This window comes from Pandoraea pnomenusa (assembly GCF_040391475.1).
Classification (GTDB): domain Bacteria; phylum Pseudomonadota; class Gammaproteobacteria; order Burkholderiales; family Burkholderiaceae; genus Pandoraea; species Pandoraea pnomenusa_C.
This window is the reverse complement of sequence record NZ_JBEBXS010000013.1, coordinates 56,666-111,670: the sequence shown is the minus strand read 5'-3', so window position 1 is coordinate 111,670 and position 55,005 is coordinate 56,666. Positions and strand designations below refer to the sequence as shown.

Here is a 55,005-nt window from a genome sequence, read left to right as displayed (position 1 = left end):
TCCGAGGTGGTCACGCGAATGCAGGGCGGGGGATCTCTTCGCGAGTACGCCCTACTGAATGAGAAGCAGGCCTCGTTGCTGCTGGCGTTCATGAGGAACTCCCCCAAAGTGGTCGAGTTCAAGGTCGGGCTCATCCGAGAGTTCTATCGGATGCGGGACGAGCTGGGCCGACGCGAGGCGACGCTTTGGCAGCAAATGCACGCACTGATTGCCAAAGAAGTTGAGTCGAAGGTGCGAGCGTCGTTTGGTTCGAGGCTCATGCTGGAACGACGGCGCGAAATTCCGCGAATTTCTGCAGAGCGGGATCGATTGAACGCCGAGCTTCAGCCGTCACTGCTTCCCCACTGACCCGGCCCCGAGCCGGGTTTTCGCTTCTTAGGCCCGCCGCGCGCGGGCCGCTTCTATTTCGGAGCATCCCATGCCGATCAATGGCTTTACCGTTGGGCGTGATATTTCGCTCGACTTCAACGTGGCGACCGGGCCGCTGCAGTTTGGTTTGATCACTAAATTCTCGAAGAAGCAGGACACGACCGAGAAGAAGGTCAAGGGTCTTGACGGTATCACCCGCCATGTCCGCTTTCCACAGGGTTGGTCGGGGAATATCGAGATCGAGCGCCAGGGCCCTGAGCTCGACGACTACTTCGCTCAGTCCGAAGACAACTACTACTCGGGGATCGATGAACAGGGCGGCACGATCACCGAAACGATCACCGAAGCATCCGGCGCGGTTTCCCAATTCCGCTATCTCGGTGTGCTGCTCAAGTTCGATGACGCAGGCGACGCGGCCGGTGACGAAACTGTGAAGCAGAAGGTCTCTTTCCTGGCTTCGCGCCGCATCAAGGTGTCGTGATATGACAAAACTCACTGTGAATACCGATACGCCGAGCGAACAGATCGTCAAGGCAGCGATGGCCGAGGTGACCGTCCAGGACGCGGCGGGACGTACGATCGTGCTTCGTAAGCCGGGTGCGCTCGCGCAGTTCCGTCTGATGGAAGCCGTGGGGGGGACCAACCCGGGCTACATCGCGATGTGCATGCCGCTGATCTATGTCGCGTCAGTTGCCGGCGTGCCCGTTTCCGCCATCCGAACAAAGGCCGAAGTCGAGGCACTCGTGCAGAACCTTGACGAGGACGGCCTGATCGCAGTTTCGGATGGTGTCGAAAAGCACTTCCCGCCGTCGGATCCGGAAAAGGACCGCGCCGCGCTAAAAAAATAGTCCGATCGACGCCGGTTCGTGAGGCGCTCTTTCTCGTCCGAAACGGGGTGCCTTTCGACGTTGCGTTCTCACTCGATGACGTGACGCGGGCCGGCTGGTCGATCATCTTCTCGGAGCTGGACGGCCATCAGTTCGACTTCCGTGCGATGGCGTTCAAGGAAGCGACATGAAAGAGTTCGGCAGCCTCGGGCAATTCGCCCAGCACTTGGTCAGCCTTCAGGCCGGTGTCGCGCTTGAATTGCACCGGGGCCTAAAGCGTGTAGCCGTCGCGGTGGATGCGACGGCCAGGTCGGAGTTTGGCGAGTATCAGCCTGCTGTCGGTCCGTTCGAGGGCTGGTCACCGCTCGCTGATTCAACGAAGGCCGAGCGCGAACGTCTCGGCTACACGCCCGATGACCCGTTGCTTCGATCTGGTGAACTGCGCGACACGCTCGGAAATGAAGTGAAGGGGCACGAAGCGGTAATCGGTTCGACCTCTGATGTGATGGTCTACCAAGAGCTCGGCACAGATACGATTCCGCCGCGGCCCGTCCTAGGGCCATCGGTCGAGCGCAACCACGAACTCATTCGGAAGGTGCTGGGGCGCGCGCTTGTTGCCGGGCTGGTGGGCGGTGCGGCGATTCCGGCCCACCTGGAATACGACCACAAGGTCGATTAGAAGCCGAATACGGCACCCAGAACTGCCCAGAACACAGGTAGCGCCACAGCGAGTACCACGGCGCAGACGATCAGGATCGGCAGGCAGACGGCAATCAGAGTGATGCGTTGCCACCACTGCATCTGGACAGCGAATTGGAAAGCCGGCTGGCGCCTAGCGGTGGCCGTCACCGCTCGGATGTGGGGGTACTGGATCCAAGTCACCCGGTCGGCGAGCCACTCGTGCACTCTATAACGCAGGGAAGTTCTCATGTTTGAAGCCTACAAGATCGGCGTTCGGATCAGCCTGATCAATCACGCTAGCATGGGGCTGGCGCTCCTGTCAAAAGACTTCCTTCGCACGGAATCAGACGCGCAGAAGCTCGAATCCCGCATCAAGTCGATCAAGAACATGATGATCGCAGGTGGCGCGATGACTGCGCTTGGCGCCGGTGGTTTGGCCTTGTTCAAAGGGCCGCTCGAAGAAGCGAAGCAGTTTCAGACCGAGGTTGCGAAGTTCACCGCGCTCGGTCTGGGCGATGCCACCAACCGTGATGCGGTGAAGTTCGCCAAGGGCATGGACATCATGGGCTCGTCGGCGCGCGACAATATGGTGCTCCTGCGCGAGGCCACGGCCATCATGGGCGACTTCGAGCATGCCAAAGAGGTTTTGCCGCTCCTCGCCAAAATGAAATTCGGCATTGAGTCGGTCATGGCGGGGGGCTCGGGCGCCAAGTTCGAGCAGATGTTCCAGGCAGCAATCAAGACAACGGAGCTGCGCGGTGCCCTCATCGACCGCGAAACCGGCCACGTTGATCTGCCGAATTTTAAGCGCGTCCTCGACATGATGACGCAGGCCTACGTGGCAAGCGGCGGTACGGTCAAGCCACAGGACTATCTCGCTGCGATCAAGACGGGCGGTGTGTCCACCAAGCTGATGAACGACGAAATGTTCTTCTTCGGCCTTGGCCACTTCATGCAGGAGTCCGGTGGCTCGCGCACCGGTACCGCCTCGATGTCGATGTTCCAGAACTGGGCGATGGGGCGTATGCCACAGCGGGTTGCCGAGGACATGGCGAAAGCGGGACTGCTTGACCCGAAAGCGATCCAGTATGGGACGACTGGGCATATCAAACGCGTCGACGCGATGGGCATCAAAGACGCGAAGCAGTTCACCGAGAATCCGTTCGAGTGGGTGACGAAGGTTGCAGTGCCGCAACTTATGGCACAGGGGCTAAAGGGCAATGACCTGAACATCGCCCTGGCCAAGCTGCTCGGCATCCGAACGGCCGCGAACCTGGTCGACCAGTTCGTGCGAGAGCAGAAGCTGGCGGAGAAGTACATCGAGCGCTCGCACAAAGCACAGGGCATCGATGGTCTGTACAACAACGGAAAGGGGACGCTGCAGGGCAAGGAGATCGACCTTCATGCGAAATGGGGCAATCTCCTGCTGCGCTTGGGCGAGACGGTGTTGCCGTTGGCGATCCGAGCGCTCGAGCGACTTATCCCAATGCTCGAAAACCTTACCGGGTGGATCGACAAGAACCAGACGAAGGTCAAGATCCTCGCGGGCGGATTCGTGCTGCTCTCTGGCGCGCTCGCATTCGCCGGCATCGTGACGATGGCCACGGGCGCAATCCGTGGCCTGACGCTCGCCATCGGCATGTTGGCGCGCGCATCCGGTGCGGCGGCCGGCGGGGTCGGTGGGGCCGGTGCCGCGGCCGGTCTATCAATGCTTGGCCGGATGGGGCAAGGCGCAATGGCCGGCCTCAAGCTTGGCGGTGTCATGGCGCTCGCCACCGGTGCCATCGATGCTTATCAGGTCAGTCAAAACGACACGCTCGATCGCAAAGCGAAGCAGCGCGCCTACGGCGGCGTTGCGGGCGGCGTCGCCGGTGGTGTGGGCGGGGCATACATTGGAGGCGCAATCGGCGCGGCCTTCGGCGGTATCGGCGCTATCCCCGGTGCACTGATTGGCGGTGCGATCGGAAACTGGCTGGGCGGTAAGGGCGGCGAAGCTGCGGTCGGATTGGCTCAGGGTGATGGCAAGCCTGTGGAAAGCCAGTTCATCGCGCAAAGGCCGACGCAGACCGTCCAAGTCCACTCGGAACTGAAGCTCGACGGTCGAACGATCGCCGAGCAGGTCAGCACACATCAGGCGCGCGCGCTCAATCGCCCTCTGGGCTCGGGCATGTACGACTTTGGCCTCGCGCTTCCACCCGCGGGCATGAACTACGCAAAATGACCCCTGACACCGTTCTCACGCTCGGCGACTTCGCGTTCGCGCGCACCGAGGTTCCCGAGCACATATCCTTCGGCGGCCAGCAGGCGCTTGTCGTCCACAAGATGGTCGGCGGCGTGCGGCACGTACAGGCAATGGGCGACGACCCGATGCCCCTTTCGTGGTCGGGCCTGCTGTTCGGCTCGATGGCGCTTGAGCGGGCGCTGTATCTGAAGACGTTGAAAGAGTCGGGGCAGGAACTCGAGCTGATCTGGTCCGAGCTGTACTACCTGGTCGTCATCCGCGAATTTGTCGCCGACTTCGAGCGTTGGCACCAAATGCCGTACCGGATCAGTTGCGAGGTGGTCGAGGATCTCACGCGCTCAGTGCGCGACGTGCCCGACGCGGGGATCGATGACCTGGTGAATGACGATCTATTGACCATCAACGGGCTGAGCGATCTGATCGGCGACGGGCCGCTGTCGTCGCTGGTCGGCGGCCTCAACACGGCAATCAGCACCGTGTCGAGCTTTGCGAAAGCAGCGCAAAGCACGATCAACGGCGTGCTGCAGCCGCTCAACGCAGTGCGCTCGCGCGTGCAGACGTTGATCGCGTCGACGAACAACACGCTGCTGAACGTCACCACGCTGGGCGGGATCCTGCCGAACAATCCGATTTCCCAGAACATCAGCCGGTTGACCCGCCAAGTGACGGCCGCCACGCAGTTGCCCGTGCTGGTCCAACTCAATACGGTGGCTGGTCGGCTTGGGACGAACCTCGGAACGATCAATGCAGGAACGAAAAGCGTCGCGCTCGCCGGCGGCAACTTGTACCGCGTGGCGGCGAACGAGTATGGCGACGCAATGGGCTGGACGACGATCGCGGCGGCGAACGGCATCACTGATCCGACCTTGATGGGCGTGAACTCGGTGAAGATCCCGCCGTACAACGTGCCGACCGGTGGAGTGTTCAATGCGTAGCATCAACCCAGTGCCGCTGGCGCCAGTCGCCAGCCGACCGCGCGGGGCGGTGAAGCTCAACGATACGCTGATCACGGGATGGGTCGGTTGGGAGGCGGAATCCAACAGCTACTATTCGGCCGACACGTTCCGCGTGACGTTCATCGTCGACAGGTTGCCGCCGGATCGTGACAAACGGTGGTTCTCCGCGCAAGCCGACATGTTGGTCGAACTGTTTGGCGGCTATCCCGATGACCCGGAGCGTTACAGCCTGACGGACCTGACCAGCGAGCTGTACGGCCGTGTCGACGACATCGATTTCGACATCGTTGCAGGGACCATCGAACTCGTCGGTCGTGATCTCACGTCGGTATTCATCGACGCGAAGACGACCGAGAAGTGGCCGAACCTGACCGCGTCGCAAATCGCCACGCAACTTGCCAGACGCCACGGCCTGACGCCGGTAGTGACGGCGACGAGCAACAAGGTCGGCAAGTACTACGAGATCGATCACGTGAATTTGACCGACCAGCGCAGCGAGTGGGACGTGCTCACGTATTTGGCCCACATCGAGGGTTTCGTCGTGTACGTCAGCGGGAGGGAGCTGCACTTCGGGCCGAAGACCGACCCCGAATCGACGCCGTACCTGATCCAGTGGTCGCCGCCGGACGACAGCAGGGGCTACCCGGAAGCGAACGCCGTCGACTTGAAGTTCACGCGCGCGCTGACCGTATCTCGCGGCATCCAGGTGGTCGTCCGGACGTGGAACGCAAAGCAAAAGAAGGGCTTCACCGTCTCATATCCGAGCAAGGCCAAGACGACACAGGCCGGGAAAGCCAAGCCGTTCGGCGGCGCTCAGATCTTCAGCTACACGATCCCGGGTCTCACGCAGGAACAGGCGTTGCAGCGAGCCCAGAAGATCTACGATGAACTCATTGCTCATGAGATGAAACTGGTTGCGCGCATGCCAGCCGATCCGCTGCTTCGTGTGACGACGATGATCGAGGTCGCCGGTACAGACACTGATTGGGATCAACGATATTTCCCGGATAGCGTAGTGCGACGGATGAGCATGAACATGTCGGACGGGTATGTGATGTCCGTGAACGCGAAGAACCATGCCCCTGATTCGACGGTGACCCTATGAACCCTCACGCGCTTGCGAACGCGATGCGCGGGTTAGCGCAGATGAATGCCGGCACGCGCTCGGAATCGCGCGACGGGACGATCAGCAGTTACGACCCGGACGCGCACGCTGTAAAAGTGCGCCTGCAGCCTGAAGAAGAGACGGAGACCGGTTGGATTCAACTCGCGGCGGCGGCCGTTGGCGCGGGGTGGGGCGTTGTGTTCGCGCCGTCGATTGGCGATGCGGTGCAGGTCGATTTCATCCAGGGCAACGCCGAGACGCCGAAGATCGTCGCCCGCTTCTTCAACGATGTCGATCAGCCGATGCCGGTGCCGTCCGGCGAGTACTGGATGGTCCACAAGTCCGGCGCGTTCATGAAAATGACGAATGACGGCAAGGTCGCTATCAACAGCCAGGTGGAAATCGACGCGACCGCGCCGACGATCATGATCCAAGCAACCGGAAACGTGAATGTGCAGGCGGGTGGACAGGCGAACGTTACTGCACCGGCCATCAATCTCGGCGCGGCAGGCCAGTCACTTCTTTCGATCGTCACTTCGGCGTTCATGGCGTTGTTCAACGGTCATACCCACAACGAAACCGGGTCCGTAACCGCAGCGCCGAACCAGCAAATGAACTCGGCGCACATGACGTCGACCGTCAAGGCTTCCTGATGAGCGATTTGAATCACATGTGGGGCTCTGACCTGATGGTCTCAGCCTCCGGGGATCTGCTGCCTGTCGATGGCGCAAACCTGACCCAGCAGCGCATTCTGCGCCGGCTGATGACCAACCCGCTTGGGCCTGCCGTCGGGGGTACGCCGCCTGAACCCGGCGATTACATCTTCCATTTGGACTACGGCGCCGGCCTGCCGCGCGAAGTAGGGCGAACGGTGGACGTCGGTCGTATCCGGGCCAAGATTCGCGGCCAGATCCTTAGAGAAAACGCAGTCGCGCGTCAGCCGGCCCCGGTGATCGACGTGCTGAAAATCGCGAATGGCGTCAGCGTCTCGATTCGATACACCGACCGGCAGACCGGTCAGCCCGCCACCCTCAGTTTCAACGTGAATCAATGACCATTTCCACGAAAGACTTCGTGACGCTCGTGCGCGAGCAGGTGACGGCAATCCAGGGTTCGGCATCGACGCTCATCGACCTGACAATCGGGTCGACGCTTCGCGCGGTGGTGGAAGCCACCGCCTCGGTCGCACTGTGGCTGCAATCACTGATTTTGCAGTTGCTCGTCATCACCCGGGCAGCAACTTCGAGCGGTTCCGACCTCGACACGTGGATGGCTGATTTCGGCGTGACGCGGATACCTGCGGTTGCGGCGAGCGGGCTGGTGACGTTCGCGCGCTTCACGCCCACATTGAACGGCCTGGTTCCCGTCGATGCTCTCGTTCAGACGGGCGACGGCACACAGACGTTCGCGGTGACCCTCGACGCGACGAATCTTGCCTATGACTCGACGCAAGGCGGCTATGTGCTGGCCGCCGGTGTCCAGGCGGTGACGGTGCCCGTGCTAGCACAGACGCCGGGCACGGGCGGGAACATTGTCACTGGCGCCGCGAACACGATTGTTCAGGGGATGCCGGGCATCGATACGGTTACCAATGCGGCGGCGTTTCTCAATGGCGCGGACGCTGAATCTGATCCTTCCTTGCGCACGCGATTCATCGCGTACATCAACAGTCTGTCGAAGGCCACGAAGGCGGCGGTTCTATACGCGGTGCTGTCGCTGCAACAGAACGTGAGCGCGACAGTCACCGAGAACCAGCAGCGCAGCGGCCTTTGGCAACCGGGATTTTTCTACGTGATCGTGGATGATGGAACGGGGGCGCCGTCGGAGACACTGCTGGCGTCTGCCGCGAACGCGATCGAAGACGTTCGCCCGTTGTCCGTCACCTACGGTGTCTTCGGTCCGAACACTGTCACGGCCAATGTGGTCATGATCATCTCGACGGCCGTCGGGTACGACCACGCTGCGACGGTGGCGCTTGTGACCGCTGCCATCCAGAACTACATCAACTCGCTGGGGCTGGGGGTGTCGCTCAGCTACACGCGTCTGGCGCAGATCGCGTACGCCGCCTCAGATGGGGTGACGAACGTCACCGGCGTGACGCTCAACGGTGGCACGTCAGATCTGACCGCGACGTCGCAGCAGACGATCAAGGCCGGCACGGTACAGGTGACGTGATGATTGGCGATCAACAGGACATGTTCCAGCGCGTTCGTGCGTTGCTGCCCAACAGTTGGTTCCCGGGTGTTGCGCTGATCCTTGACGCGTTGCTGAACGGCATTGCCTATGGCCTGAGCTTCGTCTACTCGTTGTGGGCATACGCGAAGTTGCAGACGCGTATCGCTACGGCCACGGACGGGTGGCTCGACATGATTGCGTGGGATTTTTTCGGTCCTGCGCTGCTGCGCGAGCCCGGGCAGTCCGACGACTCCTTCCGAATCCGGATCGTGATCAACTTGCTGCGAGGCAAGGGCACCAGGCCGGCAATGGTCCAGGTGATCAGAGACGTCACGGGACGGGCACCGATAATTTTCGAGCCGAGCCGGCCGAAGGACACGGGCGCGCTCAACTCGCCGACCTCTGCGGGTTACTGCGGCGTCGCCCGCATGGGGTCGCTGGCGGTGCCGTACACGGCGATGATCACGGCATTTCGCCCGGCAGCTACTGGCGGCAGCGCTGGCGCAGCGTATTGCCAAGCGCCATCGCGGTCCGCGCTGAACACGCCACTGGCGGCTTCTTACACCAACTCGGGCACGTACACCAACACATCGGCTTCCGACGCTGACATCTACGCGGCGGTGAACGCGGTCAAGCCTGTGGGCACCGTCATGTGGCTTGCCATTCAGTAGCCACCGAGAACCGTTCCGACAACCCGGGCCGCTGTATGCGGCCTTTTTTCATTTCGGGGGCAATCCTTGAATCGAGTTATCACCCAAATCGGGCAGTCCATCTACGAGTGGTTCTTTACGAAGCCGGCGCAGGACAATATGGTGGCGCTGGGAAAGCTGGCCGCCGCAGTGCTCGGCACGTCGCCGATCGCGAACGGGTTGCCGTGCACCCCGACTTCGCCGGCATCGTTGCAGGTGACGATCGGGGCCGGCGAGATCTATGCGCTTGGGCCGCTTGAGGCGACGGCCTACGGTACGCTGCCGGCCGACACCACGCATCAGATCATCAAGCAAGGCATTTCGCTCGATCCGGTGCTTGTTTCGTGTGCACCGCCGCCGACGGGCGGACAGGCCATCAACTACCTGATTCAGGTCCAGTATCAGGATCTTGACGTCAGTCTTGACCCGACGACTGGTAGTGCGGCGCCGGTGGTGCTGCAGTTCTACAACTCGTCGAACCCGTCGCAGCCGTGGCAGGGGCCGAACAACACCGGCCAGACCAGCAACACGTTCCGCAAAGGCGTCGTGGCCATTCAGCCGAAGGCCGGTATCGCAGCCGCAACGGGAACCCAAGTCACGCCCGTGCCGGACGCCGGGTGGACGGGATTATGGGTCGTGACGGTCGCAAACGGTCAGTCGACGATCACGGCGGGCAATATCACCCCGTACGCCGGTGCGCCGATCCTGAACGAGACGCTCACGCAGAAGATCAGCCAGGCAAGCGGCGATGTGCGCTACACCCTTGTCGGCCAGTCCGTTGGCGTCGTTGGCATGTCCCGAAACGCGCGGATGGTCGTCACGGTTGCTTCGAGCACCGCGACATACACGGCCGACGAGCTGATCGTCGAAACGGCACTGGGCGGGTTGCGCTATGCCCTCGCGAACGTGAATGACACGTTCAACCTTGCGACTGACATGGACACGGGCAGTGCGCCGACGAACGGCTTCGTGGCGTGCTACCGGCTGTTCAATCCCACGACGCAGGCAACGCTGCGACGCATCGTGAATTGCACGTCCGTGGTGGCGCCGGAAATCTACGCCGGTGCAGCCGCCCCGGCGGGGTTCACGGCGTCAGCATTGGTTGCTACCGTGCCGACGAACGCGTCCGGCCAGTTCAGCCCGGTTTCGGTCAAGGATCGGCACGTCGACACCGCAGGAATTGCCGTAATGAGTGCCACTGCATACCAGGCGGCCTATACCTCATTCTCGATTGCTGCTGCCGCTCCGCTCAACGCAAAGAGGGCATATGTCACTGGACTCCTCGGGAACACAACCGCTAATAGCGCTTCAAGCATCCAGTTCAGCGGCGCATCTGCAGAATTCGGCGTGATTTACGTCTCGGGTTCCTTTGTCCCGGGCACGGGCAATACGCTCGCGAGTACCGGCTCATTGCCTATCGTCACTGCCCAAACTCTCTACTGGAAGGGCGGCGGTAGTGGCACGCCGGCGATTTCGATGAATGTTTCCGGTTACGACTTCTAAAGGGGATGGATCATGAACGTGTTTATCGAATATGACAGTGATGACCAGGTGACCCCAATTGCGCTTTACGCGAGCCAGCCTCCCGAAGAGGGGCATCCACATGTTGTCGAGATTGAAACCTCGGATCCTCGGTATCGAGAGTTTTTGCGGAATCGGCTGGATTCATTCTCACAGTCGCTCTGGCCCGCACCTCCTCAAGAGTGACGCCCCGTCGTCTACGCGACGGCGATGAGTCAATGCATCGGATGCTGCTCTACAACACGGCCACCTTCGGGTGGTTTTTTCTTTTTCTGAGAATCCCATGCCACGAATTGATGCTGCCACAGCGGGCGGCAGGAACGCGCTCGCCTTTCTCGACACGCTTGCGGTGAGCGAACACACCGCCGTCGGGCTGGCCAATTCCGACGACGGCTACGACGTCATCGTCGGCGGCACGCCGCAGCGGCCGACGCTCTTCACCAGCTATCAGGATCACCCGCGCATCCTTGTCACGATCCGAGACAAGAACGGCGCGCCGCGTATGGTCAACGGCGAGCCGCTGCAGTCGACGGCGGCGGGGCGCTACCAACTGCTCGCGCGTTACTTCGATGCGTACCGCCCGTTACTGCGCCTGACGGACTTCTCGCCGCGCAGCCAGGACCTGATCGCTCTACGGCAGATCAAGGAACAGGGCGCCATGCCCGACATTCTGGCCGGCCGCATTGCGGCTGCCTTCGCCAAGTGCCGAAACATCTGGGCGAGCCTGCCCGGTGCCGGCTATGGCCAACATGAAAACACGCTCGACTCTCTGCTCGACGCCTATCGGCGCGCGGGCGGCGTCATTGCTTTGTAACCGGGGAACCATTGATGGAAGACCACAAAACACTCTGGACGGTTATCGGCCTGCTTGTGTTGGGAGCTGCTATGGGACTCGGGAAACTTCTGGTGAGCGATGAAGTGTTGACGACGCGCGTCATCGCTGGCCGCACGATATTGGGGGCGACCACAACAATGATCGCCGGCGTGGTGCTGATCCAGATCCCGGACATTCCGCCGTTGGCATTGCTCGGCATCGGAAGTGTGCTGGGCACGGTCGGGGCGCAGTTCATCGAACTGCAGCTCAAGCGCCGGGCCGGCGGTTTCATGCGCGGCGATAGAGGGTGAGCCATGTCGGTGACAGACACCCACGAAGAGCGAGAGACGCTGACCGTCGACGTGCTGCTGCCCGGCCACGACCCGCGCGTCACGACGCCGCTGTTCACGCACACACGCCTGGCCCTGATCGAACGTGAGGGCGGCAGGTGCTTCGTCTGCGGCGGTACCGAGCAGGACAGCGGGCACCCGCTCGAGGCACATCACCATCCGATCGAACGCAGCACCGCCAACATGATCGACTGGCCGCGATTGGCCGAAGACTGTCGCGCCGGCGTGTGGGGCCCGATCGCGCAGGCATTCGATTGGGATGGCTTTCTGGCCGCCCAGCCGTTCGACCCGTATCGGTTCGTCGATGACATGACCGTCAACGGGATGCTGCTGTGCAAAGAGCACCACACGGGGAAGGGCGAGGGCATTCACATGCTGCCGTTCCCGCTGCTCGTCGCGCAGAAGTACGCCGTCGACGGCTACCAGTTCACGCCCGACGAGTTCATCCACCACCACGAAAAGGACACGACGAAATGAACACTCTCACGAAGGTGCTGTGCTACGGCGGGCTGCTCGCGGTTTGGGGGCTGTTCGCCTGGTTCGGTAAGACGCCGGTCGAAGGCTTCATCGCTGCGATCGGTGCCGCGCTGGCCGCGCTCGGCGTTGTGCATGCCGGTGCCGTCGCCAAGGGGCAGGGCACGGCGCCCACCGCCGGCACACCCCAGTGATCCGCGTCGCTCTCGCATGCGTGGTTGGTCTGCTGCTGGCCGCGTGCGCGGGCAACGCGCGCTACGAAGTCCGTCCGTTCTATGACGCGGCCGGCCGGCTGGTCTGCTGCCAGGCATCTGTCTCAAGCAGCAAGGATGTCGGCGCCGTTACCGTGCGCGTGACCAATACCCCCGAGGGATTCACCCTCGATTTCGCCGAGACCGGCGTGTCGGCCAGTGCGCCGATCACGGCCGGTGGCGGCATTGCTTCCAGCATCTCGTCGGCCGTCGCCAACGCGGCCGCCGCTGCCATCAAGTTCTCCACCCCGTAAGGAAATGATATGAACGCCTCCCACCCGTGAACGGTGGGAGCCGGCAGCAAAGAAGGCGAAGGCGGAGCCTCACGGGCCAACGGCATCAGAGTGCCCAGATGGAAGACCATAGAGGTTTTCCTGGCAAACCGGAGGCTCCGAAATGAAGCATACGACAGTGGGTGTGGACATTGCAAAGAACGTGATGCAGCTCCATTACATCGACGCAGAGACGGGCGAGATCGTAAATAAACCGGTAAAGCGTGCTGCATTTCTTGAACACTTCGCAAATCTGGCACCGTGCGTGATCGGCATGGAAGCCTGTGGCGGTTCGCAGCACTGGGCCCGCAAGCTCACGGCGATGGGCCACGAGGTGAAGCTGATGCCGGGGAAGTTCGTCAAGGCGTTCGTGATGAGCAACAAGAACGACGCAGCCGATGCGAAAGCCATCTGGCTAGCCGTGCAGCATGCAGGCAAATCGGTTGCGGTAAAGACGGAAACGCAGCAGGCGGTGCTGGGACTGCACCGGATGCGCGAACAGTTGGTGAAGTTCCGGACGATGCAGATCAACGGCCTGCGCGGCCTGCTTACCGAGTACGGCGAAGTGACGGGCAAAGGCCGGGCTGCGCTGGACAAGGCGATACCGGTCGTACTGGAACGACTGGTCGATCGTCTGCCGGCGATTCTGATCGACACGTTGCGCGAGCAATGGAACGGGCTGGCGGAGCTGGATAAACAGATTGCCGGCATCGAACGACGTCTGCAGACGTGGATGAGAGAGGACAAAGCCTGCAAAGCGATTGCGGCGATACCGGGCGTTGGTCTGCTGACGGCAACGGCGGCTGTTGCGACGATGGGCGATGCGAAGACGTTCAAATCTGGGCGTGAATTCGCGGCCTGGATTGGATTGGTCCCGAGGCAAACGGGTACAGGCGGCAAGGTGAATCTGCACGGAATCAGTAAGCGAGGCGATATGTATCTACGCAAGCTGTTGATCCACGGTGCGCGCAGCGTGCTGTGTCTGGCGAAAGCGCCAGGGCCGTGGGCCGAAGGAATCAAAAAACGGCGGCCGCTGAATGTAGCTGTCGTGGCATCAGCGAACAGGATGGCCCGCACGATCTGGGCGATTCTGGCGCACGACAGGCAATACGAAAGGGGTTACGTGAGCGTGAAGCTGGTTTGATAGGCGCGTGCTGCGTAGCAGAAAGACCAACTTTTACAGGATGACACGTCGAAAGGTTGCGCTGGCAATCGTATGCAATGACAAGACAGGTCGGACCGGGACTCGCTAAACCTGAATGGTTGGATGAGCTTCGAGCTCGTTAAGGAAATGAGGCGCGGGTCAGCGGATTTCATGGTGGGCCGCAGCGTATCAGGCTGCAACAAGCCCGGATATAAAGCTGCAACCCATCCTGTCGCAGTCAGAGCATACGAAAAACCGTCGCAAACGGGAGGCGTTCATATAAAATCACCATGAAGCGTTTTGCCATTCTGGCCGCGTGCGCGGCCGTGATCTCGCTCGTCCTCGCAGCCTGCACGACGACCACGCAGTCGGTGCCCACACCGGCCCAAGTGGCCGCCCGTGTCTGTCCGCCGGTCGAAGTCGCCATCACCTCGCTGCAGCAGGTCAGCGGCATGAGCGACGCCGCGCTGCAGGCGCTGGCTGATGCCCAGCCGGTCGTGAATGCCGTGTGCGCTGCGGGCTCGAGCGTCGATGCCGTGAACCTTCAGACGCTCGCGAGCGCAGGGCTTCCCGCGCTCATCACCGTGGTGAAGGCATCGCCGCTTTCGTTGCAGGACCAGGATCGCATCGTGCTGGGTGTGACGACGGCCCAGATCCTGCTGACGGCCGCCATTGCCGCGTGGCCGCAAGATCTGGCGACGGCGGTGAAATGAGCCGCTTCCTGTCGAAGCTTGTGATTGAGAACGCCACCGGATGCGATGACGGCCGGTGGCGGCTCAAGCGAGCGCTCGTGTATCAGTCCGATGTGGCCGACGAGACCTTCGTGGTGCCACGCGGGTTCGTCACCGACCTCGCGTCGGTACCGAGACTGCCGATCGTGTACTGGCTGACCGGCGGGACTTCGAATGAGGCCGCGGTGGTGCACGACTGGCTTTACACGACGAAGCCGGTCTCGCGCGAGACGGCCGACCGCGTGTTGCGCGAGGCGTCTGCAGTGACGTGCGTGCCGACGTGGCGGCGGTGGCTGATGTACTGGGGCGTGCGCCTGGGCGGTGCATCACACTGGATCCCCAAGTCGAAATCAAAACCAGAAGCTTCGTAAAGCGTAACCGAGGTAGGCTGTGCCAATCAGGAAGATGATCGCGGAACCCCATCCTGAAATCGTAAACGCGGTACCCCACCGATCGGCCGCGTCTGGGCGCTTCCCGTCCGTGACCCAGATATGACCTGCTTCGCCCTGCAAGAAGTCGCTCAATCGATTCTTCATGCCTTCGGCCATTGCTGCAATTTGCTTTGAATTGAAGAAGAGGCCAAATGCTGCAGAAATCAATCCAATCGCGAAAATTAAGAGTGCAGCAAAGGCTACCGATCTGACCGGCTGGTCATTCCCGGAAATGCCAGCGAGCGCGGCAGCGCTAGTCATTCCCGCGCCGTGCGCGAGCACAAGCGTTTTGATCGACTCAAAGAGTGAATTTAAGGAGATATCGCCCATTCGATCAAACTGAGTCTGTATTAACGCGACAAACTCGCGTCTTTCGTCTGGGGATATCTGACGGATGGTCGAGCCGGAATTTTTGGTGACGGGTCGTTGTTCTGTCTTCATTGGTAAATCAGAAAAGATAATAGTAGGGATCAAAGGCCAGATAAAGCTATGAGTAATTATCTTTTTGGCTGATCACCGGGGCCGGGCGCCGGGTATTCGCGGTGACTCGCCTCGCGTCTCTTTATTCTGCCCGAGCAGCGCCTTAAGGCATTCCGACGCGATCAGGGTGTCGCCGACTTCTTCGCGCCACGCTTGGTGGATCAGCACGTATAGCCTCTCCACCTCAAGCAGCACCCTGTCCCGGCGTGCCGCTTCCTGTCGCCGAAACGCCACTTCCTCAATGGCCCGGCGTAAGTCAGGATCCTTGTTCGTGAGCCACAGGCTGCGCAGTTGATCGATCGTCAGATCCGACGGGCGTGATTGAAGCGGCATGCTGCACCCACACCTTACGCCGCCGCGTGCTCATCGAGTGCGGGAATCCGTCCGTGCTGGAACAGCACTGTAGGTGCATCCATCGCGACCGTCTCTGGGTCGACGGAGATCTCGTAGGCGGCGACACCTACATGCTGCTCGCGCATGCCATGAGCAACGCGCACCGCCCCGGCGCTCGTGCTGGCTGGCCGGACTTCAACGGGCAACAGCTCGTCGCCAGCCCCCTTCCGAAAGGGGACGACAATGAATCTGGTGGTGTACGGATCTCGCATGGCAGCCTCCCTCGGGTGGGTTCGAGAGAGGTAAACTAGCACGAATACTGTATAAAAACGCAGTGTTTCGACAATGAGACCGGCGACCGAATGGTCGCCGGATGGTGCAGCTATTGAAGGGCTGATTTACTTCGTCCGCGGCACTTTGATTGGCCACGCCTTGATGCCGAATTTACGCGCATCAAGGAGTGCACCAGACTTCGTGCGACGGAAACGACGGAAAACGATGTCGTACTGTGCATCGCTGGTAGTCATGTTCCTCACTCCAGAATGCTCCGATGATTGAACTTGTACTGTTGATGCGCGATGAAAGTTGGCCTACACTTCAACGCGCAACGCTTACGGTTGCAGTTGCACAAGAGGTAGTCAGGAGCGTTTGACCACCTTTTACCCGACGTCATTCGAGTTGCCGCTCGAATGGCGTTTTTCATTTTCGGTCACATTTCCTTGCCTTGGCTCAAGCGTTGTTGGACGTATGCCACGGCGTGATTATCAAACCACTCCCGGTAGAGTGGTTCGGTGCAATAGCGGATCACAGTGGGAACGCTGGCTGGGGAGAATGGATCTGCGACTGCACGGATACTCACGCGTTCGTGCGGGCGCGTCTTCATTGCGTCGTAACCCTCGCTACCGAAATACGCAGACATCAGGCGAAGCAGATCATCCTCGCCATCGTCGAGGGTTTGAGTCTGAAAATACCAGTTGTGCTGATTGAAAATTGGGACGACGCGCTCGACGAGCGACATCACGTAGGATGGCAGTACGCTCAATGCGGAACATGCACCGAACATTGAGTCGGCAGAAAGGGGCGACTGACCATTTTCAATTTTCGTCCAGGCACTGGGGGTCTTGCCGGCCTGTGCTGCGACGTGCCCCTGGTGGATTCCAGCTTCAAGTCGAAGCTCCTTCAGGACAAGAAGTAGCACCGTAGAGAAGGTCGCATTATTCGATTGCTCAGCCATTTCGATTTCCTTTTTTGGGAAATTTGTTTTCCTGGTGGGAATATATGTTTCCTGAAATGAATCGTCAAGCATTTTCTGGGGGCTTCGCATGTTCACGAACTACCGCGTACCAGACCGGAGGTTGTGCAGCGAGCACTACGGCACACCGGCGCCGCTCGGTGAATCGCTGGACGAAGTCCATGAGGACTACTCCGCCTCGAACACTCGCCGAAACGGGCGACGGCTGGCGTACCAGCGAGGATTTTGCTGCGCGTCCCGTCTTCTAGGAGATGTGATTTGTCACAAGTGCTGTTCAAACACACAGCACTTGTGATTTGCGATTTATGTTCTATGTTTGTTTACCGTCAAGCTGGAAGGGTGCCTAACGCGCCCGAATTCCCTGTCATTGCGAATGCCAATGCCGAGTAGGGGCCACTACAGCTAGAGGACTGGCCTACCGACATTGACTATGCGAGGAGTTGGTGAAGATGGCCACGATGTTGTCGCTACCTTATAAGGGGTACCGAATCGTTTGTACTGCAATGCCGGCGCCTGGTGGTGCGTGGCGCGGTGTCGCGGAAGTTCTCAAGGTTGCCGACGGTTTTATGCGTGACCATGGCCTATGTCAGGTTGGGGGCGCAATAAACGCGGAAGAGAGGCGGGCACTGGAACTTGCTACCAAGCTTGCTAAAGAATGGGTCGACGATCGCTAGGGACGTGCGCCCTCAAGCCCTGCGGATTTCGACATTGACTTCTTGGCAGAGGCAAACATGAAGGTAGTCGCCGCTCAAGCTAATCTCGATGAGACAGTGGATCTCGTTGGCCGGTTTGCGCACGACGAGTTTGCGCGAGCTATTGGCGTTACCGAACCATCCGAGCAGGACATTCGAGGCTTCATTCTCGATAGGTTGCTTTCGATGCAGTTGCGGCCGTTTGAGCCAAATGCAGCTCCCGTTGTGCAGCGCGTGTTCGGTTGTGTCTACGTAATGCCGGTGCACGCCCGTCGCAACGGCACGCGGGTAGTCGAAGCACGCCTGGTTGTGATGCCTGACGCCAGTCACATCACAAAAACCTACATCCCGGTGTCGGAATAGTGGGCGCGCACACTACTGCGTAGCGAGTCGACGGTCGTTCAGAAAAGGCGTTCAGTCGCATTTCTGAACCTTCGCCCATCGAACTTGCGCGGCCATTCTAGCGAGCGCACTTCTCTCACTTTTGGACATTCCCGCCGTTCTGGCTAGGCCGCCGATTCTGGAAATTTCACGTCGTTGTTCTTCCGTGAGGCTCTTGGCTCTTGCTTTGCCACCCAAACTTGCTCGCGCCTTCATAGCATCCCCAATCCTACGGCTTGTCCGGCAGATATTCTCGCTGCGCGCGCGCAATTGCAATACTTCGCTTGTTAGTGATTGTGCCTATCCGGGGACCTTCAGACAGTGGGTCCATTCAGCCCGCGCCGCGGGACATAGGTGGCTTTCACGCTGCGCGGATCGTGCACGCCACCCCCTCGTGGTGCTGGTGGTAAACCATTACAAGATTCTGTATAAAAGCACAGCTCTTGGCGCCCCGTTACGCCGCTTGGAATGCGACTACATTCCAAGGCTGCGCTGTCGTGCATGAATCGACGAATGCAGCCCAGAGTTCCATGGCACTGCGCTTCTCTGGGATCTCTTCGCGCACGTCGTAGATCGCTTCCATTCCGCGCATCTTGTGATTGAGCGCCAGCTCGGACACTTCATTGCTGATCCCCATATTTCGCATGTGGCCCTTGGCCGTGCTTCGAGTGTCGTGGGGGGTGAACCTTCGCACCGCATCCGGCATTTCGTTACGAAGGAATGCTCGCTGAAACGCTGCCCACAAGGTGGTATGCCCTACATGAGCGTCACCGCCTAAGCGGCGTCTTCGAGTCTCGGTGCGCGCCGGCAGCAACCATTGCGAGTCTCCGGCGAGCGCCACGAGTTCCCGGAACCATTCCGCGGCCTGCGGCGCGACCGGCACCAGAAATCCCTCTCTGGTTTTCACATTTTCAGACTGTACGAGCCAAGTCCCTCTGTCGAAATCGATATCCACGACCTTGGCTCGTGCGAGCTCGCGTGTACGCACGCACGTGGCGAGAAGCAGCCGGAACATCAGGCCATTCGCCCGTCCAATTGTGTCGTCAATGGTCGGCAGAAGGGCCCGCAGCTCTGCTTCGGTCAACATAATGCGTTTTCGAACCGGCGGCCGCTTGCCCTTAATTGCCTTAATGTCGATTCCGGATGCCGGATTCACGTCGATCATCCGCTTGCCGACCGCGTGCGCGAACACCTGCTTCGTAGACGTGAGCAGGCGTCGCGTTACTGTCCAAGTGAGACCGGAGCTCTCGAGCATGTGCACGATGTCTGACGGGGTGACGTTGCGAACCTCCATCGCGCCGAGCCTTGTCTTCAGGGCGCCTTCGATATCGTGCTTTCGGTAGTAGATTGTTGTGTCGGCCAAGGGGGCGACGAGGATCTTCTCGACATAGTCGTCGCAAAGGGTTCGCACCTGCCAGGCTGCCAGCGAACGTGACTTCGCCGACTGCTTTTCTGCGGCTGGGTCGCGGCCCTCGTCGATCGCGACTCGGTGTGCGCGTGCTGCCTTGCGGGCATTGGCGAGTGTGAGGTCTGGATAATTGCCCAGAGTCACTTCTTTTCGACGCCCGGCCCCCATGCGGTAGCGCAACACCCATGCGGCTGTTCCCGCAGCCGACAGGGTGAATGTCAGGCCGTCTCCATCTGACTTCGCCACAGGCTCGCCTTTGGCGACCCATCGTCGTATTTGGACGTCATCGAGGATATTGGACTGTCGGGCCATGGGGAATAGGGAAGGTTGGGTAGCCAGCGCATTATACGTGCCCTAGCTACCCACCTAGCTACCCATTTATTGTGAGCCACGGTGAGACAGGCTGAGTCTCAGTGAGCCCGCAATTCCTTGCCGGACGGCCGATTTCATAGAATTCTGATTCGCCTTGCGACGCACTGAGACCGCCATGGAACTTCCAGGTGGCAAGTTGCATGTCTGTCCTTCGGTAATGAGCGTCGGACTCAGGCCTTCGCGGCCGGTTTGTCAGCGGTATGCGGCCCGCCGTCGGTCGGCAATTGCGGCACCGAGACGAAGTCGTCGAGCGAGAGGCCCTTTTCCTTGAGCAAGGCTTCGAGCACCGGTTGCAGGCGTCCCAGGCTTTCCTGCACGGCTTCGCGCACGGTATCGACCACGACCTGGGTGCTGCGTTCGATCTCGATATTCACGCGGGTGCCGGCCTGTTTCGCTTCGAACGTCGTCATGCGGCGCGTTTCCGGGATCAGCCACACCTCGAACCAGCCTTCCTGACGGTTGACTTCCGAGACGGTGAGGCTCGCGCCGTTGATCGCGATGTAACCCTTTGCGAACACATACTTGCGGAACGCTTCGGGAATCGCAATGCGCAGCACGCGGTTCGTGTCCGACGTGCGCACACTGATGATCTCGGTCGAGAAATCGATATGCCCCGAGAGCGGATGGCCGCCGATTTCGGCGCCATCCTTGGCAGCGCGCTCGACATTGACCTGCGAGCCGGTGCCGAAGCTGCCGAGCGTGGTGACATTCAGGCTCTGGAGAATGACGTCGAACGACGCCGCCGTGGGCGAGAGTAGTTGGGTGACCGTCAGGCACACGCCGTCGACCGAGACGCTGGCGCCGAGCGTGAGATCTTCGCAGAAGCCTTCGGGAAACGCGAGTTCCAGCGTGCGCATGCCGTCGCGATCTTCGATGGACGACAGCGTGGCCGTGCCTTGAACAATTCCGGTGAACATCGTGGTGTCGAAAATAAGAGTCGTAGGGCTGTGTCGCCGTATTCTACTGCCTTGCGACGATATGACGCTCGCAACGCGACGTGCTACGATGCCGCCTTTTCCGCCATTTGGCGGGATTCCGATTGAGCGATATGGGTTTCGAAGGCTGCCTGCTGGCAGAGAATTTCTACTATTGGGCGGAGACGTCGCCCGCACCGGACGGACAATTTCACGGCGTGGTGCACTTTACCGGCTGGCGTGACGTGGATGACGTCATCGAAACGCTCGATCCGCCGCTCACGCATCTCACGCCGCAAGCTTATCGCTGGGCGAGTGACGCCACCGAAGCCGCCCATGCGCTCGCGAGATCGCTCGCGGCCGACGGGGCGTTGGGCATCGACCTCTGAATCACGGAATCTGACCCGGCGGGCCGTGCAGGCCTGCCGATCACCGACTGCAAACGGACTGCAACATGACGCAAACGAAATTTGAAATCCAGAAGCGCCGCGGCCTGAAGATCGACGCCGGTGTGCGTCGTGGCCCGCCGACCGGCAAACAGGTCGGCACGCAAGGCAAGCGCACTGCGGGTGGCAGCAAGCTGCTCGGCGCATTGCTGGGCGCACCTGCGGACGAGTCGAACGCCGCCGATGCCGATCAGGCCGTCAGCGAAAACGCGACGCAAGACAAGAAGAAGGCTTGAACGGCCTGAGCGGCCGCTGGGCTTCGGCGTCTGGCCGACGACGCAACGCGTCGGCCCGGGCGCATGGCTCGTGGTAAGGGTTCAGGGCACGATTGCCAGGAACAGAAAGGCCGCGAAGAGCACCAGGTGGACGGCACCTTGCAGCACCGTGGTGCGCCCCGTACCCAGCGTAATCACCCCGACGAGCAGCGTGACGGCCAGCAACACCGTTTCCTTCGGTGCAAGGCCGAGTTCGATCTGCTGATCGAGCAACAGCGAAACGGCGGCCACGGTCGGGATCGTCAGACCGATACTCGCCAGGGCCGAGCCCAGTGCCAGATTCAAACTCGTCTGAATCTTGTTGGCACGCGCGGCACGCAAGGCTGCCAATCCCTCCGGCAGCAGCACCAATGCCGCAATCACGATACCCACGACCGCTTTCGGTGCACCTGCCTGTGCGACCGCCTGTTCGACGGCGGGCGAGAGCTTCTTGGCAAGGCCGACCACCGCCAACAGTGCCACGACCAGCAGTCCGAGGCTGAGCACGGCCGTGCGGCGCGACGGCGGCGGCACGTGGACTTCTTCACTCGGTGCCTTGGCGAGGAAGTAATCGCGATGGCTCACCGTCTGCACGAACACGAACACCATATACAGCACGAGGGAGATCATGCCTTCGAAGGCCAGTTGCGATTCGGTGAGCCCCGGCCCGAGCACCGAGCTTGTGTAGTTGGGCAGTACCAGGGTGAGGACCGACAGCGCGCAGAGCACCGCCAGCGCGGCACTCGCGCCTTCGACGTGAAAGCCCTGCGTGTGGTGACGCACCCCACCGAACAGCAGACATAAGCCGACGATCCCGGTCGACACGATCATGATGGCCGCGAACACCGTGTCGCGTGCCAGCCCCGCCTTGTCCGGGCCGCCGGAGAGCATGACCGAGACGATCAGCGCCACTTCGATGATGGTCACCGCGACCGCGAGCACCAGCGTACCGAACGGCTCGCCGACTTTGTGGGCGACCGTCTCGGCGTGGTGCACGGCGGAGAACACGGCACCGGCCAGCGCAGCCGCGCAGACGGTCAGGGCGGCACCTTCGGGCAGGAACCCGGCGATGGCAAGCACAACGAGGGCCACAAGCGGCATGTACATGGTCCAGTGGCCCAGCTTGGCGGTCTTTGAGGAGGACATCGTCGGAGACTCCAGAATTCGGGAAACGGGTGTGGCGCGAGATACAGCAGATCAGGCGACGGCGGGAACGTTGCCCCGATGAGAATGACGGGGCGGCGAGTCATGGTCGCAGAAAAATCCCCCCCAGACAACACAAAGACGTGGACACGCCGTCGGCAGGCAAGCGCAATGAAGGGATGCCGAAAGGCGCATGGGCAAACGATTTGCCGCGAGCGTGCTTTTGACTCCGAGTGCCGATTCGCTGCGAAATTCCATAGGACGAACGGTGCGGCAGGCGCCGCTGTGCCGTTGACATGCCATACGTTGGGAGCGTAGTGTTGCGTTCATTGGTCTTACCACTGAACGCCACCGGTATGTGGTGGCGCATGCGTCTCGTCGATCCCATGTCCTTCGATCCCATCGTTCAGGTTTCCGTGTCGGAGCAAGTCGCTCAGCGCCTGCTCACGATGATTCGCACCGGCCTGCTCAAACCCGGGCAGCAACTGCCGCCCGAGCGCGATCTCGCGAGCATGCTGGGTGTCGGGCGCCCGGCCGTGCGCGAAGCCATCCGAGGGTTGGCTTTGCTGGGATTGCTGCGCATCCGGCAGGGCGAGGGCACGTTCGTGGGCTCGCTCGAGATGCGCGAGTTGCTCGAGCCGCTCGAAATGGTGATCGAGCTCAATGCGGGCACGCTCGAAGCGCTGTTCGACGCGCGACTCGTCATCGAGCCCGGCGTCGCTGCGCTCGCTGCCACGCAGATGAGCGATGCGGATCTCGCCCGGCTGCACGCGCTGGTCGATGACGAACAGGCGTTGCTTGGCGATCCGCAGACGTTCTCCGCGGCCGACATGGCCTTTCACGAGACGATCATCGACGCGTGCGCAAACCCGTTCCTGCAGAGCATCGCGAACAGTCTTTACCTGCTTGGCAAGAAGAGTCGGGGTGTGACGTCTCGGGTGCCGGGGGTGCTCGAACGCAGTCTCGAGGACCACCGCCACATTGTCGCGGCGCTCGATGCGCGTGATCCGGAGCAGGCTGCGAACGCAATGCAACGGCATCTGTGCCGGGTTCGCGACGCTTACTCGGCGTCGGCCGACGGACCGGCACCGGCTACCGACGCTGCCGCCCTTGCCGGCACCTGAACGGCGACATTCCGACTTCCATATCACCGGGCAACCCACAACATCGACAGGCCCAGGAGGAGACACCCATGACAGGCCGGCTGGCGGGCAAGACCGCCGTCATTACTGCTGCCGCGCAAGGCATCGGCCGCGCGAGCGTCGAGGCATATTTGCGCGAAGGCGCGCGCGTGATCGCGACCGATCTCAACGCACAGGCGCTCTCGGAGCTTGACGAGCATGCCAATCTGATCCGCCGAGAACTCGACGTCACGGATCGTGCGGCGGTCACGTCGCTTGCGCATGAGCTTGGCGTCGTCGACGTGTTGTTCAACTGCGCAGGATACGTTCACCACGGTTCGATCCTCGAGTGCGACGAAGCGGCGTGGGACTTCTCGTTCGATCTGAACGTCAAGAGCATGTACCGGACGGCGCGCGCCTTCCTGCCCGCGATGCTGGCCAATGGCGGTGGGGCGATCATCAACATGTCGTCTGCGGCGTCGAGCGTGAAGGGCGTGCCCAATCGCTTCGCCTACGGCACGACGAAAGCGGCCGTGATCGGATTGACGAAATCGATTGCCGCCGACTTCGTGGCGCGCGGCATTCGTTGCAATGCCATCTGTCCGGGAACGGTCGAGTCGCCGTCGTTGCGCGAGCGCATCGCCGCGCAGGCAGGGGCCGCCGGTACGACGCTTGCGGCGGTGCGCGAACAATTCGTGGCACGTCAGCCTATGGGGCGTCTTGGCGCGCCAGAGGAGATCGCCGCGCTTGCCGTCTATCTGGGTTCTGACGAATCTGCTTTCACCACCGGCGCCATCCATCTGATCGATGGCGGCTGGTCCAATTGATTTCGCAAGGAGAATTGCTTTGAAACTGCTGCGTTACGGCCCGAAGGGCCAGGAAAAGCCGGGTTTGCTCGATGCCGACGCTCAGGTGCGAGACCTGTCGAATGTGCTCGCCGACATTACGCCGGAGACCCTGAGTCCTCAAGGGCTGGCGGCGCTGCGTGCGCTCGACGTGAAAGCGTTGCCCGTGGTGGCGTCGCCGGGACGCCTGGGCGTGCCGTTCTCGGGGTTGGGCAAGTTTCTTGCCGTCGGTTTGAACTATAGCGATCACGCGGCCGAAGCGGGGCTGGCGGTGCCGTCGGAGCCGGTGCTCTTCACGAAGTGGGAGAACTGCCTGAATGGCCCGAACGACCGCGTGGTGTTGCCCAAGGGCTCGGTCAAAGGCGATTGGGAAGTCGAGCTGGGCTTCGTGATCGGCACGACGGCGCGTTACGTGCCGCTGGAACGCGCCCTCGATTACGTGGCCGGCTATTGCGTGGTGAACGACGTGTCCGAGCGCGAGTACCAGATCGAGCGCGGTGGCACGTGGGACAAGGGCAAGGGCTTCGACACGTTCGGCCCCGTCGGCCCGTGGCTCGTGACGACCGACGAGATTCGCGATCCGCAGCAACTCGGCATGTGGCTCGATGTGAACGGTGTGCGGCGTCAGACGGGCAATACGTCCACGATGATCTTCAACGTCGCGTATCTCGTGCATTACCTGAGCCAGTTCACCACGCTCAAGCCGGGTGATCTGGTGACGACCGGCACGCCGCCGGGCGTGGGCATGGGCCAGAAGCCGCCGGTCTTCCTCAAGCCGGGCGACGTGATGACCCTCGGCATCGACGGGCTCGGCGAGCAGACGCAGGAAGTCGTGGCGTACGACACGCGCTGGCTCGATTGAGCCTCTGCCAGATTTCCTTCATATCCGTGCGGTACGGTGACGGGTTCGTCGTTCGCCGTAGTGGTATCGACAGTCTCTGGAGCGATTCAACATGGAAGATCTGAAAGGCAAATTCGTCCTCATTACCGGCGCGAGCACGGGCATTGGCGCGGCGGCGGCCAAGGCCTTCGCCGCGCAAGGGGCGAATGTCGCCGTGCATTACAACCGTTCGGCGGACAAGGCGGAGGCGGTGGCCGACGCCGTGCGTGCCTGCGGTGTCAAGGCGATGACGGTGGCCGCCGACGTTGCCGACACGGGCGCGGTCGACGCCGCGGTGGCGCACGTACTCGACGGTTTCGGGCGTATCGATGTGCTCATCAACAACGCGGGCAGCCTGGTCAAGCGCACGCCGTTTACGGAAGTGTCGGATGCGTATTTCGACGACGTGATCAACGTCAATGCCCGCTCGGTCGTGGCTTTCTCGCGCGCCGTGGTCCCTGCGATGCGCAAGCAGGGCGGCGGGGCGATCGTCAACGTGACGTCGATCGCGGCGCGTCATGGCGGCGGGCCGGGCGCGCTGATCTATGCGGCGTCGAAGGGCTTCGTGAGCACGCTCACGCGGGGGATGGCCAAGGAACTGATGCCCGATCGCATTCGCGTGAATGCCGTGTCGCCGGGTGTCATCATGACGCCGTTCCACGAACAGTTCAGCACCGAGGCGCAGATCGACGCGTTCCGCCAGAGCATTCCGATGGGGCGTCTGGGCGATCCGGACGAGTGCTCGGGCGCGTTCCTTTATCTCGCGTCGGAGACGCTCGCGAGCTATGTCACGGGCCAGATCATCGAGGTCAACGGCGGTCAGCTGATGGTCTGATGACGGACGGAGCGCAAAGGCCCGAAGGCCCGAAGGCGTGAAGGCGCAAGCGTCCGATGGCGCGATGGTGGACGGCGCGCTGGCGTCCACCATCGCGTTGTCGCGGCGGCGCACCGGTAGGTCCGGGTTGCGTCGCATGCCAGCGAAGCCTGGGTGAAGTCTGGGTGAAGTCTGGCGAGTGCCCGGAAAATTCCGTATCGGCATTGCCGTATGGCGCAAATTCCCACGACGCACGGCAAGTCGTTTCGCTTCGCCGCCAATTGCTGGCAAACTTGTCCCATTCGTCTGCATCGGTTCGCCGCGTTGGCGTGCGAACGCATCTATCGAGGGGCAAATGGAACGCTGTCCATGGAGCGAAGGCTTCGAGCAATACCGCCGGTACCACGATGAAGAGTGGGGGGTGCCCCTGCGCGATTCGCGCGAGTTGTTCGAGCTGCTGATGCTCGAAGGCGCGCAGGCAGGATTGTCCTGGGCGACCATCCTGAAAAAGCGCGACAACTACCGCAACGCGTTCGACAATTTCGACCCCGTGCGTATCGCCGCATACGGCCCGGACGACGAGGCGCGACTGCTGGCGGACGCGGGTATCGTGCGCAACCGTCTCAAGGTCAATGGCGTGATCAAGGGGGCCCGCGCGTATCTCGCGATGGAAGCGGCGGGCACGCGATTCAGCGATTTCGTCTGGCAATTCGTCGGTGGCGAGCCGTTGCAGAACCGCTGGACGTCGCTCAGCGAGGTACCTGCGAGCACCGCCGTCTCGGATGCCATGAGCAAGGCCTTGAAGAAGGCAGGATTCACGTTCGTGGGCTCGACGATCTGCTACTCGTTCATGCAGGCGGCGGGCATGGTAAACGACCATCTGGTGGCGTGTCCGCGCCACAAGGCGGTCAAATCGCATGTGGCTGCCGCCGGTCCGTTGCGCATGACACCGGGCCGGAAACGCCGTGCAGGGGCGTCGTCGGCTACAATCCCGCCTGACGAATCAGGATCTGCCTAATGTTCAGCTACCGCCATGCCTTCCACGCCGGCAACCACGCCGACGTACTGAAACACTTCATTGCCGTTGAATGCATCGATTACATGCGCCAGAAGGACACGGCGTTCTGGTACATCGATACGCATGCGGGCGCAGGCGGCTACGCGCTCGACGGCAAATGGGCCGACAAGACGGGCGAGTACGCGACCGGCATTGGCCGTCTCTGGACGCGCAACGATCTGCCGCCGTCGCTTGCCGACTATGTCGCGCTAGTGCGCGAATTCAACCCCGACGGCAATCTGCGTTACTACCCGGGATCGCCTTACTTCGCCCTGCAACTGCTGGGCGACCGTGACCGTCTGCGCCTGTTCGAGATGCACCCGACCGAGCAGGATGTGCTGCGCGAGAACTTCGAAGCGCAGGGGCGCGACGTTGCACGTCGCACGATGATTTTCGGTGCCGATGGTTTTGCCGGGCTCAAGACGATTCTGCCGCCGGCCTCGCGCCGCGCGTTTACGCTCATCGACCCCTCGTACGAGGACAAGCGCGACTACACCCGCGCCACGCAGACGGTGCAGGAAGGTCTCGACAGATTCCCGACGGGGATGTACGCCGTGTGGTATCCGCTGGTGCAGCGCCGTGAGGCGTCGCAACTGCCCGAGCGGATGAAGCGTCTGACGATCAATGGGCAGCCGATCAAGAACTGGGTGCACGCGGCGCTGACCGTCTGCAACCCGGTACCCGGTGGCCTTGGCCTGCACGGGAGCGGCATGTTCATCGTGAACCCGCCGTATATGCTGCAAGACACCCTGAAGACGACGCTGCCGTATCTGGTCAAGACGCTCGGACAGGACAAGGGCGCGCAGTTCCTGCTTGAGGGCAAGCAGAACTGACGCCTATTTCTTCGGTGTGACGGCTTCGTAGGGCAGTGACAGCAATTCGTCCGGTGACAGATAGCGCCACTCGCCCAGCGCAAGATTCCCCATCGGCAGGCCGCCGATGGCGGTTCTCACCAAACCCTCCACCCGATTGCCCGCTGCCGCGACCATCCGTTTGACCTGATGGTATTTGCCTTGCGTGATCGTCAGCGCGATCTCGTGGGACGACGGACTCATGACGTCCGTGGCGGCGAGCGGTTCGGTTTCGTCGCGAAGCAATACGCCATCGCGCAATGCCTGCAGCATTTCCTCGGTGACCGGATGTTTGGTCGTGGCCAGATACCGTTTGGGTACGTGGCGGCGCGGCGACATCATGGCGTGCAGGAACGGGCCGTCGTCAGAGAGCAGCAGCATGCCGGTCGTGTCCTGATCGAGACGCCCCGCCGGTTGCACGCCGCGCACGGCGAGCGGCAGGGGCAACAGCGAATGCACGCCTTCGTGGTGCGTCGGACTCGTGGAGCATTCGAAGCCTTCCGGCTTGTTGAGCAACACGTAGACGTGTTCGCGGTATTCCCACGGTTCACCGTCGAGGGTGAATTGCAGCCCGGTCGGATCGACCGTTTCGCGAGGGTTGTCATGCACCACGCCGTCGATGGCGAAAGCGCCGGTCGCGATCAGCTTGCGGCACATCTTGCGACTGCCGAAGCCTTGCGATTGCAGTAAACGTTCTAGCTCGATGATGCGTTCTCCGTCAGGCATCGTGAATTCAGGCCGCTATTGTAACGGGCCTGACTTGTAACGGGCCTGACGGCATCGACTCACTCGTCCTGCATGGCGCCGCTGAAACGGCGGTAGACGAACCGCGCCACCCAGTCGAGCGCGAAGCCGAGTACGCCAATCACGAGAATGACGGCCGTCAGTTCCGAATAGGCGAGGCGATCGCGCGTGTCGAGGATCAGATAGCCGAGTCCCGCGTTGACGCCGAGCATCTCTGCCGGCACCAGCACAATCCAGAGAATGCCGATGGCGAGCCGCACGCCGGTCAGCACATGCGCTGCGATGCCGGGGACGTAGACGTGCCATAGCATCTCCCAGCGCGTCGCCGCGAGGCTCTCGCCCAATTGCACCCAACGCCGGTCGATGTGCGTGACGCCTGCGGCCGTGCTCATGACCAGCGGCCACAGCGCGGCGAAGGCCAGCAGGAAATACACCGCCGGATCGCCGACGCCGAGCGACATCACGGCAATCGGCATCCATGACAACGGCGATACCATGCGCAGGAACTGCAGCGACGGTGTCAGCGCCTTGTCCAGCCAACGGACACGGCCGATCAGGAAGCCGAGCGGCACGCCGAGCACGACGGCCCATGCCAGACCGACCGCAATGCGTCGGAGGCTGGCCACGATGTGTAGACCGAGCTGCTCGTCGCGCACCAGATCGGGCAGCGCGTGCAGTGCGGCTGCCGGTGAGAATTGCGCAGCCAGCGATCCGGGCGTAGTAAAGATCGCGACGCCGAGCCACCAGAGCGCGACGATACCGGCCAGTCCTGCGAGCCCGAGCCAGCCCTGCCGGCGACGACGCCCAGTCGCCGTGCCGCTTTGGGCGTGGGCCGCGTCGACGGCGCCTTCGGGCGCAGTCACCGCGCTCGCGCTGCCAGCCACGCGACGGGGTGCGAAATCAGACAACGATCACCTCCTGCCGCGTGAAGCCGTCCGGCAAGCCGAAGGCCTTCATGCCGCCAACGGCCGCGATGCTCTTCTTGACGAAGCGATCGTCGACGAGATCGCGCGCAACAAACGCCGGATCGAGCTTCGCGAGGAACTGTGCGTTGCCTTCGACCTGTGTCTTCTGCATGTGCCGAACGAGCGCTTCCGTGTAGCTCGGATACGGATACGGCTGGAAATCGATGCGCTTTTCGTGCCAGTCGGCGTGAAGGATTGCCTTGTCGGCCAGATAGCGTCCCTGTTCCGCCTCCGCCGGTGCCAGCACCCGCTGCAACACCTGGAACGGATGCGGCGTATAGCGATTGTTGCCTTCCTTGGACAGCAGGCGGGCGGCATCTTCCGGGTGAGCGCGTGTCCAGGCTTGCGCCTTGACGATGGCGTCGACGACATTCTGCGACCACTCGGGCCGCGCGGTCAAATCACGCTCGTGCATGGTGACGACGCAGCAGGCATGGTTCTTCCACACGTCGCCGGTGAAGCGCAGCACCTTGCCGACCTTCAGGTTCTCGGCCGCAGCGTTGAACGGCTCGGCGACGATGTAGCCCGCAATCTGCCTGGCGGCCAGGGCCGGCGGCATGTCCGACGGCGCCATGACGATCAGATTGACCTCGTTGGCGGCCAGCGCGCCGTTCTTCTTCAGCACCGGCGTGAGACCGTTGGCAGCGAGCAGGCCTTGCAGTACCACGTTGTGAATCGAGTACCAGAACGGCACGGCAACGGTCTTGCCGCCCAGATCGCTCACCTTGTTGATGTCATTGGTCACGGTGATTGCACTGCCGTTGACGTGGTTCCAGGCCACGACCTTGGCTTGCGCCTGACTGCCGTAGCGTGCCCACACCGTCATCGGCGACAGCAGGTGCACCACGTTCACCTGTCCCGACAGGAAGGCCTCGATCAATTGCGCCCAACTGCGCAACAGCGTCGGCTTCTCCGCCTTGATGCCCGCCTGCTCGAAATAGCCATTGTTGTGCGCGACGAGCAGCGGCGTGGCGTCCGTGATCGGCAGATAGCCGATGCGCAGCGGCGCGTCGGGTTCCGCCGCAGCGCGTGCGGCTGCCGACGCCAACAGCGGCGCGGCGCCGGCGACCGTCATCATCGAGGCGAGTTTGAGCCATTCACGGCGGGAAATTTGGCACATGGTCTGGGAGTCCCCGTATCAAAAGGTCGTGTGAGTTATGGTGCCGGGAATGCGGCTGTAGCGTCGCGCGACATTGCCTGCTGCAGCGCCTGAAGAATGTCGATGCGCAGCGCGCCTAGCGCTTGCACGTGCGTTTCACGCGGCGAAGGCACGTCGATCTGCCATTGCGCCAGCGTTCTTCCCTGATTGCCGAGCAGCACGATGCGATCGGAGACGAGCAGGGCTTCATCGATGTCGTGTGTGACGAGTACGGTAGCGGCGCCGGTATCGCGCACCACGGTCACCAGCAGACGCTGCATGTCGGCGCGGGTGACTTCGTCCAGCGCGCCAAACGGTTCGTCGAGCAGCAGGGCGCGTGGTTGACGGGCGAGGCAGCGGGCCAGCGCAACGCGCTGCGCCATGCCGCCCGAGAGCTGACGCGGATGCAACTGATGGGCGTGCGCGAGGCCGACCTCGGTCAGCGCGGCATCGATACGCGAACGGCGCGTTTCGCGCGAGAGCGCCGGCTGACGTGCAAACGTCAGGCCAAACGCGACATTGCGCTCGACGGACAGCCACGGCAGCAGACACGGGTCCTGAAACGCGAGCGCGACGTCCGGGCGCGGGCCGGTGAGCGCGGTGCCGTCCACGTCGACGGTGCCGGTGTCCGGAGCGAGCAGGCCGGCTGCAATGCGCAACAGCGTCGACTTGCCCGAGCCGCTCGGCCCGAGCACCGAGACCAGCTCACCGGGCGAAACGCTCAGATCGACACCGCGCAGGATCGTGCGTTCGCCATACGACAGGCCGATGCCGCGCAGCGTCAGAAAGGGCGAAGCCAATGGCAATGCGCGCGAGTCTGACTCGCGCGCTGCGGCGATGAACGTGTCGGTCTGCGCGCGTTGCGTCGCCGTGGGTTGGGTCATGAAGCCGTTCCGGTCTTGAGTTGCTGCGCACGTTGCGCTGCGAGCTGATTCTTGAGTTGCACGAGGCTGGGCGTGACGATCGGTACGAATGCGGCCTCGCGTTGGCGGCGCGCCACGCCGGACAGGCCGCGCAGATAGCCGCGTCCGCCGCCAGTCTGCACCTCCAGCGTGGCGGCATCGTGAACGACATCTGCCAGCGCGATGCGCAGCTCGAACAGGCGAGCCGGCGTTTGCACGAACTCGCCCTGCGCCACGCCGGATTTCAGGCGGGCTGCGAGGGTGTTCAGTTGTTCGGTCAGTGCTGCCACGTCGTCGGCGACCGCCGCACGGGCACCGGGGCCGCCTTCGTTCGTGCCAGCGAGGCTGCGGTGCGCGAGGCCCAGCGACATGCCGCACTGCAGCCCCAGAAACGAGGGACGCACGCGAACGAGCCATGCCGGGGCGTCGTCGGTAATGCGGTCGTCGTCGTTCAGCAATGTGTCCGTCATCTGCAACGCCGCCGTATTGGTGCCGCGCAAGCCGATCAGATCCAGATCGTCGCTGCGCGTGACGCCCGGCGCGTCGTGCGCAATGGCGAAGATCGACGGCGGGCCGCCCCCCTCGTGGTCGGCGGCCGCAGCGGCCACGAAACCTTGCTTGCGCAGATTCGTGATCCACGGCAACGCGCCCGTCACCCGCCAGGCGTTCGCATGACCGTCACCCGGAACCTCCGCCGCGCGAATCTGCAACGGTTCGATGGCGGATAGGTATTTCATGGCGTTTGACAACCCCGTGGCACCCGCGAGATTGCCGGACAGCAGGGTGGGGAGCAGGCGCTCCTGCAAGCCCTGATTCGGGCTTTGCAGGAGGTATTCGATGAACGTGCGCTGTCCCCACAACACGAACGCGGCGGCGAAGGAGTGTTCGGCGACGTCGGCCACGCTGTCGATCGCGTCGCCAATGGTGCCGCCAGTCCCGCCGGACGCCACCGGTACGCCGATACGCAACAGGCCGGCCTCGGCCAGTTGCGGCACGACGTCGCCGCAGAGCGAGGCGTCGGTGTCGAGCGTCTCGGCGTGGGCGTCGAGCCACGCGGCAAGCGCCGGGGCGCGTGCGGCGAGGCCGCGCGGGCTGGCGTGCGTGCTCATGCCGCTTGTTCCTTCGGTTCCCAGCGGTAGGCCGCCAGTTGAGGATTCAATTCGTTTTGCGACAGATTGTTCGCGAAGTTGCAGAGCGTGGCGAGCGACACGCCAAGCACGACTTCGAGCGCGGCGCCGTCGTCGAAGCCTGCCGCCTTGAAGGCCGCGAGTTCGCCGTCGGAAACGGCGCCGCGCGTGGCGATCACGGCACGCGTGAATACGGCCACCGCGTCGAGCTTGGCGTCGGACAACTTGTGCTGGTCACGGATTTCGTTGACGAGCGCTTCGGGCAACTGCGCCTTCTTGAGCGCCACCGCCGTGTGGCCCGCGACGCAGAAGCCGCATCCATGGATGCCGGCGGCAGTGATCTGGACGACTTCACGTTCGGCCAGCGTCAGACTCGCGCGGCCGTTGATCGCGCCAACGGTCAGATAGGTCTCGAGCGCGGTCGGTGCGTTGGCGAGCGATGCGACCAGATTCGGCAGGAAGCCGTTCGCTGCAAGCGATTTCTCCAGAAACGGGCGGCTCGCCTCGGGGGCGGTCTCAAGGGTATGCAATGGCAGTCGGCTCATATCGGGCTCCTCACAGTCGAGCCTTCATTGTGCGCAAGTGGCTGCGGATGCTCAATGCGCACTCGTCTGGAAATTCTGCGGATTTGTCTCATTGCAGTGCGCAGTCGTCCCGCCGTAATTGCGTGGCGGGTGGCCGCAGATCAATGCAGAGAATAGCCGATGCGGCCCGCTTGCGGCGCGTGGGCGGGGGCTGCGCCGGCCGATGCCACTTCGTTGGCCTGACGTCGCCACGCGCCGGGCTGAATGCCCGTGACACGCTTGAATGCCTGTGCGAATGCCGATTCCGATTGGTAGCCGACTTGCTCCGCGGCCTCCGGCAGCGACACACCTTCGCGCAGTAGCGCTGCAGCGGTTTTCATGCGGACGAGCGTGACGAACTGTGCCGGCGGTTGTCCGCCGATCTCCGCGAACTGCTTGCAGAACCGCGCGCGCGACATGTGAACGAATTCGGCCATCGAGTCCGTTGTCCATCGTTCGCCCGGCGATTCGATGATGGCAGCGGCGAGCCGTCCGAATGCGTCGCGGCGCATCAGGCGCCACATGCCCGGCGCAACGTCGTCGGCGTGAACGGCTTCGCGCAACGCATAGTAGAAGAGCAGGTCGGTCAGGCGTGCGAGCAGCGGTGAGGGGGCCTCGCCCGGGCGTCGTGCTTCGGCCTGGATCAGCGTGAAAATCTGCGTCATGCCTTCGAGTCGTCCGCTGTCGCGGCGGGCCACGATCGGGTTCGGCAGCATGCCGAGGACCAGGGCATCGAGATCGGTGCGGAATTCGAAGAAGCCGCAGGCCAGGGCGACCCTATCGGCGGCATCGGCAGCAGCAGCGGTGTCGGCGTTGCGCGGATGCGCGGGCAGCGGCGTCATCGTGCCCGTGCGCGCTGTCAGATTGGCGGGTGTTGCCGCGTGCGGCGACAGGCAGTGCGCAACATCGGACAGCAGGAATACGGCGTCGCCGGCATTCAGGCGAACGGAGCGCGCAGGGTGTGACGCGTGGGCAGCCACATGGAGGTAGCAACCGCCGTCCAGCACGACATGGAAGCTCGCGCGCTGATGGCCCGCGGTCGATGCCTGATACGCGCCGCAGTATTCGCCCACGTGGAAAAGCGTGCTCTTGAGTTCCAGCCCCGCCAGTAACCAGTCCGCAACCCTGTCCGGGTGCGCCGGGTGCGTCGGCGATACCGCTTCCCGAGCTTCCCGCGTGTTTCGTTTGTCTTGCGCTTCGTGCTGCATGGCGGCTCCCGCCCGTACCCGCTGGTCTCCAGCAAAACAACCATCCTCCCTACGCACATGGTGCAGGGCAACGATTTTTTTGTTGGATGCTTATTCCCTTGGGTGGCGGGGAGGCAGGCTTTTCGCGACGGAAATGAAAAAAGCCGATGATCTTTCGATCATCGGCTTTTCTCGTATTGGGTTGGTGCCCAGAAGAGGACTCGAACCTCCACGGTGTTACCCGCTAGTACCTGAAACTAGTGCGTCTACCAATTCCGCCATCTGGGCCCCGTCAGCTCGCTTACTGCTTGCTCGCTGCGAAGAAGTGAGATTATGCCGAGGACCTCACATGCTGTCAACAAGGGAGTGAAGAAATATTCAAAAAACCTTCACATCGAAACGAATGCCGTGTTTTTGGTGTCCGGCATCATGCTGCGCGCCCCATATGCTCGGATCGAATCATGTCGATCAGATGTCGCAGCCCGGGCAGTGTCTGCCGTCGGCTCGGGTAGTACATCGACAGTGGCGGCCCGTCGACAGCCCAATCCGTCAGCACGGTCTCCAGTGTGCCGTTTTCCAGCTCCGTTGCCACATTGCGCGCCAGCACGTAGCCCAGCCCGAGGCCGCCCACCGCTGCGGCAATCACGCCATCGCTTTCGTTGATGCTCAGCGCGCCGGGCACATCCAGTTCGATGGCCGCGGCGCCATTGCCCAACTCCCACTTGTAGAGCGTGTTGTCGCCGAGGCGCATGCGAATGCAATTGTGCGACAGCAGATCCTGGGGCACGGTCGGACGCCCGTATTTCGCAAAATAGGAAGGCGCGCCCACGACGATCCATTTCAGTGTCGGCGTGAGGGGCGTGGCGATCATGTCACCCGGCACCGTGTCGCCGTAACGCATGCCCGCATCGAACCCTTCGGCCACGATGTCGACCATGCGGTCGTCGACCGTCACGTCCAGTTCGATGTCGGGATACGCTGCCACGAATCGCGGCAGGATCGGATCCAGTAGCAGGCGCGCGGCGTCGCGCGGCACGTTCAGGCGAAGTCGGCCAGCTGGCGAAGCGCGATAGCGATCCAGGGCGCCGATCGCCGACGCAATCTGTTCGAGCCCCTGTTCCAGCTCCTGGGCGAGCGCGGCGCCCGCCGCCGTCGGCGACACGGAGCGGCTCGTGCGGTTCAGCAACTTCACGCCCAGACGCGCTTCCAGATTGCGCATCGCATGGCTCAATGCGGAGGTCGTCACGCCGAGTTCGGTGGCGGCCTCCCGGAAACTCTGCCGGCGGCAGATGGTGACGAAAACGTTTAAATCGGCAAGCTCACCGCGAGTGAAGGCAGGCATGTATATCCCAGCAAGTCATCATCAAGATCCGAAAACACCCGACAAGCCCAGCAAATCCAGCGGACTCAGCGTCCGTTGAACCTTATTCAATTTTTTATGAGGTAAATTCTACAGAGTTATTTCCGAATTCGAGGCGACGGGAAGCGTCTCGTGACGGAAACGCGACAAGGGGTTGCGATGCAGCGGTTTTCCCGCTTTTCGGCGGGCAGGGAAGCGCGTCGTATGCCTTGAAAAGCAGGCTTTTCGCGACGGAAATGAAAAAAGCCGATGATCTTTCGATCATCGGCTTTTCTCGTATTGGGTTGGTGCCCAGAAGAGGACTCGAACCTCCACGGTGTTACCCGCTAGTACCTGAAACTAGTGCGTCTACCAATTCCGCCATCTGGGCCCCGTCAGCTCGCTTACTGCTTGCTCGCTGCGAAGAAGTGAGATTATGCGTATGCGGTGCGGGACTGTCAACACTTATGTGCAAAATATTTTCGATTCTCTCGCCGACTTCCGTCCTCACGCTCAAATTCCGCACAGGTGGCAGTTTTTACGAGGTTTGCCGTATGATTGTCCCTGACCGTGCGAGGCCGCTATCCGCGCTACGCACATCCCCACGGACCGTTGGGCGCATGGTGCGCCACTCGGCCGGATGCAACCGGCACAGTAACGCTACCGACCTTTGAGCAAATATCCCTATCCGATCCCGAGCCGGGAAGAAATCCTCGGCGTCCTGCGCACTGCCGAATCCGCGATGTCCGCCAACGATATCGCCGAAGCGCTGGCCATCAAAAAGCAGGAACGCGAGGGCTTCTTCAAACGTCTCGCCGCCATGGAACGCGATGATCAGATTCGCCTCGACCGTCGCGGTTACTACCAACTGACCCACCCCTCGAATTTCATCGCCGGCCGTGTGATCGGCCATCGCGACGGCTATGGTTTTGCCGTGCGCGACGACGACGGCGACGACCTCTTCCTCCCCAACGAGGAGATGAAGAAGGTCATGCACAACGACCGCGTGCTGCTGCGCATTGCCGGATACGACCGCCGCGGACGCCCCGAAGGGCATATCGTCGAAGTCGTCAGCCGTGCCAATACGCACGTCATCGGCCGCTTGCTCAACGAAAACGGCGTGATGGTCGTCGCCCCCGAAGACAAGCGTATCGGGCACGACATCCTGATTCCGCCGCGTGCACAAGGCAAGGCGAAAGTGGGGCAGGTGGTCTCCGTCGAACTCACGGATTACCCGAGCCGCTACAGCCAGCCGATCGGTCGCGTCTCCGAGGTGCTCGGCGACATCGACGATCCGGGCATGGAGATCGAGATCGCCGTGCGCAAGTACGGCGTGCCGCATCAGTTCTCCGCCGAAGCGCTGGCCGCTGCCGGTGCGCTGCCCGACGAAGTCCGCTCGCCCGACCTGCGCCACCGCATCGACCTGCGCGACGTGCCGCTCGTCACGATCGACGGCGAAGACGCGCGCGACTTCGACGATGCCGTCTATTGCGAACCCGCCAAGATCGGCCGTACCAACGGCTACCGCCTGATCGTCGCCATCGCCGACGTCTCGCATTACGTGACGCCGGGTGGCCCGCTCGACGCCGACGCGCTCACGCGCAGCACTTCCGTCTACTTCCCGCGCCGCGTCATTCCGATGCTCCCCGAGAAGCTCTCGAACGGTCTGTGCTCGCTGAATCCCGAAGTGGATCGCTGCGTGCTGGTGTGCGATGCGCTCGTCGCGCCGAACGGCGAAGTGAAGGCGTATCAGTTCTATCAGGCCGTGATTCACTCGGCTGCGCGCCTGACCTATACGGAAGTGGCGGCCGTGCTCGGCAATACGAAGGGCGCCGAAGCGCAACGCCGTGCTGCGCTGCTGCCGCATCTTCAGAATCTGTACGAGCTGTACAAGGTGCTCGCAAAGGCCCGCAAGTCTCGCGGTGCCATCGAATTCGATTCGACGGAGACGTACATTGTCTGCAACGCGCAAGGCAAGATCGAACAGATTCTGCCTCGCACGCGTAACGACGCGCACCGTCTCATCGAGGAATGCATGCTCACGGCCAACGTGTGCGCTGCCGACTTCCTCAAGCGTCACAAGCAGCCCGGCCTGTACCGTATCCACGCGGGCCCGTCGGGCGAGCGCCTCCAGGTGCTGCGCACGTTCCTCAAGACCCTCGGGCTGTCGCTCGGCGGTGGCGACGAACCGGCCACGTCCGATTACTCCGAGTTGATGACGCAGATCGAGTCGCGTCCCGACGCGCCGATGCTCCAGACGATGCTTCTGCGCTCGATGCAGCAGGCTGTCTACAGCCCGGACAACATCGGACACTTCGGTCTTGCGTATCCGGCGTATGCCCACTTCACCAGCCCGATCCGTCGTTATCCCGATTTGCTGACGCACCGCGCGATCAAGGCGATTCTGGCGGGCAAGAAGTACGAGCCGCAGATTCCGGAAGGCGTGGAAATGACCACGGGTCTTTCGCCGCATGCCCGCAAGCTGCAGCGTGACGACGAGGCGAAGAACAAGAAGTCGCCCAGCGCGAAGAAGCGCGATGCGATCTGGGAAGAGCTTGGACTGCATTGCTCGGCCAACGAGCGCCGCGCCGATGAAGCCTCGCGCGATGTCGAAGCGTGGCTCAAGTGCTACTTCATGCGCGACAAGCTTGGCGAGGAGTACGGTGGCACGATCAGCGCCGTCACGTCGTTCGGCATCTTCGTGCAGCTTGACGACCTCTATATCGAAGGTCTCGTGCATGTGACCGAACTGGGCAGCGACTACTTCCAGTTCGACGAAGTGCGCAACGAACTGCGCGGTGAGCGCACGGGCATCCGTTATCGTCTGACCGATCGCGTACGCGTGCAGGTCAGCCGCGTGGATCTGGACGCACGCAAGATCGACTTCCGCCTGGTGCGCGAGCCGAACGCGCGCACGCTGGCGAAGACATCAGGTCGTGCGGAGCGGGGCGGGGCACCGGTTCCTGCGCCGGCTGCCGGCACGCCGGGTCTCGCCGGTTCGGCAAGCGCCGGGCCGAGCATCCGCCAACTGCCCAAGGGCGGGGCGTTGCTCAACGGTGTGCAACCCGCACCGGCGGGCAAGCGTCCGGCCAAGCCGAAATCATCGAAGGTGAAGGCGGCGCGCGCCGACCGTGGCGCGGCGCCGCCGGCCAAGCACGGCGGTGGTGGTGGTGCCGGCAAGGCGCCCGCGAAGCGTCCGGGAGGGCCGGCGAAGAAACCGCGTCGCTGACCCGACGTGCACTGCCGCCGATGCCAACGAAGATCGATGCGCGGTGCGAGGCGGGGAGGCGATGCACGGCGCCATGCGCCGTTTGCAGTAAGATGGGCGCCTTGTGCCGGTCGCGACCGGTATGGGGTGCCCGCGATGGATTGCGGCGGCGGTAGCCTGAAAGGGCTCCGCCGCCGTCGTGCTTTGTGCAGCGGCGCTCGCGCGCTGCGACCGACAGGCGCACCGGCACACGCTATTTTGAGGATGTGAAATGAGTCAATTGAAACTGCTGTTCGGCTTCCACGCGGTGACCGCGCGTCTGCGTCACGATGCGAGCAGCATCGAAGAGATCTACTACGACCCGAGCCGTCGCGATCGCCGCATGACGGATTTCCTGAAAGCCGTGGAATCGGCCAAGGGCGCGCCCGGCGTCAAGATCAAGGTCATTCAGGCCGATGGCAAACGCCTCGATGGCATGGCGGGTTCGTCGCGCCACCAGGGCGTGGTGGCGCGCGCGCAGGAAGTCTCGCTCGCGCTCAATCTCGACGAACTGCTCGACGGCATCTCCGGCCCGCCGCTGCTGCTGGTGCTCGATGGTGTGACCGATCCGCACAACCTCGGCGCATGCCTGCGTGTGGCCGATGGCGCGGGGGCGCACGCCGTCATCGCGCCGAAGGATCGTGCCGTGGGTCTGAACGCCACGGCAGCCAAGGTCGCGAGCGGGGCGGCGGAGACGGTGCCGTACATCATGGTGACGAACCTCTCGCGCACGTTGCGCGAACTGCAGGAGCGCGGCATCTGGGTGGTGGGCACGTCAGACGACGCGCCGGCCGACATCTACGGCACGAAGCTGACCGGTCCGATGGCGATCGTGATGGGCGCCGAAGGCGAGGGTATGCGACGCCTCGTGCGCGAGACCTGCGACGAGCTCATGAGCATTCCGATGGCGGGCGGCTGCGAAAGCCTGAACGTATCGGTGGCGAGCGCGGTGTGTCTGTACGAAGCCGTGCGCCAGCGCACGGTGGCGGGCAAAGCCTCGGCGAAGTAAATCGCGGACGCGGCGGCGCTGCGACGTCAGGTGAAGCGAAAGGGGCGACGCGGAGATTCCGGTCGCCCCTTTTCATTGTCGTCGCACGATGGTTGAGCGCCCGCTGACGACGGCGATGACGCAAGCGTCGGCCTGCGTCACCCCGCTGCCGCTTATCGCGCTGCGTCGATCAACCCTTCGAGCTTCACGGCGTCCGCTGCGAAGGCGCGGATGCCTTCGGCGAGCTTTTCCGTGGCCATCGCGTCCTCGTTCAGTGCGAAGCGGAACGACGATTCGTCCGTCTTCACGCGGTCGATGGTGGCCGAGCGCGCTTCCTTCGGATCGAGCTCGCGACGCACTTCGCCCTCGGTCGTGCGCAGTTGTTCGAGCAGCGCCGGGCTGATCGTCAGCAGATCGCAACCGGCCAGTGCCAGGATCTGCCCGGTCGAGCGGAAGCTGGCGCCCATCACTTCCGTGTCGTAGCCGAAATGCTTGTAGTAGCGGTAGATGCCGGCCACCGAGCGCACGCCAGGGTCATTCACGCCAGCATTTGCCGCTTCGTCCCATTGGGCGCCGGCGGATTTCTTGTACCAGTCGTAAATGCGGCCGACGAATGGCGAGATCAGGCGTGCGCCCGCCTCGGCACAGGCGGCCGCCTGCACCAGCGAGAAGAGCAACGTCATGTTGCAGCGGATCTTGTCGCGCTCCAGAATTTCGGCCGCACGAATGCCTTCCCACGTCGACGCGATCTTGATCAGCACGCGGTCGCGCTCGATGCCTTCGGCCTCATACATCGCGATGAGCTTGCGCGCGCGGGCCACCGTGCCTGCCGTGTCGAACGACAGGCGGGCGTCGACTTCCGTCGACACGCGGCCCGGCACGATATCCAGAATCGACTTGCCGAACGCGATCAGCAGGCGGTCGATGATCTCGTCCGTCGACGCGGCCCGATGCTCGCCGACCACGCGCGTGAGCATCGGACGGTAGGCGTCTTTCTGGACGGCGCCGAGGATCAGCGACGGGTTGGTGGTGGCGTCTTGCGGCTTGTAGGCATCCATCGCCTGGAAGTCGCCGGTGTCGGCCACGACGATGGTGTGGCGCTTGAGGGTGTCGAGCTGATTCATGAGAACGGCCTTGCGAGAAATGCACTGCGTGACATGAAGTCCGGCAACTGCCCGGATCGTTCGGGCGGCCCGGAAGGTACCGAATGGCGTCGGCGCGACCCGCGCAAAAAGGCGGAAAAACGGCGCGCCACGCCCGACTCCGGTAAACTTCCGACTTTACCAAACTTTGCCGGAATTCCCCATGACCCAGGACGAACTCAAACGCTTGGTCGGCCAGGCAGCTGCCGATTATGTGAACCAACACGTGCCCGAGGGCAGCGTGATCGGCGTGGGCACCGGGTCCACCGCCAACTGCTTCATCGACGCGCTCGCCGCCCACAAGGGGCGTTATCGCGGGGCCGTCTCCAGTTCCGAAGCCAGCACCGAGCGCCTGCGCAAGCATGGCATCGAAGTGTTCGACCTCAATCAGATCGACAGCCTGCCCGTGTACGTCGACGGTGCCGACGAGATCAACGCGCTCGGTCACATGATCAAGGGCGGCGGCGGGGCGCTTACGCGCGAGAAGATCGTCGCCTCCGTGGCCAGGCAGTTCGTATGCGTGGTCGACGCCTCCAAGGAAGTTGCCGTGCTCGGCGTCTTCCCGCTGCCGGTGGAAGTCATTCCGATGGCGCAGGCGAGCGTCGCCCGCGCGCTGAGCGCGCTCGGTGGCAAGCCGCAGGCGCGCGTGCGTGCCGATGGCAGCCCCTATGTGACGGACAACGGTTGCGCCATTCTCGACGTGCACGGTCTGCAGATCCTCGACCCCGTGGCTTTCGAGACGCAGGTCAACCAGATTCCGGGCGTCGTGACCGTTGGCCTGTTCGCGCAACGCGGTGCCGACATTACCCTGATGGGCACGCCGGAAGGGGTGCGGACCATCGATTACCAGAACTGATCCCGGGAGGGCAGGATGGCTGGATCGCGTCGTCTTCCCGAAACCTGGTTCCGCCGGGGTCTATGGCTGATCGCCGTGTTGTTCGCGGTATTCCTGATCGGCCTCGGCGGTCTCGTCGTCGACAAGCTGCCGGGCGTGGCGCCCGCGCCGACGCTCGATTCGTTCGTCGATCGTGCGCAGGCCGAGCGGGCCGATGCGGCCATCAAGCAGGCGCAAACGCAGCTTGAAGACGTCCAGAGTCAGATCGAAACCGCGCGCCTGCAGTTGAAGGCGCGCAGCACCGCGTATCGCAATGCCCGTGAGTCGTTCAACGACTGGGTGGCGACGCGCACGGCGACGGCGCAGGCCAGTCAGGACGCCGAGCTGGTGTCACGTACGCGTGCGCTCGATACGCTCAAGGCGGCCGAGCGCGACGCGCAGACGCAGGTCGACTCGCTGGAGGCCAGGCAACTGGACGCGCAGCGTGCCGAGCAGTCGGCGCGTGCCGCGCGCTATGCGCTCAATACGGCGGCGGGTGAGCAACTGGCGGCGGTCCAGCGTTCGCAGGAACTGAAAGTTTTCGGCATCCGGCTGGCGTTGACGCTGCCGTTGTTGATCGTGGCGGGCTGGCTGTTCGTGCGTCACCGCAAGAGCACGTGGTGGCCGTTCGTGTGGGGCTTCATCTTCTTCGCGTTGTTCGCGTTCTTCGTCGAGCTGGTGCCTTATCTGCCGGACTATGGCGGCTATGTGCGTTACCTCGTGGGCATTGTGCTGACGGTGTTGATCGGGCGTTACGCGATCGTGTCGTTGCAGAAGTATCTGGCGCGTCAGAAGGCGGAAGAGCAGTTGCCGGACGAAGAGCGTCGCAAGACGCTGTCCTACGATCTTGCGCAGGCGCGGCTGGCCAAGTCTGTGTGCCCGGGGTGTGAGCGGCCCGTGAAGCTGGACGATCCCGAGCGAGACTTCTGCGTCCATTGCGGCATCTGCCTGTTCGACCATTGCGGCACGTGCAAGACGCGCAAGAATGCGTTTGCGCATTTCTGCCATCACTGCGGAGCGCGCTCGAAAGGTACGCCGGGTACTGTGACGTCGGGCGGCCCGGTCGGCGCAGCCTGATATGGCGCGTGGCCCCTTGCCGAATCGCGTTGGATATCTGCGATTCGGCAAGGGGCCACGGTTCGTCTGGGGGAGTGGTGTTACTCCGAAGGCGGCGGCACGTAACCTTGCGCCACATCGGCGCCGTCACCGAAGAAATACTTCTCGGTTTGCTTGACGAGGTACTGACGGGCACGCGGGTCGGCCATGTTCAGGCGGTTCTCGTTGATCAGCATGGTTTGCTGCTTGAGCCATCCGGCCCAGGCTTCCTTGGAGACGCTTTCCCAGAGGCGTTTGCCGAGTTCACCGGGCATGGGGGGGAAATCGAGACCTTCGGCTTCCTTGCCGAGTTTGATGCATTGGACCATGCGGGCCATGGGGAACTCCTTCGTAGTCTGTGGTGAGGCGTGAGTGGAAGCCACGCTTATGCCGGGCGGTCGTCCCGCGAGTGGGGCGATCCGGCAAAGCGGTGGCCGATATCCGGATATGGGGGCAGGGGGGCGAGATGCAAGGGAATCCCTGATTTCGCGCCGGACCTGCCCGTCCTGAATTACAGCTTCTTGATGAGCACCAGCGAGCGGCGCTGCCAGTTGTAGAGGCGGCGGCGGTCGGCGGGCAGATCGTCGACGCCGGCCTTCACGAAGCCGCGCTTGAGGAACCAGTGTTCCGTGCGGGTCGTGAGGACGAACAGTCGTTCGAGGCCGCGCGCCCGTGCGCGTTGCTCGATGTGCTTGAGCAGGCGCTCGCCATCGCCCGAGCCCTGAGCTTCCGGATCGACCGTCAGGCAGGCCATCTCGCCGATGCGCTCCGACGGGTACGGATACAACGCTGCGCAACCGAACAGGCGTCCATCGTGCTCGATCACCGAGAAGTGATCGATGTCGCGCTCCAGTTGGTGGCGACCGCGGCGAACCAGCGTGCCATCCGCTTCGAGCGGCTCGATGAGTTGCAGAATGCCGCCCACATCGTCGATCGTCGCTTCGCGCAGGCTTTCCAGATTCTCATACGAGATCATCGTGCCCACGCCATCGTGCGAGAACAGTTCCAGCAGCATGCTGCCGTCGAGCGAGAACGGCACGATGTGCGCGCGGCCCACGCCGGCCCGGCACGCGCGCGTGGCGTACTTCAGATAGAACGCCGAATCGCGGTCGATCGAGCCCTGCGACTGCAAGCGCTGCGCGTCTTCCAGCGTCAGCTCGCGCTGCAACTCGTTGTATTCATTGAGGACGCCGGGAATCTCCGTGATGAAGATCAGCTTGTCGGCGCGCAAGGCAATGGCGGTCGACGACGCAACATCTTCCATCGTCAGATTGAACGACTGCCCCGTCGGCGAGAAGCCCAGCGGCGAGAGCAGCACGATCTTGCCGTTCGCCAGCGACAGACGGATCGATTCCGCGTCCACCTTGCGAACCACGCCCGTGTGCTGGAAGTCCACGCCGTCAACCACGCCGACCGGTCGGCCAGTCACGAAATTGCCCGACACCACGCTGATGCGCGCGTTGCCCATCGGCGTGTTCGGCAGCCCCTGGCTGATCGACGCTTCGATGTCCAGACGCAGCTCGCCGGCCGCTTCCTTCACCGCTTCGAGGGCGGCGGCGTCCGTAATGCGCAACTGCTGGGCAAAATGCGATTCGATATGTCGCAGGCGCATCTGCTCCTCGACCTGGGGTCGCGAGCCGTGCACCAGCACGATGTGCATGCCCATGGCGCATAGCAGCGCGACGTCCTGGATCAGGGTGTCGAGCCCGCCTGCCGCGACGAGTTCGCCGCCGAAGGCGACCACGAACGTCTTGTCGCGAAACGCATGGATATAGGGGGCAACCGATCGCAGCCAATCCACGAATTGGGCTTGGTGGGCGGTCTCGTCGTCTTGTAGGGCGGGGTCGGGTTCGGTCAGCATGGGTGTACGTGCGCAAACATGCGCAGATTATATAATGCGCGCCCATGGCAAGTGATGAACGAAATCGACAATCTCAGCCCCCGAAGCCGAAAGTGACGGCGTCGGGGCAAGCGCGTGCTCAATCCGCGAGCACCGCACCCTCGCAAACGTCCGCCCAACCCGCGAAAGCCGGGCCGAAGACGGGTGCGCCGGCGGGCCGGGCTCCACGCCCCGCCGGCGGTCAGGACGCACCCGACGCAAAGGGCGCGCGCCGCCTCTCGCCCGCCGAGCGGGCCGCGCGTGACGCCGAACGCCTCGCGGCGAGACAGGCGGCGGCGAACCGCGTGCCCGAGGTCACGTTCCCTGAAGCGCTGCCGGTGTCCGGGCGCCGCGAAGAGATCGCGCGCGCCATCGCCGGGCATCAGGTCGTGATCGTGAGCGGCGAGACCGGCTCCGGGAAGACCACCCAGTTACCGAAAATCTGCCTCGCGCTCGGGCGCGGGCTTGGCGCAGGGGGCACCGGCCTGATCGGCCACACGCAACCACGACGCATTGCCGCGTCCGCCACCGCCCGCCGGATCGCCGACGAACTGAATACGCCGCTGGGCGAAATCGTCGGCTTCAAGGTGCGCTTCAACGACACGTTGTCCAACGGGGCGTCCGTCAAGCTGATGACCGACGGCATTCTGCTCGCCGAGACGCAGACCGATCCGTTGTTGCGTGCGTACGACACCATCATCATCGACGAGGCGCACGAGCGCAGTCTGAACATCGACTTCCTGCTCGGCTACCTCAAGCAACTGCTGCCGAAGCGCCCCGACCTGAAGGTCATCATCACGTCGGCGACCATCGACGCCGACCGCTTCGCCCGCCACTTCGGCACCGGCGAAGGCGACGACCTGCGTCCGGCGCCGGTCATCGAGGTGAGCGGCCGTCTGTATCCCGTGGAGGTGCGCTACCGTCCGATCCAGGACGACGCCCGCATCGCCAACGCCGAAGGTCGCGAAGGCAGCCGCGCGAGCGCGCGCGACCGCGAACGCGATCTCATGGACGGGATCGTCGACGCCGTCGACGAACTCTGCCGCGAAGGCTCGGGCGACGTGCTCGTCTTCCTGCCCGGCGAGCGCGAGATTCGCGAGGCGGCGGAGTCGTTGCGCAAGCACCATCCTCCGCATACCGAAATCCTGCCGCTCTTCGCGCGCCTGTCGGCCGCAGAGCAGGAGCGCGTGTTCAAGCCGTCGAACGCACGCCGCATCGTGCTGGCGACGAACGTGGCTGAAACCTCGCTCACCGTGCCGGGCATCCGCTATGTGGTCGATGCCGGGACGGCGCGCGTCAAGCGCTACTCCTACCGCAACAAGGTCGAACAACTGCAGATCGAGGCGATCTCGCAGGCGGCGGCCAACCAGCGGGCAGGGCGCTGCGGCCGCGTGGCCGACGGTGTGTGCATTCGTCTCTACGACGAGGCCGACTTCCAGACCCGCGTTCGCTTCACCGACCCGGAAATCCTGCGCTCGTCGCTCGCGGCGGTCATCTTGCGCATGCAGTCGCTGCGGCTCGCCAAGGTCGAGGAATTCCCGTTCATCGAACCGCCGCCCGGCCGGGCGATTGCCGACGGCTACCAACTGCTCAACGAACTGGGCGCGGTCGACGACACCAATCAGCTCACGCCGCTCGGGCGCGAACTCGCGCGCCTGCCGCTCGACCCGCGCGTCGGACGCATGATTCTCGCCGCACGCGACCAGCAGTCGTTGCGCGAAGTGCTCATCATCGCGAGCGGTCTGGCCGTGCAGGACCCGCGTGACCGGCCCATCGAGGCGCAGGACGCCGCCGACAACGCTCACCGGAAGTTTGCCGACGAACGGTCCGAATTCCTGTCGTGGCTAAAGATCTGGCACTGGTTCGAAGAGGCGATTGCGCACAAGAAGTCGAACCGCCTGCTGGGACAGGCGTGCCGCGAGAATTTCCTCTCGCAACTGCGTCTGCGCGAATGGCGCGACGTCCACAGCCAACTGTTGACGGTCGTGCGCGAGCAGGGCTGGCGCATCAACGAATCGGAAGCGACCTACGAGCAGGTGCATCTGGCGCTGCTCGCCGGGCTGCTCGGCAACATCGGTTGCAAGGCCGACGACGACCCGCACTTCCTCGGTGCTCACGGCATCAAGTTCCATATCTGGCCGGGCTCGTCGCTCGTGAAGAAGGCCGGGCGCTGGGTGATGGCGGGCGAACTCGTCGAGACCAGCCGCCTTTACGCGCGTTGCATCGCGCGCATCGAACCCGAGTGGATCGAGCGTGTGGGCAAGCACCTCGTGAAGACGTCGCTGTCCGACGCGCACTGGGAAAAGAAGGCCGCGCAGGTCACGGCTTACGAGCGCGGCACCTTGTACGGACTCACGATCTATTCACGTCGCCGCATGAACTTCGGCCCGCGTGATCCGCGCCGTGCCCGAGAGATCTTCCTGCGCAGCGCGCTTGTCGAGGGCGACTGGGAGACCAAGCTTCCGTTTTGCGCCCATAACCGCAAGCTGATTGCCGACATCGAGCAGCTCGAACACAAGTCGCGGCGTCAGGACGTGCTCGTCGACGACGAATTGATCTACGCGTACTACGACGCGAACGTGCCCGCCGATCTGTACGACGGTACGAGCTTCGAGCATTGGTATCGCGAGACGGCCAAGGGCACGCCGAAGCTGTTGTACCTCGTGCGCGACGATCTGATGCGTCACGAGGCGGCGGGCGTCACGACCGACCTGTTCCCGAAGAAGACGGCGATCGCGGGCATCGAAATGGCGCTCACGTACCACTTCGAACCGGGTTCGCCGCGCGACGGCGTCACGCTCGCCGTGCCGCTCTACGCCCTGAACCAGGTCGATGCGCGTCGCTGCGAGTGGCTGGTGCCCGGCATGCTCAAGGAGAAGGCGCACCTGCTGATGAAGTCGTTGCCGCAGAAGCTGCGGCGTCACTTCGTGCCGCTGCCCGAGTACGCGGCGGGCTTTGTCGATCGGGCCACCTTCGGTCAGGGCGCGTTGCTCGATGCGCTGATGGCCGACGCACGCGAGCTGACGGGCGTCATGCTCAAGTCGAGCGACTTCAAGCTCGAAATGCTCCCCGCCCACCTGTCGATGAACTTCAAGGTGATCGACGAGCACGGACGTCAACTTGGCATGGGCCGGAACCTCGCACAACTGCGCGCCGAACTGGGCCAGCAGGCACAGCGTACGTTCCAGCAATTGGCAGCCAAGAGTGGCGCTACGCCCACGGGCGGCACCCCGACCGACGTCAAGGTCCCGGCGCCGCAGACGGCAGGGCGAGGGGCGGGCAGCAAGGCGGGCGGCAAGGCCGGCACCCCTGTGGGGGCGCAATCGACGCAATCGACGTCTGCGGCCGCAGCCGTTGAGCCGGGCCGCTACGACAACCTCACGACATGGAGCTTCGGCGAGCTGCCCGAGATGCTCGAGATTCGTCGTGGTGGCCAGACGTTGTTCGGTTACCCGGCCCTCGTGGATCGGGGCGCCCATTGCGATCTGGAGGTGTTCGACGACCCGGACGAAGCGCAGCGCCAGCATCGCGCCGGTTTGCGACGGCTCTTCGCCATTCAGTTGCGCGAGCAGGTGAAGTATCTGGAGAAGAACATTCCGGGCCTGCAGCAGATGGCGATGCAGTACATGAACCTGGGCACGCAGGAGGAACTGCGCGACCAGATCGTCGATCTGGCGCTGGAGCGTGCGTGCCTGCAATTGCCGTGGCCGAGCGACAACGCGTCGTTCGTCACGCGCAAGGACGAGGGGCGAGGGCGTCTCACGCTGCTCGCGCAGGAAATTGCGCGACTCGCGGCGTCGATTCTCACCGAATACGCTGCTGTCCAGAAAAAGCTCGTGCAGGCCAAGCCATTCGCTCAGGCCCATGCCGATCTCACGGCGCAGTTGCAGCGGCTTATCGGCAAGCGTTTCCTGATCGACACGCCGTATGCACAACTGGCGCACTTCCCGCGCTACCTGAAGGCGATGGCCGCCCGTATCGACAAGCTCAAGGCCGACCCGGCGCGCGATGCGAAAGCCATGGGCGAACTCGGTCCGCTGCTGCAAAACTGGCAGCGGGCGACGTCGCAACGACGCGATCAGGGCGACGCCCGACTCGACGAGTTCCGCTGGTTGCTCGAGGAGTTGCGGGTCTCGCTCTTCGCGCAGGAGTTGCGCACGCCGATGCCCGTGTCGGTCAAGCGTCTGCACAAGGTCTGGGAGGCGTTGCAGCGCTGAGGGCGGCCGGGACGCCTTGGGCGTGGAAGGTGGCGTCAAATGCAGGGTCAAACGCGAGGGCAAACGCGAGGTCAGACGCAGCGCGAAAACAGCGTGACACGTGGCGCGAAGACCCACACGAAACATGGCGTTCGGGAGTCATTCCCGGACGCCATTTTTGTATCCAATCGGTCGACCGGTTTGCGTTGCGTCAGAAACTGTGGGAATCGCGTTTCGGTGGGTCAAAAAAGGTGCGCAACGCACGCGATAGCGGGGCGTTCCGGGCCTACAATAGCGGAGCTTTTTTCAACGCCTTCCGCACCTTTTTCTCCCGAGAGATTCTGCAATGCGCAAACTCCTGATCGCGGCCACTCTGGCAGCATCCTTTGGCCTGGCGGCGCTGACCGGTCCGGCCCGCGCGGCTGCCCCGGCGCCCGACAGTATCGTGGTCGTGCTCAATTCGGCCGACGCCAGCGTGAGCCTGATCGACAAGGCCACGCAGAAGGTCATCCAGACGTTCCCGGTAGGCAAGGAGCCGCACCATCTGATGGCCACGCCGGACAACCAGTCGCTTATCGTGGCGAACTCGGTCGGCAACAACCTCGTCTTCCTCGACCCGAAGACGGGCCAGATCCAGCGCAAGGTCGAGAATATCGAAGATCCGTATCAGATTGGCTTCTCGCCGGACAAGAAGTGGTTCGTGGCCAACGCGCTGCGTCTGGATCGCGTGGACGTGTACCGTTTCGACGGCAAGAACCTGAGCGTGGCGCAACGCATTCCGATCAAGAAGATGCCGAGCCACCTGGTGTTCACACAGGACAGCAAGCTCGTGTTCATCTCGTTGCAGGAGTCGAACGAGGTCGCCGCGATCGATCTCGCTACGCAGAAGGTGCTCTGGAAGATGAAAGTGGGCGACAGTCCGGCGGGCGTGTGGCTGACGCCCAACGACAAGTACCTGCTCGTGGGCATGACCGGCGCGGACTACGCAGCGGTGGTCGACTGGCGTAACCAGAAGATCGTCAAGACGATCCCGACGGGCAAGGGAGCGCATAACTTCCGCTCGCTCGCCGATGGCAAGCATGTGCTGATCTCGAACCGCGTGTCGAGCACGATCAGCATCATCGACCAGGACGCGCTCACGAACGTCGGCAACATCACCGGCCTGCTCCCGGGGCCGGACGACATGGAGCTGACCGCCGACAAGAAGACGCTGTGGGTGACGTTCCGCTGGGCGCGCAAGGTCGGCATCATCGACCTGGCGTCGCGCAAGCTGATCAACACGATTCCGGTCGGACGTTCGCCGCACGGCATCTATTTCTACGACCGCGCGCCGGTGCTGTAACATCGGGGCATTGCCGCAAGGGCTCCACTTGCCGGGCGTCGTCGACGCCCGGTCCTGTTTCTGCATGAACGATATTCTTCGCGCGCTCGGCCGCGCGCTCGTGAGCCTGCTGCATCCGCGCATGCTGTGGCTCACTGCAATGCCTTTCGTCGTCTCCGGCCTGATCTGGGGCGCCGTGATCTGGTTCGGCTGGGAGCCGTTTACCGACTTCCTGCGCGTCTGGCTCGAACAGTGGGAATTCACGCAGTGGATCTACCGCTTCTTCGGCTACTTCGGGGTGGACAGCCTGCGCATGGCGCTTGCGCCGTTCATTCTCGTGGCGCTGCTCGTGCCGCTGATCGTCGTGACGGCCTTGCTGCTGATCGCCGGCTGGTCGATGCCGGCGGTGCTGCGGCACCTCTCGCGCCGGCACTTCATTCATCTGGAAGCCCGTCAGGGTGGGTCGTTCTGGGGCAGCGTCGCGCAGTCGCTGGGCGCCACGCTCATCTTCCTCGTTGCCGTGCTCATCACGCTGCCGCTGTGGCTGGTGCCGCCGTTCTTCGCCATCGTGCCGCCGCTGTTGTGGGGCTGGCTGACGTATCGCGTGATGACGTACGACGCACTCGCGTATCACGCCACACCCGAGGAGCGACGCCGGATCGTGCGCGAGCGACGCCTGCCGCTGCTCGTCATCGGCGTGGCGACCGGTCTGCTCGGCTCGCTGCCGACGCTGCTGTGGGTCTCGTCCGTGCTGATGATCGTGCTGTTCCCGGTCATCGCGCTGGTGGCAATCTGGCTCTATGTGGTGATCTTCGTGTTCTCGGCGCTGTGGTTCGCCCATTACAGTCTGCGGGCCTTGTCGCGGCTGCGCGCCGAAGAGGCGCGGCATGAACCGACGATGGCCGCGACGGTGTTGCCCGTTGCCACCGTGCCGATGCCCGACAGCGAGGATCTGCCGCCTGCCGTGGCACCGCCGGGGGCATCCGGCACGCCGGGGCCGGGCACGCCGAACGGATCGCCGTGAAAGTGGCACAATCGTCACACCGCACGCTGTCGGCCTGTCTCGGGTGAGAACGGACCGGCTGGCGCGGCGACTTTCCCCCACGCTCTGACGATAAGAAAAGGAAGCATCATGGCGGTCGGCATCATCATCATCGGCGACGAAATCCTCTCGGGTCGCCGCCAGGACAAGCACTTGCCCAAGGTCATCGAACTGCTCACCGAGCGTGGCATGCAGCTCGACTGGGCCGAGTACGTGGGCGACGATCCCGCGCGCATTACCGCGACGTTGCAGCGCTCCTTCGCGACCGACGACATCGTGTTCGTGACGGGCGGGATCGGCGCCACGCCGGACGATCACACGCGCCAGTGCGCGGCGGCGGCGCTCAATGTGCCGCTGGTGCTAACGCCCGAAGCCGAGGCGCTCATCATGGAGCGTATCGCCGACACGAGTCCGGACGGGCACGCCGACATGACGCAGGCCGATAACCGGCATCGTCTGAAGATGGGCGAGTTTCCGGTCGGCTCGCGCGTGTTGCCGAATCCGTATAACAAGATTCCCGGGTTCTCCGTCGAGGATCATCACTTCATGCCGGGATTCCCGGTCATGGCCTGGCCGATGATGGCGTGGGTGCTCGACACGTATTACGCTGATTTGCATCATCTGACCAAGCACGCCGAGCGCTCGGTGCTCGTTTTCGGCCTGGCCGAGTCGACGTTGACGCCGCTGATGGAAGCCATCGAGGCCGAATATCCGGGGGTGAAGGTGTTCAGCCTGCCCAGCGTGGGCGATGCGCAGCGCGGTCCGGTCTACGCGCGCCGCCACATCGATCTGGGCGTGAAGGGCGATCCGGCGCTGGTGGGGGCGGCGTTCGAGCGCCTGCTCACCGGGGTGAACGCACTGGGTGGGGAAATCATCCATCCGGTCGATGCCGCCGCCTTGCCGGAAGGCACGGTGCCGTCGGCGAAGTGATGGAGCACACGATATTGTCTGGCGGAACCGCGGCAAGCGTGCCATGTCTGCGTTGCAGAACTGGCCGCTGAGCGGTTCCGAGTCGAGTTGTCAGGGATTGCGCACCTCGATACCGTGGCTTCTGAGCCGGTAGTCCATTTGCGGGCGCGTAATACCCAGGATGCGAGCTGCGGCGGCGACATTCCCGTTCGTGCTCGTGATCGCGCGCCGGAGCAGCAGCGTCTCGATATCGTTGAGTGAAACCGTTTCCGCGCCGCCCATGAAGCCCTCGAGCCGGTGGATCGTGTCCTCGAGGGAGCCGCCTGAGTCTCTGTCTTCCGTGAACGGTTGATTTAGCGCAGGCGCAAGTTTGCCTCGCGATGACACTGAAAACCGCTGGTCACCGAATTGCTCCCCGTCGGTGAAAAGATGCGGTGCATCGACGATATCGGTGTCAGCCGCCATGATGACGCCGCGTTCGATCATGTTTTCCAGCTCGCGAATGTTGCCGGGCCAATCGTAAGACATCATGGCGTCGACCGCGCGTTGCGAAAATCCTGACAGCTTGCAGCCGTGGCGCCGGTTGAATTTCCCCAGAAAGTAGCTCATCAGCGCGGGAATATCTTCATAGCGTTCGCGCAGCGGCGGGATTTTGATGGGGAAGACGTTCAGGCGAAAAAAGAGGTCTTCGCGGAAACGTCCTGCCCGCGCTTCGGTGCGCAGGTCGACATTCGTGGCTGCGATGACACGTACGTCGATCCGTCTGGCCTGTGTGTCGCCAAGACGTTCGATCTCTCCTTCCTGAAGGGCGCGCAACAACTTGCTTTGCGCCCCGGCACTGAGCGTGCCGATCTCGTCAAGGAAAATCGTTCCGCCGCTCGCGGCTTCGAAGCGGCCCTTGCGAGTGTGCTCCGCGCCGGTATAGGCGCCCCGTTCGACGCCGAACAGCTCCGATTCGATCAGTTGCTCGGGAATGGCGGCGCAATTGAGCGCGATAAACGGCCCGTTCTTTCTCGGGCTTAGTCGATGCACGTTGCGCGCAAAGATCTCCTTGCCGACACCGCTTTCGCCCAATAGCAGAATGGTGGCAAGGGTCGGCGCGACCTTGCTGACTTTGCTCTGGACCGCGTGAAAGGCCGGGGAGTTGCCGATCATTTGATTCTCACCGCTACCCACGCTCGCGGCGAGCACTGCCGGGGCGGTAGCCTCGCGAACCCGGTGGGACGCAGCGCCGTCGTCCGGGGGCGCGCCAGCCAGCATGTAGCGCATGTCTTGCGCTTCCTCCTCGCTCCATTCTTCAAGCGGTTTGCCGACGATTCGGCATTGTGTGTGACCCATCGACAGGCACTCGACCTCGCGATAGAGCACCGGCTTACCGAGCAACTCGCTGCAGTAGCCGGATACGTACCCGATCTGGATCCAGCACGCGGGATCGGTGCCGATTTCGAAATGGCGGATGTGCTCTTCGTCCTCCATCTGGTTCGTCCAGACCAATTCCCCGAAGTGCGTCCCTTTTTCCACGTCGACGTCGAGTTCGATCCGTGCCGAATGACCGATCCCCATCAGGCAGTGCAAATTGGGGCCGGCGAGGAACATGTTCTTTACCGAACTCTTGGTGCGAAGACGACGAATCTCCTGGGCGTCTCGGCCACCTGCCCGGTATCCCATTCGCGTGAGCAAGCCCCGCGCGAGTTCCACGCCAACGGCATCGATGACCTCCTTGCGAAATTCCCCGAACGCATTGGCATTGAGCAGCAGCATACGTTGCTCGTTTAGCCAGATGCGGCCGTCTTTCATGGAAAACCGAAGACGCTTCATCAGATCGACCAGATCCGACGAGACGGACCGACCCGCCCCCGTGTCGTCCGCTTGGGTTCGCTTATCAGGTGTCCGCTTGCTGCTCATCTTTCTAACCTTTTGCCAATAGCGCCGAGCGTCGTTTTCGATTCTCATTCGACGAGAATTTCCGGCAAATCGCCCGCGAATGAGGCGCGCCGGTTTTTACAGGGCTCACACCTTCGCGTGCCAACCGAATGCTTGCAATAGGGAATAACGCTACGCGAATTCGGCGA

59 protein-coding genes and 2 tRNA genes (1 of these 61 running past the window's edge) are annotated in these 55,005 nt (G+C 62.9%); 38 read left to right on the top strand and 23 right to left on the bottom strand.

What is annotated here, in order from left to right:
* From ABWO90_RS15465 to ABWO90_RS15445, 5 genes are all read left to right on the top strand, one after another.
* A protein-coding gene (locus tag ABWO90_RS15465; RefSeq protein ID WP_353192110.1) for a Rha family transcriptional regulator crosses the window boundary here: on the top strand, positions 1 to 348 show its 3' portion. It extends 162 nt beyond the left edge of the window; the window shows 348 of its 510 coding nt (coding positions 163-510); its start codon lies beyond the left edge, outside the window; it ends in the stop codon at positions 346 to 348.
* Between the two features lie 70 nt (positions 349 to 418).
* Positions 419 to 850, top strand: coding sequence for a hypothetical protein (locus ABWO90_RS15460; protein ID WP_353192109.1), 432 nt, complete (start codon positions 419 to 421; stop codon positions 848 to 850).
* Between the two features lies 1 nt (position 851).
* A complete protein-coding gene (locus tag ABWO90_RS15455) occupies positions 852 to 1,217 on the top strand; it encodes a hypothetical protein (protein ID WP_353192108.1) in 366 nt (121 codons plus the stop codon).
* Between the two features lie 47 nt (positions 1,218 to 1,264).
* The gene (locus ABWO90_RS15450; protein ID WP_255315221.1) at positions 1,265 to 1,387 is read left to right on the top strand and encodes a hypothetical protein; all 123 of its coding nucleotides are present in this window, start codon (positions 1,265 to 1,267) and stop codon (positions 1,385 to 1,387) included.
* Entirely contained in the window at positions 1,384 to 1,875 is a 492-nt protein-coding gene (locus tag ABWO90_RS15445; protein WP_353192107.1) for a phage virion morphogenesis protein, read from the top strand. Before ABWO90_RS15450 ends, ABWO90_RS15445 begins: the two co-directional genes overlap by 4 nt.
* Here ABWO90_RS15445 and ABWO90_RS15440 read toward each other — a convergent pair.
* Complete coding sequence (locus ABWO90_RS15440; RefSeq protein WP_353192106.1) at positions 1,872 to 1,997, bottom strand: hypothetical protein; 126 nt, start codon at positions 1,995 to 1,997, stop codon at positions 1,872 to 1,874. The genes ABWO90_RS15445 and ABWO90_RS15440 overlap by 4 nt on opposite strands.
* Before the next feature lie 127 nt (positions 1,998 to 2,124).
* On the opposite strand from ABWO90_RS15440, the gene ABWO90_RS15435 reads away from it, so the two are divergent.
* The 16 genes from ABWO90_RS15435 to ABWO90_RS15360 all read left to right on the top strand — a co-directional run bounded on the left by ABWO90_RS15435 (position 2,125) and on the right by ABWO90_RS15360 (position 14,972).
* Positions 2,125 to 4,098 carry a phage tail tape measure protein gene (locus ABWO90_RS15435; protein ID WP_353192105.1) on the top strand — a complete coding sequence of 658 codons (1,974 nt, stop codon included), beginning with the start codon at positions 2,125 to 2,127 and terminating at the stop codon, positions 4,096 to 4,098.
* Between the two features lie 101 nt (positions 4,099 to 4,199).
* Positions 4,200 to 5,054: a hypothetical protein gene (locus ABWO90_RS15430; RefSeq protein WP_353192104.1), complete on the top strand. Its 855-nt coding sequence runs from the start codon at positions 4,200 to 4,202 to the stop codon at positions 5,052 to 5,054.
* Positions 5,047 to 6,180, top strand: a complete 1,134-nt coding sequence (locus tag ABWO90_RS15425) for a phage late control D family protein (protein ID WP_353192103.1) — start codon at positions 5,047 to 5,049, stop codon at positions 6,178 to 6,180. Before ABWO90_RS15430 ends, ABWO90_RS15425 begins: the two co-directional genes overlap by 8 nt.
* Positions 6,177 to 6,833, top strand: coding sequence for a phage baseplate assembly protein V (locus tag ABWO90_RS15420; RefSeq protein ID WP_353192102.1), 657 nt, complete (start codon positions 6,177 to 6,179; stop codon positions 6,831 to 6,833). The genes ABWO90_RS15425 and ABWO90_RS15420 overlap by 4 nt, the downstream gene beginning before the upstream one ends.
* Positions 6,833 to 7,234 carry a phage tail protein gene (locus ABWO90_RS15415; RefSeq protein WP_353192101.1) on the top strand — a complete coding sequence of 134 codons (402 nt, stop codon included), beginning with the start codon at positions 6,833 to 6,835 and terminating at the stop codon, positions 7,232 to 7,234. Before ABWO90_RS15420 ends, ABWO90_RS15415 begins: the two co-directional genes overlap by 1 nt.
* Positions 7,231 to 8,355: a baseplate J/gp47 family protein gene (locus ABWO90_RS15410; RefSeq protein WP_353192100.1), complete on the top strand. Its 1,125-nt coding sequence runs from the start codon at positions 7,231 to 7,233 to the stop codon at positions 8,353 to 8,355. The genes ABWO90_RS15415 and ABWO90_RS15410 overlap by 4 nt, the downstream gene beginning before the upstream one ends.
* A complete protein-coding gene (locus ABWO90_RS15405; RefSeq protein ID WP_353192099.1) occupies positions 8,355 to 9,026 on the top strand; it encodes a UCP028438 family phage-derived protein in 672 nt (223 codons plus the stop codon). The genes ABWO90_RS15410 and ABWO90_RS15405 overlap by 1 nt, the downstream gene beginning before the upstream one ends.
* A gap of 66 nt (positions 9,027 to 9,092) precedes the next feature.
* Complete coding sequence (locus tag ABWO90_RS15400) at positions 9,093 to 10,547, top strand: hypothetical protein (RefSeq protein ID WP_353192098.1); 1,455 nt, start codon at positions 9,093 to 9,095, stop codon at positions 10,545 to 10,547.
* Between the two features lie 301 nt (positions 10,548 to 10,848).
* Positions 10,849 to 11,379: a glycoside hydrolase family 24 protein gene (locus tag ABWO90_RS15395; RefSeq protein WP_353192097.1), complete on the top strand. Its 531-nt coding sequence runs from the start codon at positions 10,849 to 10,851 to the stop codon at positions 11,377 to 11,379.
* Positions 11,380 to 11,393: 14 nt separating this feature from the next.
* Positions 11,394 to 11,690: a phage holin family protein gene (locus ABWO90_RS15390; RefSeq protein ID WP_353192096.1), complete on the top strand. Its 297-nt coding sequence runs from the start codon at positions 11,394 to 11,396 to the stop codon at positions 11,688 to 11,690.
* Positions 11,691 to 11,693: 3 nt separating this feature from the next.
* The gene (locus ABWO90_RS15385; RefSeq protein ID WP_353192095.1) at positions 11,694 to 12,206 is read left to right on the top strand and encodes a hypothetical protein; all 513 of its coding nucleotides are present in this window, start codon (positions 11,694 to 11,696) and stop codon (positions 12,204 to 12,206) included.
* The gene (locus ABWO90_RS15380; RefSeq protein ID WP_353192094.1) at positions 12,203 to 12,397 is read left to right on the top strand and encodes a hypothetical protein; all 195 of its coding nucleotides are present in this window, start codon (positions 12,203 to 12,205) and stop codon (positions 12,395 to 12,397) included. The genes ABWO90_RS15385 and ABWO90_RS15380 overlap by 4 nt, the downstream gene beginning before the upstream one ends.
* Positions 12,394 to 12,708 carry a hypothetical protein gene (locus tag ABWO90_RS15375; protein ID WP_353192093.1) on the top strand — a complete coding sequence of 105 codons (315 nt, stop codon included), beginning with the start codon at positions 12,394 to 12,396 and terminating at the stop codon, positions 12,706 to 12,708. The genes ABWO90_RS15380 and ABWO90_RS15375 overlap by 4 nt, the downstream gene beginning before the upstream one ends.
* Positions 12,709 to 12,850: 142 nt before the next feature.
* The gene (locus ABWO90_RS15370; protein ID WP_353192092.1) at positions 12,851 to 13,870 is read left to right on the top strand and encodes an IS110 family RNA-guided transposase; all 1,020 of its coding nucleotides are present in this window, start codon (positions 12,851 to 12,853) and stop codon (positions 13,868 to 13,870) included.
* A gap of 290 nt (positions 13,871 to 14,160) precedes the next feature.
* Entirely contained in the window at positions 14,161 to 14,583 is a 423-nt protein-coding gene (locus tag ABWO90_RS15365) for a hypothetical protein (protein ID WP_353192091.1), read from the top strand.
* Entirely contained in the window at positions 14,580 to 14,972 is a 393-nt protein-coding gene (locus tag ABWO90_RS15360) for a DUF1353 domain-containing protein (protein ID WP_353192090.1), read from the top strand. Before ABWO90_RS15365 ends, ABWO90_RS15360 begins: the two co-directional genes overlap by 4 nt.
* Here the strand turns inward: ABWO90_RS15360 and ABWO90_RS15355 are convergent.
* The 5 genes from ABWO90_RS15355 to ABWO90_RS15335 all read right to left on the bottom strand — a co-directional run bounded on the left by ABWO90_RS15355 (position 14,952) and on the right by ABWO90_RS15335 (position 17,151).
* Positions 14,952 to 15,473, bottom strand: a complete 522-nt coding sequence (locus ABWO90_RS15355) for a hypothetical protein (protein WP_353192089.1) — start codon at positions 15,471 to 15,473, stop codon at positions 14,952 to 14,954. The genes ABWO90_RS15360 and ABWO90_RS15355 overlap by 21 nt on opposite strands.
* A gap of 72 nt (positions 15,474 to 15,545) precedes the next feature.
* Positions 15,546 to 15,845 (bottom strand): hypothetical protein, encoded by a 300-nt coding sequence (locus ABWO90_RS15350; protein ID WP_353192088.1) that lies wholly within the window; start codon positions 15,843 to 15,845, stop codon positions 15,546 to 15,548.
* A 14-nt stretch (positions 15,846 to 15,859) separates the two neighbouring features.
* Positions 15,860 to 16,117, bottom strand: a complete 258-nt coding sequence (locus ABWO90_RS15345) for a hypothetical protein (RefSeq protein ID WP_353192087.1) — start codon at positions 16,115 to 16,117, stop codon at positions 15,860 to 15,862.
* Positions 16,118 to 16,243: 126 nt separating this feature from the next.
* Positions 16,244 to 16,372, bottom strand: coding sequence for a hypothetical protein (locus ABWO90_RS15340; protein ID WP_353192086.1), 129 nt, complete (start codon positions 16,370 to 16,372; stop codon positions 16,244 to 16,246).
* Between the two features lie 182 nt (positions 16,373 to 16,554).
* Complete coding sequence (locus ABWO90_RS15335; protein ID WP_353192085.1) at positions 16,555 to 17,151, bottom strand: helix-turn-helix domain-containing protein; 597 nt, start codon at positions 17,149 to 17,151, stop codon at positions 16,555 to 16,557.
* Positions 17,152 to 17,828: 677 nt separating this feature from the next.
* Between ABWO90_RS15335 and ABWO90_RS15330 the strand changes: the two genes are divergently transcribed.
* A complete protein-coding gene (locus tag ABWO90_RS15330; protein ID WP_353192084.1) occupies positions 17,829 to 18,152 on the top strand; it encodes a hypothetical protein in 324 nt (107 codons plus the stop codon).
* 472 nt (positions 18,153 to 18,624) lie between these two features.
* Here ABWO90_RS15330 and ABWO90_RS15325 read toward each other — a convergent pair whose 3' ends face one another.
* Together ABWO90_RS15325 and ABWO90_RS15320 are read right to left on the bottom strand one after the other, a co-directional pair.
* Positions 18,625 to 19,890 (bottom strand): tyrosine-type recombinase/integrase, encoded by a 1,266-nt coding sequence (locus ABWO90_RS15325; RefSeq protein ID WP_353192083.1) that lies wholly within the window; start codon positions 19,888 to 19,890, stop codon positions 18,625 to 18,627.
* A 230-nt stretch (positions 19,891 to 20,120) separates the two neighbouring features.
* The gene (locus tag ABWO90_RS15320) at positions 20,121 to 20,867 is read right to left on the bottom strand and encodes a riboflavin synthase subunit alpha (RefSeq protein ID WP_353192082.1); all 747 of its coding nucleotides are present in this window, start codon (positions 20,865 to 20,867) and stop codon (positions 20,121 to 20,123) included.
* A gap of 122 nt (positions 20,868 to 20,989) precedes the next feature.
* On the opposite strand from ABWO90_RS15320, the gene ABWO90_RS15315 reads away from it, so the two are divergent.
* A complete protein-coding gene (locus tag ABWO90_RS15315) occupies positions 20,990 to 21,253 on the top strand; it encodes a hypothetical protein (RefSeq protein ID WP_353192081.1) in 264 nt (87 codons plus the stop codon).
* 65 nt (positions 21,254 to 21,318) lie between these two features.
* The gene (locus ABWO90_RS15310; RefSeq protein WP_353192080.1) at positions 21,319 to 21,546 is read left to right on the top strand and encodes a hypothetical protein; all 228 of its coding nucleotides are present in this window, start codon (positions 21,319 to 21,321) and stop codon (positions 21,544 to 21,546) included.
* A gap of 81 nt (positions 21,547 to 21,627) precedes the next feature.
* Here the strand turns inward: ABWO90_RS15310 and ABWO90_RS15305 are convergent, their stop codons facing one another.
* Positions 21,628 to 22,710: a calcium:cation antiporter gene (locus ABWO90_RS15305; protein ID WP_353192079.1), complete on the bottom strand. Its 1,083-nt coding sequence runs from the start codon at positions 22,708 to 22,710 to the stop codon at positions 21,628 to 21,630.
* Positions 22,711 to 23,093: 383 nt separating this feature from the next.
* On the opposite strand from ABWO90_RS15305, the gene ABWO90_RS15300 reads away from it, so the two are divergent.
* The 6 genes from ABWO90_RS15300 (at position 23,094) to ABWO90_RS15275 (ending at position 28,257) form a co-directional block, all read left to right on the top strand.
* Complete coding sequence (locus ABWO90_RS15300) at positions 23,094 to 23,831, top strand: FadR/GntR family transcriptional regulator (RefSeq protein ID WP_353192078.1); 738 nt, start codon at positions 23,094 to 23,096, stop codon at positions 23,829 to 23,831.
* Between the two features lie 68 nt (positions 23,832 to 23,899).
* Entirely contained in the window at positions 23,900 to 24,655 is a 756-nt protein-coding gene (locus ABWO90_RS15295) for an SDR family oxidoreductase (protein ID WP_353192077.1), read from the top strand.
* A gap of 19 nt (positions 24,656 to 24,674) precedes the next feature.
* Positions 24,675 to 25,535 (top strand): fumarylacetoacetate hydrolase family protein, encoded by an 861-nt coding sequence (locus tag ABWO90_RS15290; RefSeq protein ID WP_353192076.1) that lies wholly within the window; start codon positions 24,675 to 24,677, stop codon positions 25,533 to 25,535.
* Positions 25,536 to 25,626: 91 nt separating this feature from the next.
* Positions 25,627 to 26,388: an SDR family NAD(P)-dependent oxidoreductase gene (locus ABWO90_RS15285; RefSeq protein ID WP_353192075.1), complete on the top strand. Its 762-nt coding sequence runs from the start codon at positions 25,627 to 25,629 to the stop codon at positions 26,386 to 26,388.
* Between the two features lie 334 nt (positions 26,389 to 26,722).
* Positions 26,723 to 27,385 carry a DNA-3-methyladenine glycosylase I gene (locus ABWO90_RS15280; RefSeq protein WP_353192074.1) on the top strand — a complete coding sequence of 221 codons (663 nt, stop codon included), beginning with the start codon at positions 26,723 to 26,725 and terminating at the stop codon, positions 27,383 to 27,385.
* The gene (locus ABWO90_RS15275; RefSeq protein WP_353192073.1) at positions 27,385 to 28,257 is read left to right on the top strand and encodes a 23S rRNA (adenine(2030)-N(6))-methyltransferase RlmJ; all 873 of its coding nucleotides are present in this window, start codon (positions 27,385 to 27,387) and stop codon (positions 28,255 to 28,257) included. Before ABWO90_RS15280 ends, ABWO90_RS15275 begins: the two co-directional genes overlap by 1 nt.
* 3 nt (positions 28,258 to 28,260) lie before the next feature.
* On the opposite strand, the gene ABWO90_RS15270 is transcribed toward ABWO90_RS15275, so the two are convergent.
* From ABWO90_RS15270 to ABWO90_RS15225, 10 genes are all read right to left on the bottom strand, one after another.
* Positions 28,261 to 28,980: a pseudouridine synthase gene (locus ABWO90_RS15270; RefSeq protein WP_353192169.1), complete on the bottom strand. Its 720-nt coding sequence runs from the start codon at positions 28,978 to 28,980 to the stop codon at positions 28,261 to 28,263.
* Positions 28,981 to 29,060: 80 nt separating this feature from the next.
* A complete protein-coding gene (locus tag ABWO90_RS15265; protein WP_502922629.1) occupies positions 29,061 to 29,927 on the bottom strand; it encodes an ABC transporter permease in 867 nt (288 codons plus the stop codon).
* Positions 29,920 to 31,104, bottom strand: a complete 1,185-nt coding sequence (locus ABWO90_RS15260; RefSeq protein WP_353192072.1) for an ABC transporter substrate-binding protein — start codon at positions 31,102 to 31,104, stop codon at positions 29,920 to 29,922. Before ABWO90_RS15260 ends, ABWO90_RS15265 begins: the two co-directional genes overlap by 8 nt.
* Positions 31,105 to 31,139: 35 nt before the next feature.
* The gene (locus tag ABWO90_RS15255; RefSeq protein ID WP_502922631.1) at positions 31,140 to 31,922 is read right to left on the bottom strand and encodes an ABC transporter ATP-binding protein; all 783 of its coding nucleotides are present in this window, start codon (positions 31,920 to 31,922) and stop codon (positions 31,140 to 31,142) included.
* Between the two features lie 80 nt (positions 31,923 to 32,002).
* Entirely contained in the window at positions 32,003 to 33,133 is a 1,131-nt protein-coding gene (locus ABWO90_RS15250; RefSeq protein ID WP_353192070.1) for an acyl-CoA dehydrogenase family protein, read from the bottom strand.
* Positions 33,130 to 33,696, bottom strand: coding sequence for a carboxymuconolactone decarboxylase family protein (locus tag ABWO90_RS15245; protein ID WP_353192069.1), 567 nt, complete (start codon positions 33,694 to 33,696; stop codon positions 33,130 to 33,132). The genes ABWO90_RS15250 and ABWO90_RS15245 overlap by 4 nt, the downstream gene beginning before the upstream one ends.
* 140 nt (positions 33,697 to 33,836) lie before the next feature.
* A complete protein-coding gene (locus tag ABWO90_RS15240; protein ID WP_353192068.1) occupies positions 33,837 to 34,922 on the bottom strand; it encodes an AraC family transcriptional regulator in 1,086 nt (361 codons plus the stop codon).
* Positions 34,923 to 35,104: 182 nt separating this feature from the next.
* A tRNA-Leu gene (locus tag ABWO90_RS15235) sits at positions 35,105 to 35,189 on the bottom strand.
* Positions 35,190 to 35,328: 139 nt separating this feature from the next.
* Positions 35,329 to 36,243, bottom strand: coding sequence for a LysR family transcriptional regulator (locus ABWO90_RS15230; RefSeq protein WP_353192067.1), 915 nt, complete (start codon positions 36,241 to 36,243; stop codon positions 35,329 to 35,331).
* Positions 36,244 to 36,546: 303 nt separating this feature from the next.
* Positions 36,547 to 36,631, bottom strand: a tRNA-Leu gene (locus ABWO90_RS15225).
* Positions 36,632 to 36,910: 279 nt separating this feature from the next.
* Here ABWO90_RS15225 and rnr point away from each other — a divergent pair.
* Both rnr and rlmB read left to right on the top strand, forming a co-directional pair.
* A complete protein-coding gene (rnr, locus tag ABWO90_RS15220; RefSeq protein ID WP_353192066.1) occupies positions 36,911 to 39,469 on the top strand; it encodes a ribonuclease R in 2,559 nt (852 codons plus the stop codon).
* Between the two features lie 250 nt (positions 39,470 to 39,719).
* Positions 39,720 to 40,496, top strand: coding sequence for a 23S rRNA (guanosine(2251)-2'-O)-methyltransferase RlmB (gene rlmB, locus ABWO90_RS15215; protein ID WP_353192065.1), 777 nt, complete (start codon positions 39,720 to 39,722; stop codon positions 40,494 to 40,496).
* A 152-nt stretch (positions 40,497 to 40,648) separates the two neighbouring features.
* Here rlmB and tal read toward each other — a convergent pair whose 3' ends face one another.
* Positions 40,649 to 41,599, bottom strand: a complete 951-nt coding sequence (gene tal, locus ABWO90_RS15210; protein ID WP_353192064.1) for a transaldolase — start codon at positions 41,597 to 41,599, stop codon at positions 40,649 to 40,651.
* 181 nt (positions 41,600 to 41,780) lie between these two features.
* Here tal and rpiA point away from each other — a divergent pair, with 181 nt between their 5' ends.
* Positions 41,781 to 42,473, top strand: a complete 693-nt coding sequence (gene rpiA / locus ABWO90_RS15205) for a ribose-5-phosphate isomerase RpiA (protein ID WP_353192063.1) — start codon at positions 41,781 to 41,783, stop codon at positions 42,471 to 42,473.
* 15 nt (positions 42,474 to 42,488) lie between these two features.
* A complete protein-coding gene (locus tag ABWO90_RS15200) occupies positions 42,489 to 43,568 on the top strand; it encodes a serine endopeptidase (protein ID WP_353192062.1) in 1,080 nt (359 codons plus the stop codon).
* A gap of 80 nt (positions 43,569 to 43,648) precedes the next feature.
* On the opposite strand, the gene ABWO90_RS15195 is transcribed toward ABWO90_RS15200, so the two are convergent.
* Entirely contained in the window at positions 43,649 to 43,924 is a 276-nt protein-coding gene (locus ABWO90_RS15195; protein ID WP_010804639.1) for an oxidative damage protection protein, read from the bottom strand.
* A 173-nt stretch (positions 43,925 to 44,097) separates the two neighbouring features.
* The gene (gene argA / locus ABWO90_RS15190) at positions 44,098 to 45,447 is read right to left on the bottom strand and encodes an amino-acid N-acetyltransferase (RefSeq protein WP_353192061.1); all 1,350 of its coding nucleotides are present in this window, start codon (positions 45,445 to 45,447) and stop codon (positions 44,098 to 44,100) included.
* 44 nt (positions 45,448 to 45,491) lie between these two features.
* On the opposite strand from argA, the gene hrpA reads away from it, so the two are divergent.
* From hrpA to ABWO90_RS15170, 4 genes are all read left to right on the top strand, one after another.
* Entirely contained in the window at positions 45,492 to 49,682 is a 4,191-nt protein-coding gene (gene hrpA / locus ABWO90_RS15185) for an ATP-dependent RNA helicase HrpA (RefSeq protein WP_502922628.1), read from the top strand.
* A 325-nt stretch (positions 49,683 to 50,007) separates the two neighbouring features.
* The gene (locus tag ABWO90_RS15180) at positions 50,008 to 51,003 is read left to right on the top strand and encodes a YVTN family beta-propeller repeat protein (protein WP_353192059.1); all 996 of its coding nucleotides are present in this window, start codon (positions 50,008 to 50,010) and stop codon (positions 51,001 to 51,003) included.
* A gap of 64 nt (positions 51,004 to 51,067) precedes the next feature.
* The gene (locus ABWO90_RS15175; protein ID WP_353192058.1) at positions 51,068 to 52,006 is read left to right on the top strand and encodes an EI24 domain-containing protein; all 939 of its coding nucleotides are present in this window, start codon (positions 51,068 to 51,070) and stop codon (positions 52,004 to 52,006) included.
* A gap of 108 nt (positions 52,007 to 52,114) precedes the next feature.
* On the top strand, positions 52,115 to 52,954 hold the full coding sequence (locus tag ABWO90_RS15170) for a competence/damage-inducible protein A (RefSeq protein ID WP_353192057.1): 840 nt from the start codon (positions 52,115 to 52,117) through the stop codon (positions 52,952 to 52,954).
* Positions 52,955 to 53,044: 90 nt separating this feature from the next.
* Here ABWO90_RS15170 and ABWO90_RS15165 read toward each other — a convergent pair whose 3' ends face one another.
* On the bottom strand, positions 53,045 to 54,838 hold the full coding sequence (locus ABWO90_RS15165) for a sigma 54-interacting transcriptional regulator (RefSeq protein ID WP_353192056.1): 1,794 nt from the start codon (positions 54,836 to 54,838) through the stop codon (positions 53,045 to 53,047).
* Positions 54,839 to 55,005 lie beyond the last annotated feature (167 nt).

What these genes read in the sequence shown, in the direction of transcription:
- ABWO90_RS15335 (WP_353192085.1), bottom strand. Translation starts at nt 17,151, where the DNA reads ATGCTTGACGATTCATTTCAGGAAACATATATTCCCACCAGGAAAACA.
- ABWO90_RS15385 (WP_353192095.1), top strand. Translation starts at nt 11,694, where the DNA reads ATGTCGGTGACAGACACCCACGAAGAGCGAGAGACGCTGACCGTCGAC.
- ABWO90_RS15445 (WP_353192107.1), top strand. Translation starts at nt 1,384, where the DNA reads ATGAAAGAGTTCGGCAGCCTCGGGCAATTCGCCCAGCACTTGGTCAGC.
- ABWO90_RS15340 (WP_353192086.1), bottom strand. Translation starts at nt 16,372, where the DNA reads ATGACTACCAGCGATGCACAGTACGACATCGTTTTCCGTCGTTTCCGT.
- argA (WP_353192061.1), bottom strand. Translation starts at nt 45,447, where the DNA reads ATGCTGACCGAACCCGACCCCGCCCTACAAGACGACGAGACCGCCCAC.
- ABWO90_RS15275 (WP_353192073.1), top strand. Translation starts at nt 27,385, where the DNA reads ATGTTCAGCTACCGCCATGCCTTCCACGCCGGCAACCACGCCGACGTA.
- hrpA (WP_502922628.1), top strand. Translation starts at nt 45,492, where the DNA reads ATGGCAAGTGATGAACGAAATCGACAATCTCAGCCCCCGAAGCCGAAA.
- rpiA (WP_353192063.1), top strand. Translation starts at nt 41,781, where the DNA reads ATGACCCAGGACGAACTCAAACGCTTGGTCGGCCAGGCAGCTGCCGAT.
- ABWO90_RS15365 (WP_353192091.1), top strand. Translation starts at nt 14,161, where the DNA reads ATGAAGCGTTTTGCCATTCTGGCCGCGTGCGCGGCCGTGATCTCGCTC.
- ABWO90_RS15370 (WP_353192092.1), top strand. Translation starts at nt 12,851, where the DNA reads ATGAAGCATACGACAGTGGGTGTGGACATTGCAAAGAACGTGATGCAG.
- ABWO90_RS15325 (WP_353192083.1), bottom strand. Translation starts at nt 19,890, where the DNA reads ATGGCCCGACAGTCCAATATCCTCGATGACGTCCAAATACGACGATGG.
- tal (WP_353192064.1), bottom strand. Translation starts at nt 41,599, where the DNA reads ATGAATCAGCTCGACACCCTCAAGCGCCACACCATCGTCGTGGCCGAC.
- ABWO90_RS15415 (WP_353192101.1), top strand. Translation starts at nt 6,833, where the DNA reads ATGAGCGATTTGAATCACATGTGGGGCTCTGACCTGATGGTCTCAGCC.
- ABWO90_RS15350 (WP_353192088.1), bottom strand. Translation starts at nt 15,845, where the DNA reads ATGCCGCTTCAATCACGCCCGTCGGATCTGACGATCGATCAACTGCGC.
- ABWO90_RS15170 (WP_353192057.1), top strand. Translation starts at nt 52,115, where the DNA reads ATGGCGGTCGGCATCATCATCATCGGCGACGAAATCCTCTCGGGTCGC.
- ABWO90_RS15175 (WP_353192058.1), top strand. Translation starts at nt 51,068, where the DNA reads ATGAACGATATTCTTCGCGCGCTCGGCCGCGCGCTCGTGAGCCTGCTG.
- ABWO90_RS15285 (WP_353192075.1), top strand. Translation starts at nt 25,627, where the DNA reads ATGGAAGATCTGAAAGGCAAATTCGTCCTCATTACCGGCGCGAGCACG.
- ABWO90_RS15395 (WP_353192097.1), top strand. Translation starts at nt 10,849, where the DNA reads ATGCCACGAATTGATGCTGCCACAGCGGGCGGCAGGAACGCGCTCGCC.
- ABWO90_RS15455 (WP_353192108.1), top strand. Translation starts at nt 852, where the DNA reads ATGACAAAACTCACTGTGAATACCGATACGCCGAGCGAACAGATCGTC.
- ABWO90_RS15320 (WP_353192082.1), bottom strand. Translation starts at nt 20,867, where the DNA reads ATGTTCACCGGAATTGTTCAAGGCACGGCCACGCTGTCGTCCATCGAA.
- ABWO90_RS15230 (WP_353192067.1), bottom strand. Translation starts at nt 36,243, where the DNA reads ATGCCTGCCTTCACTCGCGGTGAGCTTGCCGATTTAAACGTTTTCGTC.
- ABWO90_RS15260 (WP_353192072.1), bottom strand. Translation starts at nt 31,104, where the DNA reads ATGTGCCAAATTTCCCGCCGTGAATGGCTCAAACTCGCCTCGATGATG.
- ABWO90_RS15460 (WP_353192109.1), top strand. Translation starts at nt 419, where the DNA reads ATGCCGATCAATGGCTTTACCGTTGGGCGTGATATTTCGCTCGACTTC.
- ABWO90_RS15305 (WP_353192079.1), bottom strand. Translation starts at nt 22,710, where the DNA reads ATGTCCTCCTCAAAGACCGCCAAGCTGGGCCACTGGACCATGTACATG.
- ABWO90_RS15345 (WP_353192087.1), bottom strand. Translation starts at nt 16,117, where the DNA reads ATGCGAGATCCGTACACCACCAGATTCATTGTCGTCCCCTTTCGGAAG.
- ABWO90_RS15280 (WP_353192074.1), top strand. Translation starts at nt 26,723, where the DNA reads ATGGAACGCTGTCCATGGAGCGAAGGCTTCGAGCAATACCGCCGGTAC.
- ABWO90_RS15430 (WP_353192104.1), top strand. Translation starts at nt 4,200, where the DNA reads ATGGTCGGCGGCGTGCGGCACGTACAGGCAATGGGCGACGACCCGATG.
- ABWO90_RS15245 (WP_353192069.1), bottom strand. Translation starts at nt 33,696, where the DNA reads ATGAGCCGACTGCCATTGCATACCCTTGAGACCGCCCCCGAGGCGAGC.
- ABWO90_RS15390 (WP_353192096.1), top strand. Translation starts at nt 11,394, where the DNA reads ATGGAAGACCACAAAACACTCTGGACGGTTATCGGCCTGCTTGTGTTG.
- ABWO90_RS15180 (WP_353192059.1), top strand. Translation starts at nt 50,008, where the DNA reads ATGCGCAAACTCCTGATCGCGGCCACTCTGGCAGCATCCTTTGGCCTG.
- ABWO90_RS15440 (WP_353192106.1), bottom strand. Translation starts at nt 1,997, where the DNA reads ATGCAGTGGTGGCAACGCATCACTCTGATTGCCGTCTGCCTGCCGATC.
- ABWO90_RS15300 (WP_353192078.1), top strand. Translation starts at nt 23,094, where the DNA reads ATGTCCTTCGATCCCATCGTTCAGGTTTCCGTGTCGGAGCAAGTCGCT.
- ABWO90_RS15330 (WP_353192084.1), top strand. Translation starts at nt 17,829, where the DNA reads ATGAAGGTAGTCGCCGCTCAAGCTAATCTCGATGAGACAGTGGATCTC.
- ABWO90_RS15310 (WP_353192080.1), top strand. Translation starts at nt 21,319, where the DNA reads ATGACGCAAACGAAATTTGAAATCCAGAAGCGCCGCGGCCTGAAGATC.
- ABWO90_RS15420 (WP_353192102.1), top strand. Translation starts at nt 6,177, where the DNA reads ATGAACCCTCACGCGCTTGCGAACGCGATGCGCGGGTTAGCGCAGATG.
- ABWO90_RS15195 (WP_010804639.1), bottom strand. Translation starts at nt 43,924, where the DNA reads ATGGCCCGCATGGTCCAATGCATCAAACTCGGCAAGGAAGCCGAAGGT.
- ABWO90_RS15250 (WP_353192070.1), bottom strand. Translation starts at nt 33,133, where the DNA reads ATGAGCACGCACGCCAGCCCGCGCGGCCTCGCCGCACGCGCCCCGGCG.
- ABWO90_RS15200 (WP_353192062.1), top strand. Translation starts at nt 42,489, where the DNA reads ATGGCTGGATCGCGTCGTCTTCCCGAAACCTGGTTCCGCCGGGGTCTA.
- rlmB (WP_353192065.1), top strand. Translation starts at nt 39,720, where the DNA reads ATGAGTCAATTGAAACTGCTGTTCGGCTTCCACGCGGTGACCGCGCGT.
- ABWO90_RS15410 (WP_353192100.1), top strand. Translation starts at nt 7,231, where the DNA reads ATGACCATTTCCACGAAAGACTTCGTGACGCTCGTGCGCGAGCAGGTG.
- ABWO90_RS15425 (WP_353192103.1), top strand. Translation starts at nt 5,047, where the DNA reads ATGCGTAGCATCAACCCAGTGCCGCTGGCGCCAGTCGCCAGCCGACCG.
- ABWO90_RS15165 (WP_353192056.1), bottom strand. Translation starts at nt 54,838, where the DNA reads ATGAGCAGCAAGCGGACACCTGATAAGCGAACCCAAGCGGACGACACG.
- ABWO90_RS15355 (WP_353192089.1), bottom strand. Translation starts at nt 15,473, where the DNA reads ATGAAGACAGAACAACGACCCGTCACCAAAAATTCCGGCTCGACCATC.
- ABWO90_RS15405 (WP_353192099.1), top strand. Translation starts at nt 8,355, where the DNA reads ATGATTGGCGATCAACAGGACATGTTCCAGCGCGTTCGTGCGTTGCTG.
- ABWO90_RS15360 (WP_353192090.1), top strand. Translation starts at nt 14,580, where the DNA reads ATGAGCCGCTTCCTGTCGAAGCTTGTGATTGAGAACGCCACCGGATGC.
- ABWO90_RS15380 (WP_353192094.1), top strand. Translation starts at nt 12,203, where the DNA reads ATGAACACTCTCACGAAGGTGCTGTGCTACGGCGGGCTGCTCGCGGTT.
- ABWO90_RS15240 (WP_353192068.1), bottom strand. Translation starts at nt 34,922, where the DNA reads ATGCAGCACGAAGCGCAAGACAAACGAAACACGCGGGAAGCTCGGGAA.
- ABWO90_RS15295 (WP_353192077.1), top strand. Translation starts at nt 23,900, where the DNA reads ATGACAGGCCGGCTGGCGGGCAAGACCGCCGTCATTACTGCTGCCGCG.
- ABWO90_RS15435 (WP_353192105.1), top strand. Translation starts at nt 2,125, where the DNA reads ATGTTTGAAGCCTACAAGATCGGCGTTCGGATCAGCCTGATCAATCAC.